Source organism: Roseibium litorale (genome assembly GCF_014842915.1).
Taxonomy (GTDB): domain Bacteria; phylum Pseudomonadota; class Alphaproteobacteria; order Rhizobiales; family Stappiaceae; genus Roseibium; species Roseibium litorale.
Window position 1 is genome coordinate 227,006 of sequence record NZ_JACYXI010000006.1, and the last position, 45,191, is coordinate 272,196.

General features: G+C 60.3%; 40 protein-coding genes, 1 tRNA gene, 1 pseudogene and 1 riboswitch (1 of these 43 cut by a window edge). Of the genes and pseudogenes, 15 read left to right on the plus strand and 27 right to left on the minus strand.

The annotated features are described in order from the left end of the window. The 5 genes from IG616_RS11510 to IG616_RS11530 form a co-directional block, all read right to left on the minus strand. On the minus strand, positions 1-449 hold the 5' portion of the coding sequence (locus tag IG616_RS11510; protein ID WP_209007467.1) for a thiazole synthase. Its footprint begins 319 nt before the window's first position; 449 of the gene's 768 nt are visible here — the first part of the coding sequence; it begins with the start codon at positions 447-449; the stop codon falls past the left edge of the window. Then, on the minus strand, positions 446-643 hold the full coding sequence (gene thiS / locus IG616_RS11515; RefSeq protein ID WP_192148298.1) for a sulfur carrier protein ThiS: 198 nt from the start codon (positions 641-643) through the stop codon (positions 446-448). Before thiS ends, IG616_RS11510 begins: the two co-directional genes overlap by 4 nt. Beyond that, on the minus strand, positions 633-1,592 hold the full coding sequence (locus IG616_RS11520) for an FAD-dependent oxidoreductase (RefSeq protein ID WP_192148299.1): 960 nt from the start codon (positions 1,590-1,592) through the stop codon (positions 633-635). The genes thiS and IG616_RS11520 overlap by 11 nt, the downstream gene beginning before the upstream one ends. Next, positions 1,589-3,385 (minus strand): phosphomethylpyrimidine synthase ThiC, encoded by a 1,797-nt coding sequence (gene thiC / locus IG616_RS11525; RefSeq protein WP_192148300.1) that lies wholly within the window; start codon positions 3,383-3,385, stop codon positions 1,589-1,591. Before thiC ends, IG616_RS11520 begins: the two co-directional genes overlap by 4 nt. A 121-nt stretch (positions 3,386-3,506) precedes the next feature. Next, positions 3,507-3,635, minus strand: a riboswitch (TPP riboswitch). 91 nt (positions 3,636-3,726) lie between these two features. Then, positions 3,727-4,632: a LysR family transcriptional regulator gene (locus IG616_RS11530; RefSeq protein ID WP_192148301.1), complete on the minus strand. Its 906-nt coding sequence runs from the start codon at positions 4,630-4,632 to the stop codon at positions 3,727-3,729. 167 nt (positions 4,633-4,799) lie between these two features. Here IG616_RS11530 and IG616_RS11535 point away from each other — a divergent pair, with 167 nt between their 5' ends. The 5 genes from IG616_RS11535 (at position 4,800) to IG616_RS23075 (ending at position 10,716) form a co-directional block, all read left to right on the plus strand. Continuing rightward, positions 4,800-5,597, plus strand: a complete 798-nt coding sequence (locus tag IG616_RS11535; RefSeq protein WP_192148355.1) for an alpha/beta hydrolase fold domain-containing protein — start codon at positions 4,800-4,802, stop codon at positions 5,595-5,597. A gap of 58 nt (positions 5,598-5,655) precedes the next feature. Beyond that, a complete protein-coding gene (locus IG616_RS11540) occupies positions 5,656-6,846 on the plus strand; it encodes an efflux RND transporter periplasmic adaptor subunit (protein ID WP_192148302.1) in 1,191 nt (396 codons plus the stop codon). A gap of 142 nt (positions 6,847-6,988) precedes the next feature. Continuing rightward, positions 6,989-10,162: an efflux RND transporter permease subunit gene (locus IG616_RS11545; protein ID WP_192148303.1), complete on the plus strand. Its 3,174-nt coding sequence runs from the start codon at positions 6,989-6,991 to the stop codon at positions 10,160-10,162. 161 nt (positions 10,163-10,323) lie between these two features. After that, positions 10,324-10,476, plus strand: a complete 153-nt coding sequence (locus IG616_RS23070; RefSeq protein WP_246476202.1) for a hypothetical protein — start codon at positions 10,324-10,326, stop codon at positions 10,474-10,476. Between the two features lie 3 nt (positions 10,477-10,479). After that, the gene (locus IG616_RS23075; protein WP_246476203.1) at positions 10,480-10,716 is read left to right on the plus strand and encodes a thiamine pyrophosphate-dependent enzyme; all 237 of its coding nucleotides are present in this window, start codon (positions 10,480-10,482) and stop codon (positions 10,714-10,716) included. 364 nt (positions 10,717-11,080) lie between these two features. Here the strand turns inward: IG616_RS23075 and IG616_RS11555 are convergent, their stop codons facing one another. Together IG616_RS11555 and IG616_RS11560 are read right to left on the minus strand one after the other, a co-directional pair. After that, positions 11,081-12,526, minus strand: coding sequence for an aldehyde dehydrogenase (locus IG616_RS11555; protein ID WP_192148304.1), 1,446 nt, complete (start codon positions 12,524-12,526; stop codon positions 11,081-11,083). Positions 12,527-12,619: 93 nt separating this feature from the next. Continuing rightward, complete coding sequence (locus IG616_RS11560; protein WP_192148305.1) at positions 12,620-14,122, minus strand: aldehyde dehydrogenase; 1,503 nt, start codon at positions 14,120-14,122, stop codon at positions 12,620-12,622. A 142-nt stretch (positions 14,123-14,264) separates the two neighbouring features. Between IG616_RS11560 and IG616_RS11565 the strand changes: the two genes are divergently transcribed. Then, on the plus strand, positions 14,265-15,128 hold the full coding sequence (locus IG616_RS11565) for a helix-turn-helix domain-containing protein (RefSeq protein WP_192148306.1): 864 nt from the start codon (positions 14,265-14,267) through the stop codon (positions 15,126-15,128). Between the two features lie 31 nt (positions 15,129-15,159). Here IG616_RS11565 and IG616_RS11570 read toward each other — a convergent pair whose 3' ends face one another. The 8 genes from IG616_RS11570 to IG616_RS11605 form a co-directional block, all read right to left on the minus strand. Continuing rightward, positions 15,160-15,516 (minus strand): IclR family transcriptional regulator domain-containing protein, encoded by a 357-nt coding sequence (locus IG616_RS11570; protein ID WP_343072368.1) that lies wholly within the window; start codon positions 15,514-15,516, stop codon positions 15,160-15,162. Between the two features lie 86 nt (positions 15,517-15,602). Then, a complete protein-coding gene (locus tag IG616_RS11575; protein ID WP_192148308.1) occupies positions 15,603-16,904 on the minus strand; it encodes a TRAP transporter large permease in 1,302 nt (433 codons plus the stop codon). Continuing rightward, positions 16,901-17,512: a TRAP transporter small permease subunit gene (locus IG616_RS11580; protein WP_192148309.1), complete on the minus strand. Its 612-nt coding sequence runs from the start codon at positions 17,510-17,512 to the stop codon at positions 16,901-16,903. The genes IG616_RS11575 and IG616_RS11580 overlap by 4 nt, the downstream gene beginning before the upstream one ends. Next, positions 17,484-18,485 (minus strand): TRAP transporter substrate-binding protein, encoded by a 1,002-nt coding sequence (locus tag IG616_RS11585; protein ID WP_192148310.1) that lies wholly within the window; start codon positions 18,483-18,485, stop codon positions 17,484-17,486. The genes IG616_RS11580 and IG616_RS11585 overlap by 29 nt, the downstream gene beginning before the upstream one ends. A 115-nt stretch (positions 18,486-18,600) precedes the next feature. Continuing rightward, positions 18,601-19,446 (minus strand): fumarylacetoacetate hydrolase family protein, encoded by an 846-nt coding sequence (locus IG616_RS11590; RefSeq protein WP_192148311.1) that lies wholly within the window; start codon positions 19,444-19,446, stop codon positions 18,601-18,603. 45 nt (positions 19,447-19,491) lie between these two features. Then, complete coding sequence (gene mhpA / locus IG616_RS11595) at positions 19,492-21,069, minus strand: bifunctional 3-(3-hydroxy-phenyl)propionate/3-hydroxycinnamic acid hydroxylase MhpA (protein ID WP_343072366.1); 1,578 nt, start codon at positions 21,067-21,069, stop codon at positions 19,492-19,494. A 38-nt stretch (positions 21,070-21,107) separates the two neighbouring features. Continuing rightward, positions 21,108-22,001, minus strand: coding sequence for a VOC family protein (locus IG616_RS11600; protein WP_192148313.1), 894 nt, complete (start codon positions 21,999-22,001; stop codon positions 21,108-21,110). Continuing rightward, entirely contained in the window at positions 22,001-23,059 is a 1,059-nt protein-coding gene (locus tag IG616_RS11605; protein WP_343072367.1) for an amidohydrolase family protein, read from the minus strand. The genes IG616_RS11600 and IG616_RS11605 overlap by 1 nt, the downstream gene beginning before the upstream one ends. Positions 23,060-23,183: 124 nt before the next feature. On the opposite strand from IG616_RS11605, the gene IG616_RS11610 reads away from it, so the two are divergent. Beyond that, positions 23,184-23,882 (plus strand): GntR family transcriptional regulator, encoded by a 699-nt coding sequence (locus IG616_RS11610; RefSeq protein ID WP_192148314.1) that lies wholly within the window; start codon positions 23,184-23,186, stop codon positions 23,880-23,882. A gap of 159 nt (positions 23,883-24,041) precedes the next feature. Here IG616_RS11610 and IG616_RS23080 read toward each other — a convergent pair. The 9 genes and pseudogenes from IG616_RS23080 to IG616_RS11655 form a co-directional block, all read right to left on the minus strand. Continuing rightward, a pseudogene (locus IG616_RS23080) lies at positions 24,042-24,216 on the minus strand (aldehyde dehydrogenase family protein); the annotation flags it as partial. Between the two features lie 100 nt (positions 24,217-24,316). Next, on the minus strand, positions 24,317-24,751 hold the full coding sequence (locus tag IG616_RS11620; protein WP_192148315.1) for a GlcG/HbpS family heme-binding protein: 435 nt from the start codon (positions 24,749-24,751) through the stop codon (positions 24,317-24,319). A gap of 53 nt (positions 24,752-24,804) precedes the next feature. Then, a complete protein-coding gene (locus IG616_RS11625) occupies positions 24,805-25,467 on the minus strand; it encodes a glutathione S-transferase family protein (protein WP_192148316.1) in 663 nt (220 codons plus the stop codon). Between the two features lie 78 nt (positions 25,468-25,545). After that, positions 25,546-26,205, minus strand: coding sequence for a glutathione S-transferase family protein (locus IG616_RS11630; protein WP_192148317.1), 660 nt, complete (start codon positions 26,203-26,205; stop codon positions 25,546-25,548). 97 nt (positions 26,206-26,302) lie between these two features. Next, positions 26,303-27,286 carry a PDR/VanB family oxidoreductase gene (locus tag IG616_RS11635; protein WP_246476204.1) on the minus strand — a complete coding sequence of 328 codons (984 nt, stop codon included), beginning with the start codon at positions 27,284-27,286 and terminating at the stop codon, positions 26,303-26,305. 117 nt (positions 27,287-27,403) lie between these two features. Continuing rightward, positions 27,404-28,474, minus strand: a complete 1,071-nt coding sequence (locus tag IG616_RS11640; RefSeq protein WP_192148318.1) for an aromatic ring-hydroxylating dioxygenase subunit alpha — start codon at positions 28,472-28,474, stop codon at positions 27,404-27,406. A gap of 112 nt (positions 28,475-28,586) precedes the next feature. Continuing rightward, positions 28,587-30,071, minus strand: coding sequence for a carotenoid oxygenase family protein (locus IG616_RS11645; RefSeq protein WP_192148319.1), 1,485 nt, complete (start codon positions 30,069-30,071; stop codon positions 28,587-28,589). 42 nt (positions 30,072-30,113) lie between these two features. Continuing rightward, positions 30,114-31,307 carry an MFS transporter gene (locus IG616_RS11650; RefSeq protein WP_192148320.1) on the minus strand — a complete coding sequence of 398 codons (1,194 nt, stop codon included), beginning with the start codon at positions 31,305-31,307 and terminating at the stop codon, positions 30,114-30,116. Between the two features lie 106 nt (positions 31,308-31,413). Beyond that, positions 31,414-32,505 (minus strand): hypothetical protein, encoded by a 1,092-nt coding sequence (locus IG616_RS11655; RefSeq protein ID WP_192148321.1) that lies wholly within the window; start codon positions 32,503-32,505, stop codon positions 31,414-31,416. A 194-nt stretch (positions 32,506-32,699) separates the two neighbouring features. On the opposite strand from IG616_RS11655, the gene IG616_RS11660 reads away from it, so the two are divergent. Continuing rightward, positions 32,700-33,611 (plus strand): LysR family transcriptional regulator, encoded by a 912-nt coding sequence (locus IG616_RS11660; protein ID WP_192148322.1) that lies wholly within the window; start codon positions 32,700-32,702, stop codon positions 33,609-33,611. Positions 33,612-33,892: 281 nt separating this feature from the next. On the opposite strand, the gene IG616_RS11665 is transcribed toward IG616_RS11660, so the two are convergent. Continuing rightward, on the minus strand, positions 33,893-34,927 hold the full coding sequence (locus IG616_RS11665) for a LacI family DNA-binding transcriptional regulator (RefSeq protein ID WP_192148323.1): 1,035 nt from the start codon (positions 34,925-34,927) through the stop codon (positions 33,893-33,895). A 343-nt stretch (positions 34,928-35,270) separates the two neighbouring features. Between IG616_RS11665 and IG616_RS11670 the strand changes: the two genes are divergently transcribed. From IG616_RS11670 to IG616_RS11690, 5 genes are all read left to right on the plus strand, one after another. Then, complete coding sequence (locus IG616_RS11670) at positions 35,271-36,560, plus strand: ABC transporter substrate-binding protein (RefSeq protein ID WP_192148324.1); 1,290 nt, start codon at positions 35,271-35,273, stop codon at positions 36,558-36,560. A gap of 120 nt (positions 36,561-36,680) precedes the next feature. After that, positions 36,681-37,562, plus strand: coding sequence for a carbohydrate ABC transporter permease (locus IG616_RS11675; RefSeq protein ID WP_192148325.1), 882 nt, complete (start codon positions 36,681-36,683; stop codon positions 37,560-37,562). Between the two features lie 10 nt (positions 37,563-37,572). Further along, a complete protein-coding gene (locus IG616_RS11680) occupies positions 37,573-38,412 on the plus strand; it encodes a carbohydrate ABC transporter permease (protein ID WP_192148326.1) in 840 nt (279 codons plus the stop codon). A 25-nt stretch (positions 38,413-38,437) separates the two neighbouring features. Continuing rightward, on the plus strand, positions 38,438-39,532 hold the full coding sequence (locus IG616_RS11685; RefSeq protein ID WP_192148327.1) for an ABC transporter ATP-binding protein: 1,095 nt from the start codon (positions 38,438-38,440) through the stop codon (positions 39,530-39,532). 46 nt (positions 39,533-39,578) lie between these two features. Then, positions 39,579-41,522 carry a heparinase II/III domain-containing protein gene (locus IG616_RS11690; protein WP_192148328.1) on the plus strand — a complete coding sequence of 648 codons (1,944 nt, stop codon included), beginning with the start codon at positions 39,579-39,581 and terminating at the stop codon, positions 41,520-41,522. 339 nt (positions 41,523-41,861) lie between these two features. Here IG616_RS11690 and IG616_RS11695 read toward each other — a convergent pair. Beyond that, positions 41,862-41,938 (minus strand) — tRNA-Arg (locus tag IG616_RS11695). Between the two features lie 323 nt (positions 41,939-42,261). Here IG616_RS11695 and IG616_RS11700 point away from each other — a divergent pair. Together IG616_RS11700 and IG616_RS11705 are read left to right on the plus strand one after the other, a co-directional pair. Continuing rightward, the gene (locus IG616_RS11700; RefSeq protein WP_192148329.1) at positions 42,262-43,026 is read left to right on the plus strand and encodes a hypothetical protein; all 765 of its coding nucleotides are present in this window, start codon (positions 42,262-42,264) and stop codon (positions 43,024-43,026) included. Continuing rightward, the gene (locus IG616_RS11705; protein WP_209007457.1) at positions 43,023-44,555 is read left to right on the plus strand and encodes a M48 family metalloprotease; all 1,533 of its coding nucleotides are present in this window, start codon (positions 43,023-43,025) and stop codon (positions 44,553-44,555) included. The genes IG616_RS11700 and IG616_RS11705 overlap by 4 nt, the downstream gene beginning before the upstream one ends. A 25-nt stretch (positions 44,556-44,580) precedes the next feature. Here IG616_RS11705 and IG616_RS11710 read toward each other — a convergent pair whose 3' ends face one another. Further along, positions 44,581-45,057: an Lrp/AsnC family transcriptional regulator gene (locus IG616_RS11710; protein WP_192148330.1), complete on the minus strand. Its 477-nt coding sequence runs from the start codon at positions 45,055-45,057 to the stop codon at positions 44,581-44,583. Positions 45,058-45,191 lie beyond the last annotated feature (134 nt).

A 45,191-nucleotide genomic window follows, 5' to 3' on the forward strand; every position in this document is an offset into this window, starting at 1 on the left:
CCCCAAGGCATCAGCACCTTGCAGCCAGCCTCCAGCAACCTTTCGCCGACAATCAGGTCCTCCGTCGTATAAGGAAAAACGTCGAAGCCATCGGCACATAAAATGCGGGCAGCTTCCACAAGAGCGAAGGGATCGGGCTGCAGCGTGTCCGCGTGACCGATGACTTCCAGCTTGATCCAGCTCGTGCCGAAAAGCTCCCTGGCCATCCGGGCTGTCGTCACCGCCTCACCGGCTGTGTGGCAGCCGGCCGTATTCGGCAGGATCCGGCAGCCGCTGTCCTTGAGAATATCCCGGAAGGCGCCACCGTCCTTGCCTTCCCGGCGCAGGGAAACGGTTATGACTTCAGCGCCGGAGGCTGTGATTGCTTCCCGCAGCACCGCAGGAGACGGATACTGCGCCGTGCCCAGCATCAGGCGGGATGAGAGATCAGTTCCGTAGAACACGGTCAGCCCCCCTGCATCGGTGTGAGGATTTCGACCCGCGCACCCGCCCGGAGCAGCGCAGAACCGCGTTCCTCACGCGGCACGAATTCGCCATCGAGGGCGGTGGCAACGTCGGTGGGCTCAAAACCTTCTTCGGCAACCAGCAATTCAAGCGTTTGCGCCCGGATGACCCGGTCTTCACCATTGATCTTAACAAGCATGGACATGCTTCCTTGTCTGTGTCTGTCCTGAGGTTCCAGCCAGTTGCTGCGCAAGCTCTTCGGCCAGAATGGGCGCCATCAGAAAGCCGTGGCGGTACATGCCGTTGAGATGAATGGCGCCCAAAAGGGAGCGGATGGCTGGAATGTTGTCGGGAAAGGCGGGCCTGAGACCTGCTCCTGTCTCCATAACCTCCGCTTCGGCAAAACCCGGATGGACCGTGTAGGCCGCAGACAGCAACTCCATCACGGCCCGGACCGAGATGCCCCCGGCGTTTGCGCTTTCCACCATGGTCGCGCCGATCATGTAGAGCCCGGGCGCATGGGGAACGATGTAGCAGGGGAAGCGCGGGTGCAGCAGCCGGATGGGCCGCGTCAGCTCCACATCTGGCGCATGGACCTTCAGCATCTCGCCGCGGACCGCCCGCAGATCGGGTAGATGCCCGCGGGCGGCAAGCCCCCGGCAGTCAACGATCTGGCCGGAGGGAGCCTGCCCATGAAAGCGGACACCACGGCTGACGAGGCTCCGGCGCAAGTCCGCAAGAGCCTCGACCGGGTTCATATGCGACTCGGCTTCAAAGAACAGACCACGTGTAAAGCGGGTTTCGAGAGCTGGTTCCAGCTGTGCCGGGGATACCCATGTGTGCTGGCAAGTAGCACGGGAGAACCGGTCCAGTTCCGTTCCATCCCGGGCTGCGGCAACCATCAGCGTCCCGCGCTTTTCAACGCCGCTGACATGGGATGCCCACCAATCCACGGCCTTTTGACCACGCGCCACAACGGTTTCTGGGGCACTCTCTCCCTCACAGAACGGAGCAAGCATGCCACCGGCGAGACGTGATACCGGAGGCGGGCTTCCCTCCGGCACGATGACCTCGACGTCGAGACCCCGGTCCCTGATTGCCGTTGCCGCGCAGAGACCCGCAACGCCGGCTCCGAGAACCGAGATCATTCTGCCGGCTCCCCGATGTGCCCGGCGGGGACATAGAGTTCGCCGCCTTCGCGGAATTTCGCCGCCATTTGCTCCATTCCCTCCGCCTTCTGGCTGACGGCGCGGATGTCGTGGCTGATTTTCATGGAACAGAATTTCGGGCCGCACATGGAACAGAAATGGGCCAGCTTGTGCGCTTCCTTTGGCAGGGTCTCGTCATGCATCGCCCGGGCCGTCTCCGGATCAAGGCCCAGATTGAACTGATCTTCCCAGCGGAAATCGAACCGCGCACGGGAAAGCGCATCGTCCCGGGCCTGGGCGCCCGGATGCCCTTTGGCGAGATCGGCCGCATGGGCGGCAAGCTTGTAGGTGATGACACCGGTCTTCACGTCATTCCGGTCAGGCAGGCCAAGGTGCTCCTTCGGCGTGACATAGCAGAGCATGGCCGTGCCGAACCAGCCGATCATGGCCGCACCGATCGCGCTGGTGATGTGGTCATAGCCCGGGGCAATGTCCGTGGTCAGCGGCCCAAGCGTGTAGAAAGGCGCCTCGTGGCAATGCTTGAGCTGCTCATCCATATTGGCCTTGATCTTGTGCATGGGCACATGGCCCGGCCCTTCGATCATCACCTGACAGTCCTTCGCCCAGGCAATCTTCGTCAGCTCGCCAAGTGTCCTGAGTTCTGCGAATTGAGCCTCGTCATTAGCATCCGCGATGGAACCGGGGCGCAGGCCGTCGCCGAGCGAGAAAGACACGTCATAGGCGCGGGCGATGTCGCAGATTTCCGCGAAATGTTCATAGAGGAAGCTTTCGCGGTGATGATGCAGGCACCACTTGGCCATGATCGAGCCGCCGCGCGAGACGATCCCGGTCACCCGCCTGGCGGTCATCGGGATCATGTGCAGCCTGAGGCCTGCATGAATGGTGAAATAGTCGACGCCCTGTTCCGCCTGCTCGATCAACGTGTCGCGGTAGATCTCCCAGGTCAGATTCTCGGCGATCCCGCCCACCTTTTCCAGCGCCTGATAGAGCGGAACCGTGCCAATGGGCACGGGAGCGTTGCGCAGGATCCAGTCGCGGATGTTGTGAATGTTCCGGCCTGTCGACAGATCCATGACCGTGTCAGCCCCCCAGCGGATAGCCCAGACCATCTTCTCCACTTCCTCTTCCATGGAAGAGGTGACAGCGGAATTGCCGATATTGGCATTGATCTTCACCAGGAAGTTCCGGCCGATGATCATCGGCTCCAGTTCCCGGTGGTTGATGTTCGCCGGAATGATAGCCCGGCCGGCGGCAATCTCGCTGCGGACGAACTCAGGTGTGACGAGGGCGGGAAGCCCCGCGCCAAAGGCCTCACCATCACGCGAGTAGGCTGCCTTGCGGCCTTCGTTTTCGCGGATCGCCACATATTCCATTTCCGGGGTGATGATCCCGGCTCTGGCATAAGCGAGTTGGGTCACTGCCCGGCCCTCCCTGGCACGCAGGGGATCGCGTGGAACAGGAAAGACAGGCGTCAGGCGCTTGCCTTCCGCAAAGCCGTTGTCGGCCGCAGTCACTTCACGGCCGGAATAGCTCTCGACATCGCCACGGTCCTGAAGCCAGCTTCCGCGCACATCCCGCAAGCCTTGGGAAATGTCGATGGTTCCGGCGCAATCCGTATAGGGTCCGGAACTGTCGTAGACGGTCAGCGGCGCTTCCCCGGTCAGGCTGATCTCGCGCAACGGCACGCGGATGGGGTGAAGCGTTCCCGGAACATGGATCTTGCGGGAAGCGGACAGGGGACCGGTGGTAATCGGGGGGATAGTACGGTTCATTTGCGTCTCCTCTTGCGAAAAGACCCAAGTGAAATGTGAAGCAGAAAGGGCCTGTGGCCCGGACGCATGCGCGCAACAAGGCCTTGCGGCCCGAAAGGACCGCCCCGTGATCTGAACTGGGGGAATTTCCCTTCGGTCTTCCTACGCCAGCATCAACTGGGTCAGGTTCAAAGGGTCGCTTCACCGCATGCAGGGGCCTGCATGCTGTCAGCCTCTCAGTCCCCTAGGCGGGACTCCCCTGACGTCCGGCTAACTTCGTCCGTTCGCTGCAAAAGGTCAATGGGGATAAATCGCGGCACCCTTTGGGTAAAAGACGGGTGTTACTGGCGCTGCCGCCGGCGTCACGACCGGTCGAGATCCGCAAGCAGCTTGACGAGCCAGTCGACGAAGACGCGCACCTTGTTGCTGAGGTGCCGGTTCGGCGGGTAGACGATGTAGAGGGGCATGGTCTCGGTCCGCCAGTCGTCCAGAAAGGGAACCAGCGTGCCTTGCTCCAGCTCTTTAGTGACCATGAACCGGGGCACCTGGGCGACCCCGTGGCCTGCAAGCACCGCCGTCACATAGCTGCGCGCATCATTCACCGAGAAAGAGGAGCGACCCTCGACTTCCAGGACCTCCTTGCCGCGCTGAAAGGTGAAGGGAAAGACCCGTCCCGACTGGGGTGAGAAATAGCTGACGCATTTATGGCTGGTGCGAAGATCCTCGGGGTGGGAAGGAAAACCGAAGCGTTCGAGATAAATCGAGGCCGCACAGGTGATCACCTCAATCTCTCCGATGCGGCGGGCAATAAGGGAAGAATCCCCAGGCGTGACGCCACGCAGGGCACAATCCACGTTTTCCAGAAGATAGTCGACGGTGCGGTCGCCGACACCGAGATCGACACGGATATCCGGGTAAGTCTTGTAGAAGTCGCAAAGGGCGGGAATGACGATCCAGTCCGCGAAGGCCCCCGACATCTCCACCCTCAAGCGTCCGGTGGGCGTGGCCTGCTGATGCGCGAGACTGCTGTCCAGTTCTTCCAGCTCCGCCACGATCTTGGTGGCGCGCTCGTAGTAGAGCGCTCCGTCGGTGGTCACGATCACCCGCCGTGTTGTCCGATTGAGCAACTTTGTCTGCAGATGCGCTTCCAGATTCTGGATCAGGTTGGTGACGGTCGCACGCGGAATGCGCAAGGACTCCGAGGCGCGGGCGAAATTGCCCGTCTCCACCACGCGGAGAAAGGCACGCATGGCTGTCAGTTGATCCATTCACCCGCCCTTTCGTGGAAGTGATAGGGATATTATTCGAAATTTCGAATAGTGTTACCAGAATTGCGGATCTTATTCCACATCATGAATAGACGTATATGTTTCTGTGAAGTGACGGGAGTGTATCTGTCCTTTTCGCTTCAATTTCAGGATCAAAGACGATGACCATGGCGGTGCAAATCAAGGACATGACGTTCGACAAGGTCGAGACCGGCCCGGTCGGCGTGCGTGTCTTTCAAGGTGCCGAGTATGAGAAGTCACCGCCTGTCCTGATCTACTTCCACTCCGGAGCCTTTCTCGAAGAAGGCCGGATGGACAGCGACGTCGCAACCACCCTGGCGCAAACCGGGGCAATTGTCGTCATCCCGGATGTCAACGCCCCCCTCGGCGGCGTTTTCCCGAAGCCGCTTGAAGTGGGGTTTTCAATCTTCAGCTACCTTGCGCAAAAGCGCGCGGGGCTCGGCAACCGTAAATCCCTCCTGCTGCTTGGCGGCGCGGAGGCCGGGGGCAATCTGGCCGCAGCCATTGCCCACAAGGCGCGGGATTACCGGGCAAACGAGCTGGACGGCCAGGTTCTTCTGTCGCCGCTTCTGGATCCGTTCATGGCATCCGCCTCCATGCAAAAGGCAGCCGCAGCCGGCATGAGAAACCGCTGGTCGGAAGGCTGGAGCCATTATCTTAGCGGGGGTGTCTGCCATCCCTATGCGGCGCCTTGCACCTGCTCCCGGCAGGCAGGTCTGGCTCCGGCGCTCATCGTGACCTCGGAGGACGATCCTCTAAGGGACGAAACCCTGGCCTATTCCCGCAAGCTTTCAAGCTCCGGCGTCCGGGTCCAGGAACATATCTTTCCTGAAGGCGCGAGCTGGCCTTCGATCTACGGTGCAAAATGCCCCATGGCCGCAAATTGGCAAGCCGGCCTCACAGAGCAGTTCGAGAGCTTTGTAAGGTCAGTCACCATCCAGTGACGGAAAAACAGCAACTCAGCTTTTGAGCCTTCCTCCCGGAGGCTCGAGGAGACGGAAAATGGCATCACGTAATACACGCCGCGTCCTGCTGGGCGCCGGCATCGGTCTCGTATTGTCCGCAACAACAGCTGTTTATCTTCTTGAACAGCCCTTCAGTCCTCCGGCCTCTGCCGCCGGCGGACAGGAAGCACCGCCCGCGATTCCCGTAACGGTCGCCAAGGTCGACAGCCGGGCCATCACGCTCTGGCAGGAGTTCTCCGGCCGGCTGGAAGCCGTTGAACGGGTGCAGGTGCGCTCCCGGGTGACCGGCCAAATTCAGTCGGTGCACTTCCGCGAAGGCGCTCTGGTAAAGGAGGGCGACCTGCTGTTCACCATCGACCCTGCCCCCTATGAGGCAACGGTCGCCCAGCGGGAAGGCCAGGTCGCCTCGGCAGAGGCACAGCTCAAGCTGGCAAAGCTGGAACTGGACCGCGGCAGCAAGCTGATCGGGGCCCGGGCCATTTCGCAAAGCGCGCTCGATCAGCGCCTCAATGCCTTTGACGAAGCCCTGGCTAACCTTCAATCCGCAAAGGCAGCTCTCCGGTCGGCAAAGCTCGAGCTGGATTACACGAAGATCAAGGCTCCGGTGAGCGGCCGGGTCGGCAAGATCGAAATCACCGCGGGCAACCTGGTTGCAGCAGGTCTTTCCTCGCCTGTCCTGACCAGTCTGGTCTCCGTCAACCCGATCTACGCGAGCTTCAATGTCAGCGAAGACACGGTCGCCAAGGCCCTGTCCGAACTGCCCGTTTCCAGCGGAGCTCTGGCCCCGATCGAAGACATTCCGGTCGAAATCGGAACCTCGGCGGATGAAGGCACTCCCATCAAGGGCAAGCTGCAGCTGATCGACAACCAGGTCGATGCCGCCAGCGGCACGATCAATGTGCGGGCGGTCTTCGAAAATCCCGGCCAGCGCCTGATCCCCGGCCAGTTCGTCCGCATCCGCATGGGCGAACCGGACCCGATGGAAAAGATCCTGATCAGCGAACGGGCCATCGGAACGGACCAGGACAAGAAGTTCGTCTATGTCGTCAATGACGACAACAAGGTGAGCTACCGTACTGTGGAACTCGGACAATCCGCGGATGGCGGGCAGATCGTCAGCAGCGGGCTTGCCGCAGGTGAGACGATCGTCGTGAACGGCCTGCAGCGCATCCGTTCGGGTGCGACGGTCCTGCCGCAGCCGGAAGGCAAGGTCGCCGCCGCCCAGTAAAGATCCGGACGCGGGACAGAGGTTCCCCGGAGCCGCCGTCCCGCTGACCTGGCACCTGATAGAAACACCACTGCAACTGGCGGACCCGTCCGCCGGAACGGGATTCTGTGTCCCGGCCACTGCCCGAAAGAGGGGCCTTTCAATGAGTATCTCCCGATTTTTCGTCGACCGCCCGGTGTTCGCCGGGGTGCTATCGGTCCTCATTCTGGTCGCGGGCCTGATTGGCCTCGTGTCCCTTCCCATCTCCGAATATCCGGAAGTCGTGCCGCCTTCGATCGTGGTGCGCGCCGCCTATCCGGGTGCAAACCCGAAGGTCATCGCGGAAACCGTCGCAACGCCCCTGGAGGAGCAGATCAACGGGGTCGAGGGCATGCTTTACATGTCCAGCCAGGCAACTTCCGATGGCGTCATGACCCTGACGGTCACCTTCCAGCTCGGCACCGATCCGGACCAAGCGCAACAGCTCGTCCAGAACCGGGTGTCACAGGCAGAGCCCCGCCTGCCCGCTGAAGTGCGCAGCCTCGGTATCACCACGGTGAAGAGTTCGCCGGACCTGATGATGGTGGTCAACCTCACCTCCCCCAATGACCGCTACGACATCACCTACCTGCGGAACTATGCCGTCCTGAACATCAAGGACCGGCTGGCCCGCATTCAGGGCGTCGGCCAGGTGCAGGTCTTCGGCTCCGGCGATTATTCCATGCGGATCTGGGTCGACCCGCAAAAGGCAGCGGAGCACAATCTGGCGGCCAGCGACATCACCAATGCCATCCGCCAGCAGAACGTTCAGGCTGCCGCCGGGATCATCGGTGCCTCGCCGAATCTTTCCAGTGTCGACATGCAGCTGAGCGTGAACGCGCAAGGCCGCCTGCAGACACCGGAAGAGTTCGGTAACATCATCGTCAAGACCGGGGAAACAGGCCAGGTCACCCGCCTGCGGGACGTGGCCCGTGTGGAACTGGGCGCTGCCGACTATTCCCTGCGGTCTCTTCTGGACGGCAAGCCTGCCGTCGCCATTCCCGTGTTCCAGGCCCCCGGCTCCAACGCGATCGCCATCTCGGATGCGGTGGTCGAGACCATGAACGAACTTCAGGACGTCATGCCGGAAGGCGTGCAGTACGAGATCGTCTACGACACCACGAAGTTTGTCCGCGCCTCCATCGAGAAGGTGGTGGACACGCTGCTGGAGGCCATCCTGCTCGTGGTCATCGTCGTCATTCTGTTCCTGCAGACATGGCGCGCCTCGATCATCCCGCTCATCGCCGTTCCCGTGTCCATCATCGGCACCTTCGGGGTGATGTATGTCTTCGGCTTCTCCATCAATGCGCTCAGCCTGTTCGGCCTAGTGCTCGCGATTGGGATCGTGGTCGATGATGCCATCGTCGTGGTCGAAAACGTTGAACGGAACATCGAGAACGGCCTCAACCCGCGCAATGCGACCTATCAGGCCATGAAGGAGGTCTCCGGACCAATCATCGCCATCGCGCTGGTTCTGGTCGCTGTTTTCGTACCTCTGGCCTTCATCACCGGCCTCTCCGGCCAGTTCTATCGCCAGTTCGCGCTGACCATCGCCATCTCGACGGTCATCTCGGCCGTCAACTCCCTGACCTTGTCGCCGGCGCTCGCCGCCCTGCTTTTAAAGGGGCATCACGCGCCAAAGGATCTTCTGACCCGCGTCATGGACCGCCTGTTCGGCTGGTTCTTCCGGCGCTTCAACCGGGCCTTCGGCAGCGGGTCGAATGCCTATGCCCGCGGTATTGGCGGTCTTTTGTCCCGCAAGAGCATCGTCATGGCCGTCTATCTGGTTCTGGCAGGCGCAACCTATGTTCTCTTCACCACCGTACCGGGCGGCTTCGTTCCGGCACAGGACAAGCAGTATCTGATCGGCTTTGCGCAGCTTCCGGACGGGGCGACGCTTGACCGGACAGAGGATGTCATCAAGCGCATGAGCGACATCGCGATGGAACAGCCGGGCGTCGAGCATGCCATTGCCTTCCCCGGTCTCTCGATCAACGGCTTCACCAACTCCTCCAACGCGGGCATCGTCTTTGCGTCCCTGGCGGATTTCGAGGAACGCCGCACGCCGGAGCTCTCCGGAGATGCCATCGCGATGCAGTTGAACCAGAAGTTCGGCGCGATTCAGGACGCGTTCATCGCCATGTTCTCCCCGCCTCCCGTTCAGGGCCTGGGAACGACCGGCGGGTTCAAGCTGCAGATCGAGGACCGGGCAGGTCTCGGCTATCCGGCTCTGGATGCAGCCAAGACTGCCTTCCTGACCAAGGCCTATCAGTCCCCGGAACTGGCAGGTCTCTTCTCCAGCTTCCAGATCAACGTGCCGCAGCTCTATGCGGATCTGGACCGGACCAAGGCGGAACAGCTGGGCGTTTCGGTGACGGATGTCTTCGAAACGCTGCAGATCTATCTCGGCTCGCTTTATGTGAATGACTTCAACGCTTTTGGCCGCACCTACAGTGTGCGTGTCCAGGCCGATGCAGAGTTCCGCTCAAGACCGGAGGATATCGGACGTCTGAAGGTACGCTCCAGCTCCGGCCAGATGATCCCGCTCTCGGCCCTGATGAAGGTCGATGCCACCACCGGTCCGGAACGGGCAACCCGCTACAACGGCTTCCTGGCGGCCGATGTGAACGGCGGACCTGCCCACGGCTTCTCTTCGGGACAGGCTCAGGCAGCGGTGGAGCGGATCGCGGCAGAAACCCTGCCCAAGGGCATCAGCTTCGAATGGACGGATCTGACCTATCAGCAGATCCTGGCGGGAAGCTCCGGCGTGCTGGTCTTCCCCCTCGCCCTGCTGCTGGTCTATCTGGTTCTGGCCGCCCAGTATGAAAGCCTGACCTTGCCCATCGCGATCATCATGATCGTGCCAATGAGCGTGCTTGCCGCCCTGACCGGCGTCTGGCTGACCGCCGGAGACAACAACATCTTCACCCAGATCGGGCTGGTGGTGCTGGTGGGGCTGTCGGCAAAGAACGCGATCCTGATCGTGGAATTTGCCCGGGAGCTCGAATTCGCAGGCCGCAAACCGGTTGAAGCGGCCATCGAGGCCAGCCGCTTGAGACTGCGCCCGATCCTGATGACGTCCCTGGCCTTCATCATGGGCGTCGTGCCGCTGGTCTATTCGACCGGAGCCGGTGCGGAAATGCGTGTCGCCATGGGGGTTGCCGTGTTCTCCGGCATGATCGGCGTCACCTTCTTCGGCATCTTCATGACACCGGTCTTCTATGTGCTGATCAGGCGGCTTACGGGCAACCGCCCCCTGGCCCAGCACGGCGAACCGGAGCTCCAGGAAGCCTCCTGAACCCTTAGACCTTCACCTGAGAAGGTGGAGGTCAACCTTGCCCCAGTCTTCTCCGCCGCCCCCGGAGAACGGCTTGGGCTCCGCATTTGTGGAGGTTATTGCAGTGCAAGCCGACCCGCGCCACTCAAGCGCTCCGGCGATCCTCGCTCTGGAAGAGCGTCATGGCCGGGCTGCTGCCGGAACACCAGACCCGCGTGGCCGGACGCGCAAAGAAGGTCGCTAAGGTCAACACGGCAAACCAGTCCACGCGCTTTGCCGCTGCCGCCGGAGACCGGGATGCCGCCGCGCTGGTGCTGAACAACGCCGAATGGTGAGCCATGCGCCAATCTGTCCTGGACATCTATCCCGATGACCATGCCTCCAAGGCACACGCGGTCCCGCTGACCGACCTTTCGCCCAGTCCGGATTTCACGAAAGTCGCCGAAGCAAGCCGCGCCCGGGCGAGGCGAGTGTCGGCACCGGACGCTTTCGAAAAGGCGCTCACCGATGCGCTTGCACACGTGGAAGCGAAAAAGGGTCTGGCTCTGATTGAGGTGGCCATTGGCAAGGGCTGATTGCTGCCGGCCGTTAAGTGCAAAGCGGAGATCCGGGATCCCGCACAGGCTCAACACATACAACGTGGCGCGTTTCAAGCCGGGTCCAGGCTCAAGGCCGGGATGGGGAGGGAATATCCGTCAGGTTTTTGGGTTTGTCATTCGCCTAAGGCACGGCCACATGGCCGTGCCTCAGATTGATTACAAACCCCTCGGTTTTTGGCGGCAGCCAGAATCGAGGGGTTTTGATTCCGATATGTTCACGATTTGAATCTGTGACGTTCCGTGAATCTGAACCTCTTCGATAGGCTTCAGAGGTTTGTCAGCAGTCTGAGGCACGGCCACATGGCCGTGCCTTTCGTCTTTCTGAGATCCCGCCCGTTAATCAGAACGGGTAGTGCTGGTTCGGATCTTCGATCGTGATCCAGCGCAGGTCGGTGAACTCGGCAATGGCCGCCTTGCCGCCGAACCGGCCATAGCCGGAGTCACCGACACCCCCAAAGGGCATCTGCGGCTCGTCGGAAACCGTCGGACCGTTGATGTGGCAAATGCCGCTTTTGATCTGGTTGGCCGCAGAAATCGCCCGGTTGATGTCCTGGCTGAACACAGCAGCCGAAAGGCCGTATTCGGTGTCATTCGCCGTTGCAATGGCCTCGGCGTCTCCTTTCACGCGGATGATCGACTTCACAGGACCAAAGCTTTCTTCGCGGTAGATGCGCATCTCCGGCGTCACAGCGTCAAGCAGGGTTGCCGAATGGATCGCCCCATCCCGCTGGCCGCCCGCGACAAGCTTGGCACCCTTTGCAGTCGCGTCAGCGATCAGGGCATCCATCTTGGTGCCAGCATCGACGCTGACCAGGGATCCGAGGACAACATGATCGCGCGGGTTGCCGAAAGGCAGCTTCGATGCCCGGGCCGCCAGCTTCTCCACGAATTCATCGGCGATGCTTTCATCGACGATAATGCGTTCGGTGGACATGCAGATCTGGCCCTGGTTCATGAAAGCGCCGAAGATCGCCGCATTCACGGCCCCGTCAATATCCGCATCGGACAGCACGACCAGAGGCGCCTTGCCGCCAAGCTCCAGGAGCGCGGGCTTCAGGTTCTCACCTGCCAGGCGGCCAATGATCCGGCCAACAGCAGAAGACCCGGTGAAATTCACGTGACGGACTTCCGGTGCCTCGATCAGGGCCTTGACGACCTCTGCTGCATCCTTGGGCGCGTTCGAGACATAGTTGACGACACCCTCGGGCAGACCAGCCTCAACAAAACAGTCGACGATCATGCGGTGCGTCTTCGGGCAGGCTTCCGAACCTTTGAAGATGACCGTGTTGCCGCAGGCCAACGGCATTGCGAGCGCGCGCGTGCCAAGAATGACCGGCGCGTTCCACGGCGCAATGCCAAGGCAGACACCCTTCGGACGAGTAACAGCCATGGCCAGCGTGCCGGGCTTGTTCGAGGGAATAACCTCGCCACCGATCTGGGTGATCATTGCGGCAGCTTCCCGGATGACGCCCGCAGCCAGCATGACGTTGAACCCGGCCCAGAGCCCCGTCGATCCGGTCTCCGCGATCATGGCCGCGACGAAATCGGCGGACTTGGAATCCATGATGTCGGCGGCCTTGTTCAAAAGCGCGCGCCTCTGCCCCGGAGACATTGCAGCCCAGGCCGGGAAAGCTGCTGCAGCTGCCTTGGCGGCGGCCAGAGCATCAGCGGTCCGTGCGGCTGCGGCAGCCGATGCCACCTCGCCGGTCACGGGATCATGTCGCTCAAAGGTTTCCCCGCCCGCAGCTGCCACGTCCTTGTTGTTGATGACGAATTGAACAGTCATGTTTCTCTCCTTGGAAGTCCTTGATCTTGTGATTGTTGAAGCTATTGGCCTTACGGCACTTGCTGCAGCCGGTCTGCCGTGTCTTGCCTGCTGTCATGCCTCCCTGGGGACGCGCTTGGAGGTGATCCAGCGCAGCTCCGTGAACTCGTCCAGGCAGCCCGGCCCGCCGAAACGGCCATAGCCACTCGATTTCACACCTCCGAACGGCATGAAGGGATCGTCGGCAACCGTCGCGGAGTTGATGTGGCAAATACCGGTTTCCAACTGGTCAGCGACCGCACGGGCGGCGGAAAGATCACTGCCGAAGACAGCGGACGACAGTCCGTATTCGCAATCGTTCGCGACAGTCACTGCCTCCTCAACCGATCCGACCCGGTAGATACCGACGAGCGGGCCAAAGCACTCTTCCGAATAGATCCGCATCATCGGCGAGACATGGTCGATGACGGTCGCATCCATGAACTGGCCGCGGGCCGGACCGCCGGAGCGCAGAACGCCCCCCTTGGTGACGGCGTCTTCGATCAGGGCAGAGAGCCGGACCGCAATGGACGAGGTCGCCAGCGGGCCGATGCGGACACCCGGATTGCGGGGATCGCCCGCGGTCAGGGCACTGGCCCGTTCGGCGAGTGCAGCGACAAACGCATCGGCAATCGCGTGATCGACTATGATCCGGTCCGTCGCCATGCAGATCTGGCCAGAGTTCAGATAGGCGCCGAAGAGAGCGGCCTCCACCGTCTGGCCGATGTCCGCATCAGGAAGAACAATGAGCGGAGATTTGCCGCCGAGCTCCAGCAGACAGCGCTTGAGATGAGAAGCTGCAATGCCTGCGATGATGCGGCCAACGCGGGTCGAACCCGTGAAGTTGACCCGGCGGACGGGCGCGCAGGCAATCAGGGTCTCCACCACCTCGCGGGAGTTCTCCGGCGCATTTGTCAGGATGCTCAGGACACCTGCCGGAAGGCCCGCTTCATGCAGCAGCTCTCCCAGGAGAACATGGGTCACGGGACAGAGTTCCGAGGCCTTGAAGATCACCGTGTTGCCGAAGGCAAGCGGAAAGGCGATGGCGCGGATGCCAAGCGCGAGCGGGGCATTCCAGGGCGCGATGGCAAGGCAGACACCGGCAGGCACGCGAACGGCCTGTGACGGTTCGTCTGCCTGCTGCGACCTGCCGTTGCCGAACTGCTCTGCGAGCTGAGCCGTTGCCTCGAACACATCGGCAGCCACGCGGAGGTTGAACTCCACCCATTCCGCCGTGGCGCCGGTCTCCCGGAGCATGCTGTCTTGAAATCGCGCCGCATAGCGCGGAACCAGGGCCTTGGCGCGCCGGAGAATGGCTGCCCGTTCCGCGCCGCCCAGTCCCGACCAGGCGCTGAAACTGGCGGCGGCCACGGAAACCATCTGCTCGGCGTCGGCTGCACGGCCGTCCGCTGCAATGGAGGACACCAGACCGGTTGAGGGATCCAGACGCTCAAAGACCGCACCGGCCGCGGCGGCCTGATGGACACCCTTCACAAACAGCCCGGTTTTCAGCAGGCCTTCCGGAGCGCCTGACCCGCGCTTTTGTGGCGGACTGCCCGCTGTTTCCATCCCGTTCATGTGGTCCTCCCCTGCCTTTCCGGCAGACCATGGCCAATTCTCACCTTTTGCTCCGCTCAATAAATGCCCTATTATGGGTAAATATTGAAGTTTTATGGGAATGTGACCATTTGCGATGCCGGAAAGCAGCACACTTTTGTCCATGCTTCGACTGGAGGTGGTCGAACCAAGCTTCCGCCCAAGGACATATGCCGCCGGACAGGGCACCTCCGCGCAGTTCAATCTGATCGCAGTCGTGCGGCGGGGCAGCGCTACCTTGCAAGTGAATGACGAAGCTTTGCAGGTTGGCGACAGCTCGGTTTTGGTCCTGCCTCATGGCGTACAGGCGCGCCTGAACGTTCCGGCGGGAACAGGCGCCTGGATCATTGGCTTTGCCCGTCCGCTGCAGTCGCTCGTCACCGGGACAGGCCCAGAGAGTCTGATGCTGGACACAGTTCTGAGCCGGCTGACACTTACTCCGGCAAATCAGGAGATCGTTGAATCGTCCATTTTACCCTTGCTGCCGCTGCTCACACAGGAACTGAACGATCCGCAAAAGCGGTCACAGACTGCGGTGGCGGCGCTTCTGCGGCTGTTGCTGATCGCCACCAGCCGCATGCTGACCAGAAGCGGTCTCGCAGACAATCGCAACGATACGCATATCCTTCACAGGTTCCGGCAGCTTGTCGAGCTCGGTTACCGGAGCCGCAAAACGGTCTCCGGCTACTGCATGGATCTGAACCTCACCTATGACCGGCTGAACGATATCTGCCAAAGAAACCTTCAGCGCACCCCGCTCTCGCTGATCCAGCAAAGGATCCTGATGGATGCGTCAACCCGCCTGGTCCAGACGGATGAAAGCATCCAGTCGATTGCAAATCATCTCGGATTCAGCGACCCGACAAAATTCTCGCACTTTGTTAAGCGCGCCACCGGCGTGTCGCCACGCCAATACAGGCAGATGACGCGCAAGGAAGAGGACCGGCAAGCCAGCACCGTGCTCCAGACATTCTCCGACTGGCCTTAGAAACAGGCCAGCGGAACCCCTTGCAAGCCGGCTAAGCTCTCACTTCAGACGCCCGCAATTCAGCAGCAAGGTCCCCGGCTGCCGCTTTCAGCTTTGGCAAGGCCGTTTCAGCCATCGCGTCATCGAAGCGGTTCAACATGCCGAAGGCACTCAGGGTGGCGGCGATCTTGCCGGAGACATCACGGATCGGAACGGACAATGCCCCGATCTCAGGCTCATTCTCGCCCTTGTTGCGCGCGAAACCGCTGGCGGCGATCTGGTCCAGCTCGCTCTCCGGCGGCAACTCGTCCTCATGTGCCCACTTCAACCGTTCCTGCATCCCCATGGCAGCAAGCCAGATCTTGCCTTGTGCGGTGGTCGCCATAGACAGCACCGTGCCGACGCTGATGTTGACCGATGAAGCTGCCCCCCATCCTGCTCAGGGGTTGGAGCCTCCGGCAAACCGGTTCGGTTCAGCCCCATGGCCCCATGACCTCAATAAAGCACCGATGGCAGCCACAACGCCAGTTCTGGAAAGGCGAAGAGCAGCAGGATAAGGCCAAAGGGCGCGAGCAGGAACGGCAGGATCGCGACATAAAGCTGCTTGATCTTGATGTCGGGCGCCTGGGCCTGAATGATGAACAGGTTCATCCCGACGGGCGGATGGATCAACCCCAGTTCGACGACGATCACGACAATGATCGCGAACCAGATTGGATCGTATCCAAGGTTCATGATCACCGGCAGAAAGACCGGAACGGTAATCAGAACCATGCCGATGCCTTCGAGAAAACACCCCATCAGGATGTAGAGCACGATGATCAGCGCCATCACGGCCACGGGCGTCAGATGCAGCGCTTGCGCTCCGTCCAGAAGCAGATTGGGCAGCTTGGTCTGGACGATGAAATTCGCGAAAACAGTCGCCCCAATGATGATGGTGAAAAGCACGCAGCTGGTGATGACGGTCACCTTGAGCGCATGGAACAGCGCCCGCCAGGTCAGGCTCCGTCCGGCAAAGCCGAGGAGGATCGCTCCAAACGCGCCGACAGCAGCCGCTTCGTTGGGACTGAACACCCCGGCGTAGATGCCGCCGATTGTTGCCGTGAAAAGGAGCAGGAACTGCCAGGGATCCTTCAGGGCAAGCAGCCGCTGCTTCAGGCTGGCAGGCGGGTCCACCGGCACGTTGTCCTTCTTGCCGCGGGCCACGAACAGCGCGATCAGGATATAAAGTACCATCAGCAGCACCCCAGGGATGAGCGCTGCGGCAAAGAGCTGCGGCAAGGGTTGCTCTGCAATGGCCGCGTAGATCACCAGAATGATCGATGGCGGGATCAGGATGCCAAGGCTGCCGCCGGCAGCGACAGATGCCGTCGCAAGGCCATCGTCATATCCGGCCGCCCGCATCTCCGGCAGGGAAATCCGGGTCATGGTGGCAGCAGTTGCAACCGATGACCCGCAGACCGCCCCAAAAGCACCGGATGCGCCAATCGTTGCAACAGCCAAACCGCCGGGGATGCCGGATAGAATGACGCGCGCGGCTTTAAACAGTTCCGCCGAAAGCCGGCTGTTGGTCGCCACCTCTCCCATCAGGATAAACAGCGGAATGACGGACAGGCCATAGCTGGACGCCGTATCGAACGCATTGGTTCCGGTGATGGACGCAGCAACCGAGAAACGGGAAATAATCGTATTGCCGGCAATGCCGCAAAGCAGAAGGGCGAGCCAGACAGGTATTCTCAGAAAGAGGATTCCGAACAGGGACAGGACAACGATCAGTCCAATCAGAGACGCGCTCATATGGAGCCCTTTCCGTTCACTTGGCCGGCCTTTGCGGAAAAGCCCGTCCAAAGGACCATAAGAGAGGCAAGGACACTGTTTAGAACGCCAAACAAAGCGATAAGCCAGATGATCCAGACCGGCAGATTCAACTCCAGCTTGACGTCGCCATAATCATAGGCGTCCATCGCTGGCTTGAGCATCGACCAGAAAACGAAGCAGAGTGCCGCAGCAGTGCCGAAAGCGGCAACAGCCTTCAGAATCCTGACCAGCCTTGGGGACACGAAGCCATCGATCAGATCGATGAGGATCGGACGCCCTTCAAGAAGGACCGCAGGCAAGGCAAAATAGATGCTGATCAATAAGCATATTTCGACGATGTCATACGAACCCCTGACCGGTGCGTTGAAGACATACCGCATGAACACATCGGCAACCGTGGTCAGCATCATCACGACCAGCGTGACGATGGGAATAAAAAGCAGAAAGCGGAAATAGCGCTCAAGGAGTCGGAACACTCCGGTTGATGATGATGGCACTGCCGGCCCTCCTTCAGCTGCAGTGCGCCGTGCCACTTTCTCAGGGGCACGGCGCTTAGCGTTACTTTGTATAGGCAGCCAAAAACGCACTGCCGGACTTGCCCGCGCCATCCACGGCGGCGACAGCCTCGTTGACGAGCGGCTGAACCTTTTCTTTGAACGGAGCGAGTTGGCTATCGGACAGGGTCTCGATCTTGACCTTGTTGTCGATCATGTATTGACGCGCGTCCGTTTCGCTCTCGTCCAGAAGACGGCCAAATGCTTCGGCGCGCGCAGGACCGCTCATCTCTTCGATCAGCTTCTGGTTTTCCGGGCTCAAGGCATCGAAGGACTCCTGGTTCATCACCAGCGCAAACGTGGCGGACGCAAGACCCGGCTCAAGCGAGTACTTCACTACAGATCCCAGATTGAAGGACTTTGTCGCCTCGTAGGGGAACATCGCCCCGTCTGCGACACCTTTCGACAAGGCATCGACGGTTTCTCCCGGTGGGATCGGCAGCGGCGCAGCACCAAAGCTCTCGAGCATCTGCTGGAAAACCTTCCCCGCGTAGCGTACGCGCAGCCCCTTTAGGTCATCGACGGAGGTGACATCCGTGTTGGTCGTGTGAAGCTTCAGCGGAGGCGTGACCGCCATCCAGAGGATCTTCGTGCCGGGATGCTCCTGCGCAAGGAACTCCGGTGCCAGCTCTGTCAGCCGGTGGGACATGAATTCGCTCGACTGGCCCGATGCCGGGAAGGTTAGGGGCTGGCCTGCGAGTTCCGTTACCGGGAACCGTCCGGGCGTCGCGCTGTGCAGGACAACGGCCAGGTCAGCAACGCCGTTGGTCACCAGCTGATACTGACGGTTCGGCGGGCCGAGCTGAGCGGCGGGATAGATTTCGAGAACAATCTCGCCTTTGGACTTTTCCTTCAGCTCCTCTCCCCAGGCTTCAAGCACTTTTTGCCAAGCATGGTTCGGGGGAAGAAAGTGTGACGCCTTCAGTGTCGTCTGAGCGGCGGCGGGCATCAGCCCGGCGGCAAAAAGCACGGCAGCAGCCAGACCGCCAGATATAAATTTTCTCATCGAATCCTCCCAGTTCTGATCAGCAGGCCGCCGTCCGCAGCCTGCAAGGCACGAGAATGCAGACACCTGCATTCATCACAGTGGCCGGTGCGGCAGAGCCGCACCGGTATCCCGGTCAGGACTCCTGACCGATCGGGTTTCTCAAAATGCCAAGTTTGTCGATTTCCACTTCGACAACATCCCCTGGCTTCATCCAGAGCGGCGGCTTGCGTTTCGCGCCGACCCCCCCCGGTGTCCCGGTGGCAATCACGTCACCTGCTTCCAGCCGGGTGAATGACGAGCAGTACTCGATGATGCGGGCGACATCGAAAATCATCATGTCGAAGGTGGAGTCCTGAACGACTTCGCCGTTCAACCTGGTCTGAATCCGCAAGGGAGACAAATCTCCAAGCTCATCTGGCGTCATCATCCAGGGGCCAAAGGCCCCTGTATCGGGGAAGTTCTTGCCCGGAGTGAACTGGTGTGTGTGCCATTGATAGTCACGGACACTGCCGTCATTATAGATCGAATAGCCGGCTACATGGGACAGAGCGTCTTCACTGCTGATATAGCGGCCCGGCTTACCGATGATGATCGCCAGCTCTCCCTCATAGTCGAGCATGTCAGACACTTTCGGGCGGAGGATCGGCGCCATATGCCCGGTCTGACTGTTGGCGAAACGGCCAAAGATGGTCGGATTTTCGACAACGCTGCGACCGGTTTCCTGACGGTGAGTCTCGTAGTTGAGGCCAACACAAAGGATCTTGTCCGGGTCCGGCAGGACCGGCAGCCATTCAACCTCGGACAAGGGGAAGGACGCAGCACCGTCTTTTGCCGCGGCAACGCCTTCAAGACCGTTTGCGACCGCAGCCTTCAGGCCGGAATAAGTTCCGCTCAATACAGCGCCGGTGTCCCAGAAGGTCTCGCCCTCGACAACACCCCAGGTCACGCGCCCGGCTATCTTGACGGTCGAAAGTTTCATTTTTCACAACTCCTTACATGCAGGGCTTCAGCGCGCCCGCGTTCATCAACCGAGACAGCTTTTGAGTTCGCCGAGCTGCGTTGCCAGCTCAGAAGCGTCTCTTGCGGCGCCGAAGACGTAATGGTCAGGCCGGACCAGCGCGGCCGCAGCCCCATAGCGGTCGAACCAGCCGCTCATCACACTGTCTTCTTCCACCAGCATGTCCGTGCCCGTTTCCGCTTCGCCGGCGGGAACAATGGCCGCAACGCTGAGACCGATCTCTTTTGCCGTGTCCGCAAAGCTGGATGCTTTGACGGAGCTTCGGCCATCGATCACGAGACGCCAGCCTGCCCCGGTCAGGTGATCAAGCAGAACGGAGCCGCCGTCTTTCAGGATCGCAGGCTGCGGAAACAAGGTCCCGCGCGCATCCGAGGCGCCGGCCGTCAGCAGCCCTTCCTGCAGCGGCGGCACAATTTCCTGCCGCGTGATCGTTCTGGGCACGCCATTCCCTTCCGCCAAAAGCTGCTCGTCACGAGCGGCGGCTGCTTCCGGATCGCGAATGCAGATGACTTCGCCAATCGCCTTGATCTTGCCGGTCAGCTCCCGGACATGCCGTTTGCGCTCGACGCCATAGGTATTGAGAAGGCTGTCCGGCGACTGCTTCTTGAGAACGCGGTCCAGCTTCCAGACCAGGTTTGTGACATCTCTCAAGCCCTGGCACATGCCCTGGCCGATGAACGGCGGCTGTTGATGGGCTGCATCGCCCGCGATGAGGATCCGGCGCTCGCGCCAGCGGTCGGCGACCAGCGCATGGAACCGGTAGGCTGCGGCGCGCCAGAGAGAGCCATCCTCCGGCGTGATCCAGCGCGACAACAGCTTCCAGACGTTCTCCGGCTTTTCCATGTCATGCGGGTTTTCACCCGGCAGCAACATGATCTCCCAGCGGCGGTGGTTCTTCGGCCCAATGATGTAGCTGGCCGGACGCGACGGGCTGCAGAACTGGGCGGATGCCTTCGGCAGCTTGGCCAGCCCGCTTTCGTTGGCCTGCACGTCGATCACCAGCCACGGTTCGTCGAAGATGAGATCTTCCAGACGGATACCGGCAGTCTGGCGGACCGTGCTGGAGGCTCCGTCGCAGCCGATCACATAGTCCGCTGTCACCTTACGGACCGTGCCGTCTGCTTCCCGGATGTCGGCGGAAACAATGGCATCCGTCTGCGACAGGCCTATCAGCTCGGTTCCGAGGCTGATTTCGACACAGTCGAAGCTTGCTGCATGTTCGCGCATGACGGCCTCGACCGGAGGCTGCGTAAACACCATGCTCGGTGTGTAGCCGAGCGGATAGGGTTCCGGCACCATGTCGATGCGGCGGATCAACTGCCCCTGCGCGCCAAAATGTTCGGACGCTGTAAAGGGTGCGGTGTAGCGCAGGACCTCTCCGGCAATGCCCATGTTGTCGAGATGGCGGAGGATTTCATGATCAACCGCGATTGCACGGGGTTTGTCATAGATGTCAGTCAACCGGTCGATCACAAGCGTGCGGTGGCCCTTCTTTCCAAGAAGACCAGCCGCGACGGCTCCGGATGGGCCGAATCCGACGATCAATACGCTGTAATGGCCGGGTTTTGCGTTATCGTTCTGCACTGTCAAACCACCTGCTTGAAGAAATCGGTCTTTGTTTTTCACTGCCCTGCGAAGGGCACGGACACCTGAGCCTTCTTGCAATCCTCGGACTTGGGTGGTGCGATACCCCAATGATCCGTCCGGCCCGGCTTCCAGACCCATTCGGAAGGCCCCCGGAAGCGGTAGTCGTCATCGACCTGAAGCACTTCCGCCGTGTATTCGATGACAACACCCGCCGGGTCCACGAAGTAGGCAAACACGTTGTCACCCGGCCCGTGACGCCCGACACCCCAGCCAATCGGATAGCCGGCGTCCTTGACGTCGCCTGCCCCCCGCATGACGGACTCAAGATCCGGCAGCAGAAACGCGATGTGGTTGAGGCCGTTCACCGGAGCATCCGCCAGAACCACCGCGTGGTGATCGCTGTTGCAGCACAGGAAGGCCATCATCTTGGAGCGGTCTGTCAGACGGAACCCGAGGATGGACTGGTAGAAGGCGGATAGGGCCTCGATATCGCTGGTGTTTATGTTCACATGCGCCAGCCGGAGAGGCTTGTTCGCAACAATCTGTTCCGGCTTCGTCTTGTCGCCGAAGACAAATTCGATGACCGAGCCCTGCGGTTCCCGGATGACAAAGCGTTCGCCGCCGGCCGGAGAGTCTGCCGGCCCGAGCGGGCGCATCAGCGTGCATCCGGACGCCACGAGGGACTGTTCCAGTTCTTCGAGTTTTTCCAGGGATTTGGCCCGGAAGGTTATCTTCCGGAGCAGGGAAGTCTCACCGGCTTTCAGCTCCAGCACATGATGATCGCTGCCGGTTGCGGCAAGATACACCTTATCGCCCTCGCGGGCCGCCTCAGTCAGCCCCCAGACCTTGGTGTAGAACCGGATCGATCCTTCGAGATCCGGCGTGGACAGTTCCACGCTTCGCAGGGCGGTTACTGGAAAGTCAGGCATCACGCGGCCTCCTTCAGATTCAAGAACGCAGCAGCGTTGGCAAAGGTCAGTTTCTTGCGCAGATCCTCGTCCTCAAACGCAGCCGCAATCCGCGAAAGAGGCGCCCTTTCATGAAAATTGAAAGGATAGTCGGTGCCGATCATGATGCGGCTCCTGCAGAAGACTGTCAGAAGATGGCGCAGGGTCGGTTCATCATAGACAAGCGAGTCCGCATAAAGCAGTTTCGCCTGTTCATAAGGGTCGGCCTCAAGGGTTTCCTGAAGCACAGGAAAAACCTTCCAGCCTTCCCGGAGCCTTGGCAGAAGGCTGGCAAGCGTCCCTCCACCGTGACTGAAGGCAATCCGGAGCTTGGGCAATTTCATCAGAAGATTTGAGGTAATGCAGGAGGCAGCTGCCAATCCGATATCGGTCGGATAGGCAAGCACCTGCTGCAGCTGGCCCGGGCCAGCAAGACGATCCATGCCCGCCGGACGGACCGCGTGGACGAAAACCGCCGCGCCAAGCTTTTCGGCTTCCTCGAAAAAGGGCAGGAAACGGGGATCGCCGATCACCGTGCCATTGACGTTGCTGCCGATTTCGACACCAGCAAACCCCAGTTCGGCAACCAGGCGGTGAAGTTCGGCAATCGCGAGATCCATATCCTGCAGCGGAACGGCGCCCAGGCAGGCAAAGCGCCCTGCTCCAGACACAGCCAGGTCCGCAATGACGTCGTTTATATAGCGCAGGAGATCATGCGCGGGAGCCGCATCCATCCAGTAACTGAACAGCTCCGGCATGGGGGACAGAACCTGCATGCCGATGCCCATTGCGTCCATGTCCGCGATCCGGCGGGGTGCTGACCAGCAGGCTTCGCTCACCGTTCGGTAGTTCTTGCCATCAACGACCATTGTGCGGTGACAGCCATCGGTGGCCTTCATCGACGGCCAGGCCGCTGGAACGGCCCCGCCAGCGTAGGCCGGGAATTCGAACGGCACAACATGTGTGTGCAGGTCGATGCCACAGCAGGTGCAACGAGGCCCCGGCCCCATCGGCTTGTGATCCCTCAGGCTTCCGCTCACGCTGGTTCCTCCGCTTGTCACCCTCGAATAAATTACAAAATGAGCCATGTAAATACAGAATTTATAAATTTTATAATCACCTGGTTTGATATATACAAAATCAGACACACCCTAGAGAACGCCTATGCCTCAAGACACAATCGAAAAATCCGCGGAAATCCGGGGAACTCGGGCGACGGGCGTCTACGAGCGGCTTAAGGCCGACATCCTGTCCGCAGCGCTGGAGCCGGGGCGCAAATTACAGCTGCGGTTTCTGGTGGAGCATTACGGGGCAGGCCAGACGCCGATCCGCGAGGCCCTGAACCGGCTGGCCAGCGAAGAACTGGTGATCGGCAAGGAACAACGCGGCTTTTTCGTCAAACCCATCAACCTTGAAGAACTTCAGGAACTGACGAAGACGCGCTGCTGGGTTGAAGGCATCGCTCTGGGAGAGTCCATGAGCCGGGCAACGGTGGAGTGGGAAGAAGCTCTTCTGGTTGCCCATCACCGGCTCGAGCGCACGCCCCGTTCTCTTGACCCGGAGAAGTTCGAGGACAATCCGGAGTGGGAGCGCCACCACCGCCGCTTCCATGAGCTGCTGATCGGAAACTGCGGTTCAAAGCCGCTGATCGGGTTTTGCGGACAGCTCGCAGACCGGCTCTACCGCTACCGGGCGCTTTCAATCCGCAAGGCGTTCCGCGTGCGCAAGGTCAGCGACGAGCATGCACTCATCCTGAAGGCCACCATCGAGGGCCGGGCGGACGATGCGATTGCCCTGCTTCAGAACCACTACCGCCGGACGGCGGACATTATCCAAACGGATCTGGCCGGGGGCGGCACCTGAACCTTAGGTGTTGACAGGTTGGCCACGACCGCCACGGGCAGGCAGAAAACGCAAGCATGGCCGGAGCAGGATGTACTGCTCCAGCCATGCCGAGGTGCTGAACGCCCCCGCCTTGGAAGGGAGAGTTCTGGCAGGGATCTTTGATGGTGACCAGACAGATCCTGCCCAGCGGCCGGAACGGCCATATCCGGAGGCTTTCACGCCATCCAAAAGCATCTGCGGCTCGTCGGGCACCGTCGGGCCATTGATGTGGCAGATCCCGGACTGGGCCTGATCGGCAACCCGCATGCCCCCTCTGGATGTCCCGGCTGAACACCACCGCTGACGCAGCGTAGGGCCACACGGATGTCTTCCGCTTTCAGGTAAACAAGAGCGCCAAGGATGATCTTGTCACGCAAGTTGCCACAGGACGGGCGGAAGGTGCCGCCGCAAGATCAACGCACCGTCCGCGTTACCGCCGCAAATCCGGCGGCTTCGATGCCTGCCACGGCACAGACTTCGTCGTTGCCGCCAATGTCGCCGGATATGCCGACCGCCCCGATGACCTGCTTGTTGTCATCCAGGATCAGGACACCGCCAGGCGATGGCACCATCCGCCCGCCGCTGACGGTCGCCAGCACTCCGATAAAGGTCGCGTTCTTATCGGCCCGTTCCGTCAATTCCCGCGAGCCAAAGCCCATGCCAAGCGATCCCCAGGCTTTGCCGAAGGCGATGTCGAAGCGTATGATGCCTGCACCGTCCTCCCGCTTGAACGCCACCAGATGGCCGCCCGCATCCAGGACGGCTACGGCCAAGGGATCGAAGTTTTCGGCGCGGGCCTTGGCAAGCGCTGCATCTATAATTTCTGTGGCCTTGGAGAGTGCCAGCATGTCTTAAAGCTCCGTAGGTTGGAAGAAAGAGGCTTTGCCGGAAGAGGCCGGCGTCACAGGAACATTGCGAAAATGTCCCGTGAGGTCCTGGGTCTGGGAACGCGGAAATCAACGCTCCTCAAGTCGATTGCCGCAGGGCGGCTCAGGCACGTTTCCAGCCACCGCTTCATATTCGGCCAGGCGGAAATGTCGATGTCTGCCACAAGAATGAAATGCATGACTGCCGCAACATTGATGTCCGCAGCCGTCAGGCGTTCGCCGAGAATATAGGGCTGGTTCTCAAGATGCGCGTTCAGGACATTCCAGGCTTTTGTCAGCTTGCCGAGCACGGTTGCCGTGTCCTCCTCCGCAGGCTCATGGGGTATAAACAGATAGCGCACTGCAGACAGGAGAAGGAGCGGTTTCTCCACCTCCGTGGCCACCCAGAACGACCACTGTGTCATCAGCGCCTCTTCTTCAGGCGATTGCGGCCCGAGCGTTCCGCCGTATTTCCTGGCGAGATAGAGATTGATCGCCAGAGATTCGAAGAGAACGAACTCCCCATCCACCAGCACCGGGCATTTGCCGTTGGGATTGAGCGCTAGGAAATCCGCAGGTTTTTCAGCACCGGGATGGAACGATAGCGGTTTGCGATCGTGTTGAATGCCGATCTCGTTGAGCATCCAGCTGCACCGGTTGGCACGGGTTTTCGTGACATCACCATAAAGAGTAATCATCGGAAGCTCCAAATCTGCCGGCGGGCCTTGCGCGAGGCTGCAAGCCCTGAATTACGTAAGGTCACCTTGGCGTTTGCATCATACGAACATGGCGAGGACACCGAGGTCGCTGTCCGGACGCGGGATCTTGAAGCGGATGGCTTTCCAGTCCGCCGCGGCCGGGCGTTCCAGACAGTCGTCAAGCCACGCATCCACGTTGGGCCAGGCGGTCATGTCAAGTGAGGCAAGACGGATCAATGTCATCACAGCCGACACATTAAGATCCGCCACCGTGAACCGGTCTCCGACGAGATACTTGTGCTCCGACAGATGCTGCTCCAGGACAGCAAACGGACGCGCCAGCTTGTTGAGAGCGACCTCAAACTCCGCGGGACTGCGCTTGTGCTCATCGAATAGAAGCAGGTTTGCCGAGGCCAGCAACAGCGGTTTTTCGATCTCGGTCATGACCCAATGCGTCCACTGGGTCATCAAGGCATCCTCCTCAAGGCTGGCCGGGGAGAGCGGGCTTTGATGCTTGCGGGCCAGATAAAGATTGATGGCCAGAGACTCGAACAGGCGCAAGCCATCAGCTTCATAGGCAGGCACACGCCCATTCGGATTGACTTTCAAGAACTCTGGCGAACGTGTGCTGCCATCGAGAAAATTCGTCGGCTCGTGCTCGAATTCGATGCCGAGTTCCTTCAGCATCCAGGCGGTGCGGTGCGCACGCGAACTCAGCGAGCCATATAATTTAGCCATTTCTATCTCCCACTTTGTCTTTCCCCACAAATCCCCTGCGCCTTGACGCTGACTTGCGGGAATAAGAGGGCTGATGTCAGCGCAGTTTCCGTAGAGCTCACAGGTCGAGAACCAGCCGTGCGCTTTTGGCGCGCGAACAGCACAAGAGCATCTGGTCGTTCCGCTCTTGCTCGGAAGTCGTCAAAAAGCTGTCCCGATGATCCGGCTCACCTTCAAGAACCCGCGTGAGACAAGTTCCGCAAATGCCCTGCTCACACGAGACCGGCACATCGATCCCGTTTTCGGACAAAGCGGCAACAATCGATTGGTCGGGCGGGACCATGATTGTCTTGCCGGTCCTGGCAATCTGCACCTCGAACGCACCCCCGGTGCTTGTTGCCGCCACTTCGGCGGCAAAGAACTCGCGGTGCAGCCGTTCCACGGGCCAGCCAAGGTTCAGGGCGGTGCCGAGAACATGGTCTATGAAGCCCGCCGGACCGCAGACGTAGACATGCGCGTCCGCATCCGCGTTCTGGAGAACGGCGGAAACCTGCAGTCTCTGCTCCTCGTTGCCATCGTCGAAATGAAAATGTGTCTGTGCTGCAAAATCAGACAGGCGGATTTGATCCGCAAAGGCCGCTCTTCCTTTGCTGCGGGCACAATAATGCAATTCAAAGTGGTCACCGCTTCGCGCCAGGTGTCCGGCCATGCACAGGATAGGGGTAATACCGATACCACCGGCAAAAAGCAAACTCTGGTGTTTGCCCGGATGCAGGGCAAAGAGGTTCTTTGGCGCACTTATGCGCAGGAGATCCCCTTCCCTGATACGCTGGTGCATAGCGCGGGAGCCGCCACGGCTGGCGGGTTCGAGCAACACCGCGATCTCATAACTGTGCGTTTCGTGCGGCGGATTGCAAAGGGAATATTGCCTGATCAGACCACCATCAATTTCAACATCCACATGCGCTCCAGGCGTAAAAGCGGGCAAAGCATTGCCGTCAGGGGCGGTCAATGTGAACCCGGCTACGCCTTCCGCCTCCAGGCGCTTGGCGGAAACCTGCACCTGCAACCAGGTTTTCGCCATATCAGGGCGAACGGACATATTCACCGGATAAACTCCCATTCCATATTTCGGATTTCATGCGCGCAGGACCAGCGCGCCGCGGGCGGCGCGCCTTTCATCATCGCGAGCGGGCAGAAAAGGGCGTGCCGGCCAGCCTCACGCAGGCATGGCCTCGGATTGCTCTGCCTTGATCATCCCGTCGAGCACGCGCCGCGCACGGACGCCAGGCGCATCTACCGGAAGAAGCACGGGTTTCAGCGACCAGAAATCGGCACAGTCACCAATCATCCGCTGCTGGGCCTCAAGCATCGGCAAGTCTTCCAGCTCGAACGGCTTCTTTAAGAACTTGATGTTCCCGGTTACGAAGTTTTTAGCCCCTTCTCCCTCGGATTTGGGCTTCGAAACGCCAAACCAGTAATGCGAGGTTGTTTCGGTTTCCGGCGTGAAGAGATGGAAGAAGTAGAGCGATTTTCCAGCTGAACGGGGATCCGGCGTACCCGTGAGAGCCTTGCCGACGATCAGTTCCATCACGCCTGGAGCCTCCCAGCGGACATCCAGCCAACGGTCGAAGCGCGTGCCGGGCTCAATGCCCTCATATTTCTCGAGTTGAGGGGAGAGCCGCTCGTTGCGTACGAGGCGCAGCGAATAAACCGTGTCGCCGTCCTGCTTCACTTCGGTTTCGGCGCTTGCGGCTCCCGAACCTCCCAGCGTTCCGGTATGCAGATAGTCGATATGGCTCAGGTCCATAATGTTATCGACATCGAGCTGATAATTGGCGAGCGTGTGGAGATAGTCCTTACCGACATACCAGTCCTCTGCATCCATGCGCTCAAGCTGCGGAATAAGCGCCTCGTCCGCCTTTTCCTCGTCGCCCATCCAGATCCAGACAAGGCTGTGGCGTTCAGCGGCCGGATAGGCCTTGACCCTTGCAGCCTTCGGAATGCTGCCGTCGCCATGCGGGTTATGAGTGCATTGACCGGTACCGTCGAATTCCAGCCCGTGATAGGGGCACTGGATGCTGTCACCACGGATCGTTCCCGTGTGAAGCGGTGAAAACCGATGCGGGCAACGGTCTGATATGGCTTTGGCCCTGCCCGCGCTGTCGCGGAACAGGACAACCGGCTCTCCGAGAAACTTGCGGCCCAGTGGCTTGCCGGGCTGGACTTCATCGTCCCACGCCGCAACATACCAGCAATTGCGAAGATACTTGACACTACCGTTTTTCATATGGCCCCTCCCGTGGCATTGAAATGCTATCCCCATTGCCGCATCCGCTGTCCGCGGTGCGGCTGGTTCTGCGTTGTTTGAGGGCCGCGCCTGACGCGCGGCCTTGATCTGCTCAGAGACGATCCGAACCGAGGGCGTCACCTGGAACCCAGATACCGTGGAAACCTTCATGAACCCGGCAGGGGAACCGCAGAACCGCAAGCGGTCCGCCGGCAAGATTGCGTGCGTCGAGTATGACCAGATCGGTACGGTTTTCCCGGCGCCGGCCCACCATTGTCATCAGGAAGCCATCGCCCTCTTCCGCATCCGGACTGCGCGGCACGAAGCAGGGCTCCTCCGGCGAGGAGTCCGGGCCTGCATAGAACAGGTCGACCTTGCCGGTGTGCTCATCGAAGTGACCGAGGCAAGTGAACGGGGGGCCTTTCGGGCCTGGTTCGAGCATCGGCCAGCTCGCAGGGTGGTTCGTGCCGAACCAGTAATGCCGTGCGCGCCGTTGCGCGAAGCGCGGGTCGACGACCGGCATCTCGCCAATGTGGTCAATAAAGCGCTCGATCTGCACTTCGCCGCTGTCGCTTGAAAGATCGATGATCCAGCGCTCGCCAAACGGCGGCTTCTCGTGTGCTTCTGGATTGTGCAGATCCGGGAACTGGCTGATCCAGCCGGATTCCGTCACGAAGTGATCCAGCGCAAGCCTGCTGCCATCTTCCCAAGCATTGAATGTATGGGTCTGCATCGCGATCTTGGGCGCGGTGTACCAGCGGATACCGGCAACGCCCTTGTCCCGCGGGATCACGGCAACGTGGGTCTGCTTGTGATTGTCCCAATGCCAGTAGGGCTCGCCTTTCTTGACGCGCTCCCAGTCGCACACCATCGGGCAGATCACAAAGGCGATGTAATTGCGTGAGACCAGAAAGTCATGGACCATCGAGCAATAGGGCGCCTTGAACCGCTCGGTGCGGGTAAACTCGCCGTCCTTGGCAATGGTGTAGAGTTCGATCTCGTCGCTGGCAATCCCCTCACAGTTATAGGCAAAGGCAATACATTCGCCCGTGACAGGGTCGATCTTGGGATGCGCCGTGAACGTCCGGCTCTTCAGCTGGCCGCCAAAATCGGACTCGCCGCGCGTCGTCAGATCGTTCGGGTCCAGCTCATAGGGCCGGCCAGACTCCTTGAGTGCATAGAGCTTGCCATGGTGCCAAAGCACCGAGGTATTGGCGGTGTTGTTGTCTTCCCCAGCGACTTCCGGAGAGTCGGTGAAGGGATTGCGGTAGGCGCCGAACAATGCGCGGCGCGCGTTGCGCTCCAGCTCGAACTTGCGGGTGCGGACATAGCGCATGGTCAAATCGGCATGGCCATTTTGAATGCGGACCGAATGCACCATGCCATCGCCGTTCAGGAAGATGTCCTTGCCGTGAAGCGGCGGATAAGCGTGGTCAGCGCTGTTTCGGATGTACATGCCTTCCAGTTCCGGCGGAATGCGGCCGATAACCTCAAGGTCGTGGACTTCGCCCTCGATCCGGACCGGGGCAGCGTATCCCGTGAACACGATGTCCTCTGGAAATTTCAGCCCGGGGTTTAGATTGGCATGCTTGTTCATGTCTTACTCCGTTCGTTGAAAAGCATGAGGTTTTGGGAGGTGCTACGCGGTAGCAGCTGCTGCAACCGGCTGCGAAAGAACGCGTCCGAGTTGCCTGCGTGTCAGCAGCATGCACGTGACTGCGATTGCGGAGATGACGGCAACCGCCCAGCCAAGGCCAGGATAGCCGAGCATGGCCACAACGAACCCGCCGAGTGCTGGACCGGCGGCCGAGCCCGCCATCATCATCGCAGGGGTCGCCGCCACGGCACGCCCGCTGCTGTCAACCTGGGTCAGCAAACCGAACATGAAGGTATGCGTGAAGATCACCAGCGCGACATAGAGAGCTGCGGGAACAGCGAAAAAAGCGAAACTGGTTGCTCCCGTCAGAGAGATCGCAAACAAGGCCTGAAGAATGGGGCCAGCGGTGCCAACGTTCACCGGTTTGAGCCTTTTCTGGAGCACGGCAGCCAGAATGCCCGGGATGAGATTGACAAAGCCCGTTACGATCAGAACGTTCTGCACAACCCCTTCACCAAAGTTGTGAGCATCTCCGATGCGCTCAACAAAGGAGAAGATCATCGCCTGGTTCAGCGCAATGCAGACGATGGTGCCAATGGTGAACCAGGCCGCCTTCGGGAAGGGCTGGCGCAGGACCGCCGCCCCCATGCCCGGCGCGTTTGCTCCAGCGGCCGGGACGGCAGGGAAAAATAGCAGCGCGACAACGGCCCCTAACGTCATGGTGATCGCGAAGGCCTGGAATATGACCCGCCCGCCAAAGGAGGCGATGATGCCCGGCAGGGCCGCGAACATGATGATTGCCAGAATCGCCATCGCGACATTCGCAAGGCCGAAAAGACGATGCGGATTTGACGTCCGTCCTATGGCGCCGTGGGTAACAGACAGCGCCGCGCCAGTACCCAGACCGGCAATCGCGTGCACACCCAGAAAGACCGTCAAGCTTTCCGGCGATATTGGCTGCCAGGACGCCACCAGAAATGCGCATGCGGCAACACAATATCCTAGGCAGGCGAAAACGCGGTGATTGAGCCGCGTGAACAACGGCGCGAAGATGCTGCTCGAGACCACGACACTGGCCAGGAACATGGTGACGGTCAAACCGGCCTGCGGCGCGGACAGACCATAGAACTTCATCAGGCTGCCAACCCACAACGGCAGTGCCGCCAGATCGATCATGCCGGCCATATGGCCGATGCTCAGTGTTGCCTGTCCGCCCCAACTGTTCAATTTCGTCATTGCTTCCTCCTAAGCAAAGTTGCTTCACCCGTCCTGCACGGACTCCGTCTCAGTCGCGCAGGCAGTGCCGGGGAGCCGCTGCTTGGAACAGCAGCTCCCGCTTTCGTCAAAAATTCAGCGTCAGCGTTCCGACCAGTGCCTGGTTCCAGCGTTTCCCCTGCAGCCCCTGGTGCCGCGTGAAAGCAACCTCAAACCGGTTGCCCTTTGCGAAAGTCTTGGACAGACCCGCGCCCAGGACGGCGTAGGTTGGATCGTCGACGATCGCGTCCAGATCATTGGCGTATTCCTGTTCGAGTCCGGCCAGGAAGTTCGGCGACCAGCCGCCCGGTGCAGCTTCCTTTTCCAGCCGCAAATGCGCCCACACCGTTCCGTAGTTTTCGGTTGCTCCAACAACACCAGACGAGACGACGCCAAAATTATTGGCCGTCGACTGGATGAAGCTGCGCTGGAATTGGACCCCCAGAACCGGGTGCAGGACCCAGCTCTCCGGGACAATTCCAATGTCGGAATTGCGGAACTGTCCGATCAGTTCGGCCTGCGTATAAAGGTGGTCATCCGCCTGCTTGTGGCGCATCGTCAGACTTGGACCGACGCCAATTTCAAGATCGTCAGTCCCCCAGGAATATTCAGCGCGGGCAGCTACGCCCCAGTGCGCGGAAAACTCCTTGAGGATGTCCGCACGGATACCGCCGGCAGGCCTCTTGATCGATCCAGCGTCGTCGATATCGAGGTCGGTGTGCTCGTAAAAGCCGCCGATCGCCCACATGGTCGATGCATCGGGGAACCTGAGATACTGCAGGTCCACCCGTCCTGTGCCGCCGTCCAGTTCCACCGGATAGTTGGCGCCGTTGGAGAATGTGCCCCGGACACCAAGCCGGATCACAGAGTTGCCGCCCGGCAAACCGAACATGAAGTTCAGCGGCACGACCGTGTCGGTTGTTCCGTCCTTGTAGTGACTTTTCGGTTGCCCAGATGCGGCCGCGTTGCCGATTGTGATCCGGCCCTGACCAACGCGCCATTGCACCGAGCCAAACTGGTCGCTCTCGAAATAGGAGCGCAGCAGCCCATCCCGGCCAAGGTTCATCAAGGCCATTGCCGAGACCGGCGGTTGCCCGTGTTGCGGAGCCGTGCCGTCCGCAAGAGCTGCGTTTCCAGCAAGCGCAATAGCGGCAGCCGCCGCAAAAATTGAAGCTTTCATAACCCCTCCCTTTTGAAAGCCGTGGAACGCCGCTCTCCGGCCTTCCACGATGCTGGCCGGTGAAATCCTCCTTTACCGGCTGCAGCGGGGCGATAGTTCGCGTCTGTCAGGGAAATGAAAAACAGATAGTATTCATGATATACATTGATTTCATCGATAGTTTATAGAGGATTGAGCTTTATGGGGAATTACGTATGCGCCTTGACCGGTTTGACCTGAATCTTCTCGTCGTCCTTGACGTTCTGCTCGAGGAACGCAACGTCACCAGGGCGAGTGAGCGCCTGTGCATCGGCCAGTCGGCCACGAGCGCGGCACTATCCAGACTGCGTGCCTACTTCGAGGATCCACTGCTTGTGCAGGTCGGGCGCAAGATGCAGCCAACCCCGCTCGCGCAGAACCTTGTCGCCCCCGTCCGGGACGTTTTGATGCGTGCACGGGCTGCTGTTTCCCTGCGTCCGGTCTTTGACCCCGCCGAGATCGATCGGGCCTTCACCATTGCCGCATCGGATTACGCGACCAGCTTGCTGCTTGCACCGACGGTCAGCAGTCTCGCCCGCACGGCGCCCGGCATGCGGCTCGAAATCGGCAGCCTTCCGGAAGACATAAAGCTCGAGTTTGAGAGGGGGGCAATCGACCTGCTGATCATTCCCGAGCAATACGCCAGCCAGATTAAGCACCCTCAGACCGAAATTCTTCAGGACGAGCATGTTTGTATGATGTGCGAAAACGAGGCCGAGAAAATTGAGAGCCTGACCATGGACGAGTATCTCGACCGCGGGCATGTGGCCGTCAAACTCGGTGACGAGGCCAGCCTGGCTTTCGAGGAATGGTTCCTGCCACGCTTCGGGCGCCAGCGGCGGGTCGAATGCACGATCGATCAGTTCAGCCTGGCCGCCGCTCTTGTCGCGGGCACCAGCCGCCTCGTCACCCTGCACAGGCGTCTTGCGGTCCGCATGGCCGAGGTTCACCCGGTCAAGCTGATCCCGGCGCCATTCGACATGCATCCGCTCCGCGAGTTTATGGTCTGGCCTCACTACCTCGACGAAGATCCGGCACACCGCTGGCTGAGGCAAGCGGTTCTGAGCGTTTGCGAGACCCTGCCCTGATCCACTTCCCTTGCGCGGTAGTTGGCATGTGCTAGAGGTCCGCGACACAACAGTGGATCCGGTCAGCTGGGCAATGCCGTTATACTGGCCCTCCATGCCGGACATAGGGGCGGTGTAACGTGCCGCTAGCCTCTCCGCATAGCGCAGCGGAAAGGTGAACTGAATGCCGATGTGGGAACAGCCGGTCGCGCAGCGATTGCATTTCTTTTCCGCCGGCGGGCCGCTATCGGGCAACCGGCTGATGCCTTGAGGCTGCAAGCACCGGCGCTGCAAAGACCGGATCAATACTCTGGATTGGTCTGTGTGCCTGCACGCTCTTCCCCATCGGCCCGTTTCGCGGACTCACGCACGACAAGCAGCGGTTCGTGCGGCATGTGGACATCAGGCGAATGGCCCGTGGCCATCGAAATGATCTGCTTCATGACCCATTCGCCCGTTGCCTCGCTGAAAACGTCAACAGTTGTCAGAGGCGGCGAAACATAGCGGCTCGTCGGGATGTTATCGATTCCGGCGATGGCTATGTCTTGAGGAATGCGGAACCCGAGTGCGCGCGCCTCTGTCATGAAACCTATCGCCACAAGGTCATTGCAGCCAATCACGGCCTGAGGACGGTCGGGCCTTAAAAGAACCCGCGCGGCGACCTTTTCACCAGCCTCGCTTGTCGGCTCCTCCGCATCAAACTCCATCAACTCCACACCGGCGGCATCAAGCACATTGTGCAGACCTCGCAGACGCTCAGCGTTCCAGGCCGCACGGCCATAGCCCACATAGCCGATCCGGGTGAAGCCTTGTTGAACCAGGTAGCCCGCGAGCAAGGAGGCAGCCTCGACACTGTCCATGCCGACTGAAACAACCCCCTGCCGTTCGGGCTGGCCAAGAAAGGCCACCGGCTTGTTCAGACCCGCAAGCCAGTCAACCACGGCCGCGGGGATCCGGGCACTGACGATGAGCCCATCGGTGCGCAGGGCCAGTGGTTCAAGCAGCTCCCGCACGCCGGTAGCCTTCTCCTCCAGATCAACCACGAGAAGATTGTAACCATTGGCCAGAGCGACCCTGTTCGCCCCCTTCATCACATTGGCGTAATGCGGGTTGGCAATGTCCATCACCGCCAGGCCAATAGCGGTTGTCCGCCCGGTCACCATGCTCCGGGCCGCCGGGTTCTGGCTGTAGCCGAGTTCAGAGATCGCCGACCGCAGCTTCTCCTCGACCGACGCAGAGAAGGACTGCTGGCGGTTGATAAACTTCGATACGGTGGCGATGGACACGCCAGCCGCTTCTGCGACATCCCGGATCGTTGCGGTTTTACGTCGACTCATGGTGGGTTAAACGATTTCCTCTGCCTTGCTTTCAGGTTGTACCCCGCGCCCCTTGGACTGGCAACAAGCCACTGAAACTTCCTTCCTTTAAGCCTGTCTTCGTTACGTTTTTAAAGATGCCCGCACCCCTCCGATACAGCCTGTGATTTTAATGACATGCCTACGCAACATAATTTCAAAAAACACTTCATTACCAGATGAAAAATTCAGTTAAACGTTTTCTTGAAATTGAAAAAACACTGTCATATAGTTCGAACACCATCCGGGAGGCTTTTCTCGCAAGGGCGCAGAAATCAGAGCGTCCGGCAGCAAGAATCTGGATGGAAGACTGTGGAGGAAATCAATGAAAACGATTTGCACGGCTGCATCCGCGGCTCTGATGACTTTTGCTCTCGCGTCCACCGCTCTGGCGGCCGATCCACTCAAGGTCTGGATGCGCTACGGCGACAATGAAAAGAACGTCCTGGACAAGATCACCAAGGATTTCACCGCCAAGACCGGTATCGAGATTGATCTGTTTCTGGCCAACACCGACTTCGAAACCCGTCTGGCACGCGCTGCGGTTGGCGGCTCGCTCCCCGATGTTGTTGTCAACGACGCGACAGCCATGGGCCAGATGCTGGACATGGGCATTCTGAAAGAGATTGACCGGTCTGCGATTCAAGGCAGCGATCAGCTTTATGACGTTGCCTGGCAAAGCGTTCAGTCGCAGGATGGCAAATACTACGGCGTCCCGACCTCCGCCCAGGCCTTCGCTGTCTTCATCCGCAAGGACTGGCGCGAAAAGCTCGGCTATGACGTTCCCAAGACCTGGGACGAGCTTTATGAGCTGGCCAAGGCCTTCACCGAGAAGGATCCGGACGGCAACGGCAAGGCCGACACCTATGGCTATGTCATGCCGGTCTCCGCGACCCGTGGTTATGCGTCCTGGTTCCTCTCTGACCTGATCTGGCAGGCGGGCGGCGAGTTCCTCGCAAAGAAGGAAAACGGTTACACATCCTCCCTCGGCACGCCCGAAGTGGCAAAGGCTGTTTCCTTCGCCCGCGACTTCATCTGCAACGGCTACGCACAGCCTTCCGCAATCACCGCGACCACGGGCGATGCGACGCCGGTGTTCAGCTCCGGTCAGGCAGGCATCTACCGTTCCGGCCCCTATCACCTGGCACCTTTCAGCAAGGAGCCCGGCCGGGACAAGATCGAAGTCGTCGCACCGCCCGCAGGTCCTGCCGGCCAGGCAGAACTGGCTGAAGGCGAAGCTGCCTTCATCACCGTCTCTTCCACACAGGATGACGCGGCCCGTCAGTTCATCGAATATCTGATTTCGGCAGAAGGCCAGGAAAACGGTATGGCGGTCGGCATCGACTCCAGCCCCATCGTCCGCCTGCCGGTCAACAAGACCGTCAATGTGGCAGAGGTCCAGCCGGACAAGGCCTGGGCCATCTATGCCGATCTCTATGGCAAGAGCGGCCACTACTTCCCGCGCGTTCCGAACTGGAAGCCCATCCGTCAGCTGACCGCCGACGGCTTCAACAAGATCCTGTCGGATTGCTCTTCGGACATTGCCGCAGGCCTCGCCGCGACGGACGAAACCGTCAATGCCGAACTCGCCAATCAGGGCGTGAAGGCGGACTGATCTCCCTCCCAAAGCAAGACTGCTGCCGGCAGGTCCCCAGCGGATCTGCCGGCAGTGCCCGGTTTGACCCGTCAGCTGGTCCGGCAGATAACCCGGCCCGGATGACATGAGGATGAGACAATGACTATCGACCCGAAGCGCTGGAGATGGGCCGTTCCATGGCTGTTTCTGGCCCCCGCGCTGATCTTTTTCACCTGGTTCAAATTCGTGCCCATCGTCAAGGGCCTGATCATGAGCTTCTATCAGGTGAAGTTCATAGGGGCAGACCGGTGGATCGGGTTCGCGAATTTCGAGCGCGCGCTGTCGGACAGCGCGCTTGGGGCAGCGGCTCTCAACACCTTGATCTACGTGGTCTCGACCACGATTGCAGGGGGCCTTCTCGCCTTCGCCGTCGCGCTCATCCTGGAGGGGCAGGCGCTTCACATCCGGATCATCCGCACGGCCATCTTTTTTCCGGCGGTCACCTCCGTCGCTGTCCTGGCGGAGGTCTGGCGGATCCTGTTCTATCCGGCGCAAACCGGCGTCGTGAACAGCATACTCGGCCTGTTCGGCGCAGATCCTCAAGGGTTCATGTCCGATCCCAATCAGGCGCTCTTCGTGGTGATCCTGTTACAGGTCTGGAAGAACATTCCCTATAGCATGGTGATCTTCATCGCCGGGCTCGCCGGCATAAACCGCGAGCTTTACGACGCAGCCGATGTGGATGGCGCCAGCCCGTTGCGCAAGCTTTGGCACGTCACCATTCCGGGCCTTGTTCCCGCGTTTTCCGTTGTGATCATGCTGTCCTTTATCCGGGGCTTCCGCGTCTTCACCGAGATCTACACCACCACAGGCGGCGGACCGGCCGGATCGACCGAAGTCATCATGACCAGCATCTTCAAGACCGGTTTCGAGCGGCTGGACTATGGCTATGCCGCAGCCGTTTCCTTCATGCTCTTCACCTTCACGGTGGGCCTGACGGTGGCGCATGTTGCCATCAAGAACCGCTTTGCCAGAACGTGAGGCCGCACCGATGAAGACGACCTTCCCTCAAAAGCTGGCCCGGGGCGCCGTTTATGCCCTGCTGCTGATCGTGTTCTGCGGCCCGTTCTGGGGCATTCTGGCAACCGCCTTCAGCAAGACAACCGTTCAGCCCGGCCAGCTGCTGCTCTGGCCGGACCAGCCGACCCTCGACCATTTCATCTATGCCTGGACCGAGGTCAAGGCGTGGATCTACCTCTTCAACTCCCTGCTGGTGGTTGCCATTGGCACGGTGCTGCAGACTACGGTGAGCGCGCTGGCAGCCTATGCGCTCGCCCGCAAGAAGTTCCGGGGCGCAGCTTTCATCAGCCTGGCGATCCTGTCGACCATGATGCTGCCGGATGAGGTCATCTCGATCCCGCTTTATCTCATCCTGCACCAGAAGATCCCGCTCCTGGGCGTTTCTATCTACAATTCCTATGCGGCACTGATCCTGCCGCTGGTGGGCTGGGCCTTCTCGGTGTTCCTGCTGACGGAATTCATGAAGGCAGTGCCGCGGGACCTGGAGGATGCTGCCCGTGTCGATGGCGCGAATGAGATCCAGATTTTCCTGAAGGTCATTGTCCCGCTGGTCAAACCGGCGCTCGGCACCACCACGATCTTCGGCTTTCTCATGATCTGGGACCAGTACCTGCTGCCGCTCATCGCCGTCGACGACCGCAGCCTCTACACAATCCCCGTCGTCCTGCGCTCGCTCCGGGTCGATGAGATCATGCAGCAGAACATCTTCATTGCCGTCACGGTCATCGCCACCGTGCCCTGCATCGTCGTCTATCTCCTGCTTCAGAAGCAATTCAACCGCGGCCTCATGTCTGGCGCGGTCAAGGGCTGAAGCACGAAAGGTTCAGGTGAAACCCATGGGTTCAGTTAGTCTCAAGAATGTCAGCAAGTCCTTCGGCTCGGTGAAGGTTATTCACGACGTCTCCCTGGAAATTGACGAAGGCGAGTTTTGCGTTCTGATCGGCCCCAGCGGCTCCGGCAAGTCGACCCTTCTGCGCATCATCGCGGGCCTTGAGGATGTCAGCTCCGGCAATATTTCCATCGGCAAGCGCCATGTTACCGACCTACCACCCAAACAGCGCGACATCGCGATGGTGTTCCAGACCTACGCGCTCTATCCGCAGATGACCGTGCGGGAGAACATGGGGTTCGCGCTGAAGCTGGCAGGCCTTCCGAAAGCGCAGATCAATACGAAGGTGACAGAGGTCGCCCGGATGCTGGAACTCGACCAGCTTCTGGAGCGCCTGCCAAAGGAACTGTCCGGCGGCCAGCGCCAGCGTGTCTCCATGGGCCGGGCCATTGTTCGCAATCCCTCAGTGTTCCTGTTCGACGAGCCGCTGTCCAACCTGGATGCAAAGCTGCGCGTTCAGGTGCGTGGAGAGATCGCGGATCTGCACCGGCGCCTGCAGACGACCTCCGTCTATGTCACCCATGACCAGGTCGAGGCCATGACGCTCGGCCAGAAGATCGTCGTTCTCAAGGACGGGCGTGTGGAGCAGGTCGGCAAGCCGCTTGAGCTCTACGACGATCCGGTCAACACCTTCGTCGCCAGTTTCCTCGGCACCCCCACGATCAATTTGATCGAAGCGGAGGTGACCGGCTTAGGAGACGCTTGCGCTGCCCGATTGCCCGACGGCACCCTCACCCCGCTCGGTCAGAGCAACGGTTGCACGACTGGACAGAAGATCCTTTTTGGCATCCGTCCGGAGCATGCCCGCCTGTCTCTCGAAGACCAGCCCGGCGCCATCCGAGCCCGGATCCATGCCGTCGAGAACACCGGTTCGGACATGGTGGTCTTCAATGACGCAGAAGGGTTCCGGATTACCAGCGCCTTCAAGGAGCAACGGACGCTGGAACCTGGTGCCTCCGTCAGCATTCTGCCTGACCCGGCCAAAATCCGGATCTTCGACGCGGCGACCGGCAAGCGGATCCGCCGCAGCGAAGACGCCTGACCTTGCAGACCGCCTGCGGTCGGAATTTCCCATTTGGAAGACCTAGATGTTTCAAGACGCGATGAAAGTCGAGCGCCTGCTCGAAGGGCTGATCAGCACCAAGGACTGGAAGCCCTTTCCCGGGATCGAAGACAGGGGCCAATGGAACAAGGCAGCAAAGGACCCCCGCCTTTCCCTGCAGGTTCAGGCCATCCGCGCCTATGCGGATGAAATCCTCAAGGGGGACATCGATCCTCTCACCGGCACGATGTACATGAGCTTCATGACCACGGGCGACCGGCTGGTCTATGAGGAAAACTATTTCCGCCGCCGCTATGAACTGTCCCATCTGGTGATCGCCGAATGCCTGAGCGCCAAAGGCATCTATCTCGACCGGATCATTGATTATATCTGGGCCATCCTTGGGGAGGTCACCTGGTGTGTGCCAGCGCATAATTTCGCTGGTGAGCATGAGATGGTGATGTTCAAGGAAAGCAACCCCTGGAAGGCGGATGATCCGATGCCGGTGCCCGGCGATGATTATCTGGATCTGTTTGCCTGCGAGACCGCGGCAACGCTGGCGGAAACCTGCTATCTGCTCCGCTCGGTTCTGCTTGAGAAGTCCCCTGCCCTTTATCACCGGATCCATCAGGAAGTTGACCGGCGCGCCCTGCAGCTTCTTGAAGGACCGAAGCTTTATGGCTGGTATCTGGGACGCAATAACTGGACGGCCTGGTGCGCCCACAACCTGCTTCTGACTGCCTGCTATGTTGTCGAGGACAAGTCCCGGCTAACCAGCATCGCTGCAAAGCTGATGGTTCCCATGCAGCGCTTCTTCGACACGATCGAGGACAGCGGCAGCTGCATTGAAGGCCCAAGCTACTGGATGGTGAGCGCCGGCCGCCTCGCCGCCTTCACCGATCTGGTGGAAACCCGGTTCCAGATCGATCTCGCGCCGGACAAAAACCAGAAGTACCGGAACTTCGGCGAGCATATCGCGCCGCTGCACATTGGCGAGAACCGTTTCGTGAACTTCGCGGACGGCAGCCTGAAGATCGACTTCGACCATGGCATGATCAGCCGCTATGCGCTGAAGATCGGTTCTGCGCCGCTCGCCAGCCTCGTCTGGAAGGACGTGGAGCGCGTGGCGAAGCGCAAGCTGTCCCGCTCTGCCAAGGCCCGCGGCCACAATGAATATGCCAGACAATTCCTGGTCCATCTGACACGTCTCCTGTTCTGGACCCCGGACCTGCCCTCGGATGGAGAGCACGTCTGCGAACAGAGCGTCTGGCTACCGGACATGCAGGTGATGCTCGCCCGCCAAAGCAGAACCCCGGGGCGGGGCGTCATGCTCAGCGCGATCGCTGGCAGCAATGATCTGCACATCAACCATCACTCCCACAACGATGTTGGGCATTTCAGCGTCTATCTGGACGGTGAGCCCCTGATTATCGATCTCGGGCAAGGCGCATATTCGAAGTCGACGTTCACCGAGAAACGCTATGACAAGTGGCACATCAGCTCCGAGGGTCACAATGTTCCTGAAGTCAATGGCTTGCGCCAGCGTGCCGGGACCGGTTCGGAAGCCCGGAACGTCAGCTTTTCCCATGAAGCTGCCTCCAGTCTCCTAAGCCTTGACGCCAGCCCCGCCTATTTCGAGACACCAGGATCCAGGCGCCTGTGCCGGCAAGTTGGTTTCCATCACATTTCGGGTGAGATCACGATCCAGGACGAGATCGATCTTGGCACCCCGCTGAACAGCTTCCTTTTGCCGGTCCATATCAGCGATTGTCAGATCACTCTCAATGACGACGGCACATGCCGCATACAGGGTACGCGCAATGCCTTGATCATCCAGCCGGACAATCTGGTTGTGGAAGGCATCGAAACGGTCAGGATTAACGACCCCCGCCATTTGGAGGTCTGGGGCAGACATATATTCCGGATCCGGTTTGCCGGCAGGGATCTGACCACCGCAAAATTTGGCTTGAAAATCCGGCCGGAGGCATAGCGGGGCATCGCAGGCTGACGGGACACTCAAAACGCCTCATTACAGTTCTGAAGCCCCCGTCTGTGCTGCCCTGACGGCGGCGGGCCCTGAAGCCGGGCTCCCGTCCCGATAGGCGGCGGTATCTTCAACGGCCGCCGGGACCGGCCGCTCCGCACGGCCTCCCGGCAAACGGGTGAACAAGTCCGAGGTGGACACCGGTAAGGGGGCTGGTCTGTCGAAGGACGTCCCGGAGAGGATGAAGGCTCACGAGCGGGAGAACCGGAGGCTTTGTCTTACCAACGAGAATTGCGCAAGGCCTCCGCTGAAACGGTTTAATGCGCATAGCTTATTTGAAAAGATTGGTGATCCCGACGCGATTCGAACGCGTGACCCTCAGATTAGGAATCTGATGCTCTATCCTGCTGAGCTACGGGACCACTTGGGGCGGAAATAGCATGATCCGCGCCGCTTTGCGACCCTCGTTTTTCCGGATCGGCTCAGCAGACAAAGGATACTCACAACCCGCCTGCGGACATGCTAGAATTGCAACCCTCTTCATGCAGCTTCGGACAATCGCGGTTTGGAACGGACACGCAGGAAGACCGGGGATGCCCGGCGCAGAGAATGTGGTGCACCCGGCCTTTGCAGGGCCATTTTCTCGCGGACCGGCCTGTTTACTTTACCGGTCTTGTTCGTGATTGCAGGCGCAGCGCTCTTTCCACCTTTCCCGTCCAGGGCAGAGACACGCCTCCCGGCAGAAATGGCTGAGAACCTGCCGCCCGCTGCTGCGAACTGCCTGCCAGGGGATGCCGCCCCTGCCGCAATCACAGGGCCAGACGAAAAGGGCGTCTTCAGTGCCTTGGCTGCGACAGGCTCTGGCGGGCCAGGCAACCGTTTCGTTCTCGCCGATATCTCCCCAAGAACTTCTCCCGCGGAAATCGCAAAGACAGTCCAGGGTGAGACACTGTGGGCTTGGGCAGCGGGCAAGCCGAACCGGTGGGGACTGGTGCCTGCCTGGATCGTGGCAGCGCCCCAAGGCACAGCCGGAGACACGGCCCTTCAGCAAATCCGCCTGATCGATCGTGGACTTGCCATGGCCGCGCCCCATTTTAGCTCCATGGCCTGTAGCAAGGCCTTGATCGAGGCTGAACATTCGGCCCGTTTCGCAAAGCGGGGACGCTGGCAGCATGAGGATGCGCTTTCGACCATGAACCTGAATGCATTGACAGGGGCCGCAGGAACCTATGTCCTTGCCGAAGGACGCATCGTTTCTCTTGGAAAATCAGCGCATACCCGGTATCTCAATTTCGGCCGCAACTGGAAGACCGACTTCACGGCAACCCTTTCGACCAGCCAGGACAAATCCTTCAGCGACGCGCTGGCCGCAGCCGGCATGTCTCTCGAGGATTTGGCTGGGCATGCCGTGCAGATCAGAGGTGTGGTAGACCTCAACGACGGCCCCCACATACATATGACCCATCCGGGTCAGCTCATCATTCTGGATGGCAACGAGGACAGGAAGTGACGGCAAGCTCTGGCATCATAGGCGCGGCATGGCTGCGCAGGGGCGCCGACGGCAAGGCAGGACGCGCTGCCCCCGGGAGAAAGACATCTTCTGGCCGCCGCATCGCGACCCTTGCCTTGTGCGTCCTGCTTGCCTCCTGCCAGTCCTTTGGCGGCGGCTCACCCAATGTCACGACCATTGCGCCGGGCACCCTCAGGCCAGGCCTTGGCGCGGACATCGGCGCGAAGGAACACCCACGTGTCGTGGCCACATATGGCGGTGTCTACAAGAACGATGGCGCCGTGCGTGCGGTTGCAAGCGTTGTTGGCCGTCTGGTGGAAGCCTCTGACGATCCTTCGCAGAGTTACCGCATAACGATCCTGAATTCGCCTGCGATCAATGCCTTCGCGCTGCCCGGCGGCTACCTTTATGTTACTCGCGGCCTTCTGGCGCTGGCCAATGACACATCGGAACTGGCCGCTGTTCTCGCCCATGAAATGGCCCATGTGACCTCCAATCATGCGATTGAACGGCAGCAAAGGGCGGAGGCGCGCGAACTGGCCAACAAGATCCTGACCAATGTGGTACAGGATTCCGAACAGGCCCGCCAGGCGATCCTGTCCTCGCAGCTGTCCTTTGCGCGCTTCTCTCAGGCGCAGGAATTCCAGGCAGATGCTATTGGCGTAAAGACGCTGTCGAAAGCCGGGTTCGACCCCTACGCGGCCTCCCGTTTTCTGAAGTCCATGGCCGATTTCCAGGCCTATCAGACCGCGCAGCAGATTCAGTCCAGCGCTCCGGATTTCCTCTCCTCACATCCAAACACCCCAGAACGTGTCGCCTTGGCGGTTAAGGAGGCCCGGCAGGTTGCCGCGCCCGGCATCGGTGAGCGGGACAGAAACCGGTATCTGAGCGAGATCGATGGACTGCTGTATGGCGACGACCCGCTGGAGGGTTTCGTGCGCGGGCGGTCCTTTCTGCACAAGGCGCTCGGCATCGGCTTCACCGTTCCGGAAGGCTACATTCTGGAGAACTCACCGGAAGCGGTTCTCGCCAGTAACGGCGATGGCACCGCCATGCGCTTTGATGGCGCCGATGTCAGCAGCTTCGAGAACCTGGCCGACTACATGAACTCCGGCTGGATCAACGGATTGCTGCCGCAAAGTGTGCGCGAAACCACGATCAACGGGATTCCGGGCGTTGTCGGCGCGGCCATCACACAGGGCTGGTCCTTCCGGATCGCGGTTCTGCGCATCGGCAAGACAGGCTACCGCTTCATCTTCGCCAGCCGCACGCCGAGCGAAGCCTTTGAAAGCCAGTACAGGGAAACGCTGGAGAGCTTCCGCCAGCTCACCCCGACCGAACGGGCCCGGCTGCAGTCTCTTAGAGTCAAGGTTGTCCAGACCAGCCCGGGAGACACGCCGCGCAAGCTGGCAATCGGTATGCGCGGTGTCGAGCCCTCGCGGCGTCTGGCCTTCTTTATGGTTCTGAATGGAATGGAGCCGGATGAGCAAATTCCGGCGGGAACATCGGTCAAGCTGGTAACCGACTAGGGGTCCGGACTCGCCAAGCAGCCGCCTAGCCTCTCGGGATCAGCGCCCGCCCGATGGGTTTCGGCGGTTCGCTGCGCAGAACGATGGCCGTCGTGACGGAGCCATATCGCGCAATCGCATCGACGAGGCTTTCCAGATCGGCGGGCGAAGGCACAATGACCTTCAGGTGAAAACAATCCTCGCCCGTCAGCCGCAGCACCTCGATGATCTGCGGCATCCCGGAAAACTGCTTCAGGCAGGCCTTGATGTGCTCATGGGTGGTTTTGAGCCGGATAACGGCCATCATGCCAAGACCGACCGCCACCGGATCGACGACGGCCCGATAGCCCTTGATGACCCCGCGCTCCTCAAGCCGCTTCAAGCGCTCCGAGGTTGCGGGCTGGGACAGACCCACCCTTCGCCCCAGCTCGGAGACGCTGATCCGGCCATCCTCCTGCAGCGCCTCGATCATGGCAATATCCGTCGGGTCGAGCCCCGGATGAAACTCAGTCTTTCGAACCATTGGCCTTTAGAGCGTGTCGCGTTTAATCACTTTGATATCCCGCCGCTTTGAGGAAGTTGTAGCACTCCTCCTCGGGGAAGAGATTGCAGACGTGCCCGACGGCATTCCACAGGTCTTCATAGGTTCTGGCGGCA

Coding starts and splice junctions, on each gene's coding strand:
- thiS (WP_192148298.1), bottom strand. CDS start 643: ATGCTTGTTAAGATCAATGGTGAAGACCGGGTCATCCGGGCGCAAACG.
- IG616_RS11520 (WP_192148299.1), bottom strand. CDS start 1,592: ATGATCTCGGTTCTCGGAGCCGGCGTTGCGGGTCTCTGCGCGGCAACG.
- thiC (WP_192148300.1), bottom strand. CDS start 3,385: ATGAACCGTACTATCCCCCCGATTACCACCGGTCCCCTGTCCGCTTCC.
- IG616_RS11530 (WP_192148301.1), bottom strand. CDS start 4,632: ATGGATCAACTGACAGCCATGCGTGCCTTTCTCCGCGTGGTGGAGACG.
- IG616_RS11535 (WP_192148355.1), top strand. CDS start 4,800: ATGGCGGTGCAAATCAAGGACATGACGTTCGACAAGGTCGAGACCGGC.
- IG616_RS11540 (WP_192148302.1), top strand. CDS start 5,656: ATGGCATCACGTAATACACGCCGCGTCCTGCTGGGCGCCGGCATCGGT.
- IG616_RS11545 (WP_192148303.1), top strand. CDS start 6,989: ATGAGTATCTCCCGATTTTTCGTCGACCGCCCGGTGTTCGCCGGGGTG.
- IG616_RS23070 (WP_246476202.1), top strand. CDS start 10,324: ATGGCCGGGCTGCTGCCGGAACACCAGACCCGCGTGGCCGGACGCGCA.
- IG616_RS23075 (WP_246476203.1), top strand. CDS start 10,480: ATGCGCCAATCTGTCCTGGACATCTATCCCGATGACCATGCCTCCAAG.
- IG616_RS11555 (WP_192148304.1), bottom strand. CDS start 12,526: ATGACTGTTCAATTCGTCATCAACAACAAGGACGTGGCAGCTGCGGGC.
- IG616_RS11560 (WP_192148305.1), bottom strand. CDS start 14,122: ATGAACGGGATGGAAACAGCGGGCAGTCCGCCACAAAAGCGCGGGTCA.
- IG616_RS11565 (WP_192148306.1), top strand. CDS start 14,265: ATGCTTCGACTGGAGGTGGTCGAACCAAGCTTCCGCCCAAGGACATAT.
- IG616_RS11575 (WP_192148308.1), bottom strand. CDS start 16,904: ATGAGCGCGTCTCTGATTGGACTGATCGTTGTCCTGTCCCTGTTCGGA.
- IG616_RS11585 (WP_192148310.1), bottom strand. CDS start 18,485: ATGAGAAAATTTATATCTGGCGGTCTGGCTGCTGCCGTGCTTTTTGCC.
- IG616_RS11590 (WP_192148311.1), bottom strand. CDS start 19,446: ATGAAACTTTCGACCGTCAAGATAGCCGGGCGCGTGACCTGGGGTGTT.
- IG616_RS11600 (WP_192148313.1), bottom strand. CDS start 22,001: ATGCCTGACTTTCCAGTAACCGCCCTGCGAAGCGTGGAACTGTCCACG.
- IG616_RS11610 (WP_192148314.1), top strand. CDS start 23,184: ATGCCTCAAGACACAATCGAAAAATCCGCGGAAATCCGGGGAACTCGG.
- IG616_RS11620 (WP_192148315.1), bottom strand. CDS start 24,751: ATGCTGGCACTCTCCAAGGCCACAGAAATTATAGATGCAGCGCTTGCC.
- IG616_RS11625 (WP_192148316.1), bottom strand. CDS start 25,467: ATGATTACTCTTTATGGTGATGTCACGAAAACCCGTGCCAACCGGTGC.
- IG616_RS11630 (WP_192148317.1), bottom strand. CDS start 26,205: ATGGCTAAATTATATGGCTCGCTGAGTTCGCGTGCGCACCGCACCGCC.
- IG616_RS11635 (WP_246476204.1), bottom strand. CDS start 27,286: ATGTCCGTTCGCCCTGATATGGCGAAAACCTGGTTGCAGGTGCAGGTT.
- IG616_RS11640 (WP_192148318.1), bottom strand. CDS start 28,474: ATGAAAAACGGTAGTGTCAAGTATCTTCGCAATTGCTGGTATGTTGCG.
- IG616_RS11645 (WP_192148319.1), bottom strand. CDS start 30,071: ATGAACAAGCATGCCAATCTAAACCCCGGGCTGAAATTTCCAGAGGAC.
- IG616_RS11650 (WP_192148320.1), bottom strand. CDS start 31,307: ATGACGAAATTGAACAGTTGGGGCGGACAGGCAACACTGAGCATCGGC.
- IG616_RS11655 (WP_192148321.1), bottom strand. CDS start 32,505: ATGAAAGCTTCAATTTTTGCGGCGGCTGCCGCTATTGCGCTTGCTGGA.
- IG616_RS11660 (WP_192148322.1), top strand. CDS start 32,700: ATGCGCCTTGACCGGTTTGACCTGAATCTTCTCGTCGTCCTTGACGTT.
- IG616_RS11665 (WP_192148323.1), bottom strand. CDS start 34,927: ATGAGTCGACGTAAAACCGCAACGATCCGGGATGTCGCAGAAGCGGCT.
- IG616_RS11670 (WP_192148324.1), top strand. CDS start 35,271: ATGAAAACGATTTGCACGGCTGCATCCGCGGCTCTGATGACTTTTGCT.
- IG616_RS11675 (WP_192148325.1), top strand. CDS start 36,681: ATGACTATCGACCCGAAGCGCTGGAGATGGGCCGTTCCATGGCTGTTT.
- IG616_RS11680 (WP_192148326.1), top strand. CDS start 37,573: ATGAAGACGACCTTCCCTCAAAAGCTGGCCCGGGGCGCCGTTTATGCC.
- IG616_RS11685 (WP_192148327.1), top strand. CDS start 38,438: ATGGGTTCAGTTAGTCTCAAGAATGTCAGCAAGTCCTTCGGCTCGGTG.
- IG616_RS11690 (WP_192148328.1), top strand. CDS start 39,579: ATGTTTCAAGACGCGATGAAAGTCGAGCGCCTGCTCGAAGGGCTGATC.
- IG616_RS11700 (WP_192148329.1), top strand. CDS start 42,262: ATGGCTGAGAACCTGCCGCCCGCTGCTGCGAACTGCCTGCCAGGGGAT.
- IG616_RS11710 (WP_192148330.1), bottom strand. CDS start 45,057: ATGGTTCGAAAGACTGAGTTTCATCCGGGGCTCGACCCGACGGATATT.